The 53,424-nt window shown below is 62.6% G+C and carries 58 protein-coding genes and 1 riboswitch (2 of these 59 only partly in view); of the genes, 33 read left to right on the top strand and 25 right to left on the bottom strand.

The window, feature by feature from the left end; genetic code table 11:
- From ACYQ8E_RS08295 to ACYQ8E_RS08285, 3 genes are all read left to right on the top strand, one after another.
- On the top strand, positions 1-69 hold the 3' portion of the coding sequence (locus ACYQ8E_RS08295; RefSeq protein WP_066728232.1) for a DUF362 domain-containing protein. Its footprint begins 879 nt before the window's first position; 69 of the gene's 948 nt are visible here — the last part of the coding sequence; the start codon falls outside the window, past its left edge; its stop codon occupies positions 67-69.
- Between the two features lie 99 nt (positions 70-168).
- Complete coding sequence (locus ACYQ8E_RS08290) at positions 169-1,713, top strand: 4Fe-4S binding protein (protein WP_066728230.1); 1,545 nt, start codon at positions 169-171, stop codon at positions 1,711-1,713.
- 20 nt (positions 1,714-1,733) lie between these two features.
- On the top strand, positions 1,734-2,369 hold the full coding sequence (locus ACYQ8E_RS08285; RefSeq protein ID WP_066728228.1) for a DUF3047 domain-containing protein: 636 nt from the start codon (positions 1,734-1,736) through the stop codon (positions 2,367-2,369).
- Between the two features lie 78 nt (positions 2,370-2,447).
- Here ACYQ8E_RS08285 and ACYQ8E_RS08280 read toward each other — a convergent pair whose 3' ends face one another.
- From ACYQ8E_RS08280 to ACYQ8E_RS08270, 3 genes are read right to left on the bottom strand one after another with little or no spacing between them, the layout of a single operon-like run.
- Positions 2,448-2,810, bottom strand: a complete 363-nt coding sequence (locus tag ACYQ8E_RS08280; RefSeq protein WP_066728226.1) for a translation initiation factor Sui1 — start codon at positions 2,808-2,810, stop codon at positions 2,448-2,450.
- A complete protein-coding gene (locus tag ACYQ8E_RS08275; RefSeq protein WP_066728224.1) occupies positions 2,807-3,130 on the bottom strand; it encodes a hypothetical protein in 324 nt (107 codons plus the stop codon). The genes ACYQ8E_RS08280 and ACYQ8E_RS08275 overlap by 4 nt, the downstream gene beginning before the upstream one ends.
- A 41-nt stretch (positions 3,131-3,171) precedes the next feature.
- Complete coding sequence (locus ACYQ8E_RS08270; protein WP_066728221.1) at positions 3,172-4,125, bottom strand: diguanylate cyclase; 954 nt, start codon at positions 4,123-4,125, stop codon at positions 3,172-3,174.
- Between the two features lie 136 nt (positions 4,126-4,261).
- Here ACYQ8E_RS08270 and ACYQ8E_RS08265 point away from each other — a divergent pair, with 136 nt between their 5' ends.
- Together ACYQ8E_RS08265 and lhgO are read left to right on the top strand one after the other, a co-directional pair.
- A complete protein-coding gene (locus tag ACYQ8E_RS08265) occupies positions 4,262-4,456 on the top strand; it encodes a MerR family transcriptional regulator (protein WP_066728219.1) in 195 nt (64 codons plus the stop codon).
- Positions 4,443-5,672, top strand: a complete 1,230-nt coding sequence (gene lhgO, locus ACYQ8E_RS08260; RefSeq protein WP_231875343.1) for an L-2-hydroxyglutarate oxidase — start codon at positions 4,443-4,445, stop codon at positions 5,670-5,672. Before ACYQ8E_RS08265 ends, lhgO begins: the two co-directional genes overlap by 14 nt.
- Before the next feature lie 15 nt (positions 5,673-5,687).
- On the opposite strand, the gene hgcB is transcribed toward lhgO, so the two are convergent.
- The 3 genes from hgcB to ACYQ8E_RS08245 all read right to left on the bottom strand — a co-directional run bounded on the left by hgcB (position 5,688) and on the right by ACYQ8E_RS08245 (position 8,321).
- The gene (gene hgcB, locus ACYQ8E_RS08255; protein WP_066728217.1) at positions 5,688-5,981 is read right to left on the bottom strand and encodes a mercury methylation ferredoxin HgcB; all 294 of its coding nucleotides are present in this window, start codon (positions 5,979-5,981) and stop codon (positions 5,688-5,690) included.
- A gap of 2 nt (positions 5,982-5,983) precedes the next feature.
- Positions 5,984-7,114: a mercury methylation corrinoid protein HgcA gene (hgcA, locus tag ACYQ8E_RS08250; protein WP_231875342.1), complete on the bottom strand. Its 1,131-nt coding sequence runs from the start codon at positions 7,112-7,114 to the stop codon at positions 5,984-5,986.
- A 142-nt stretch (positions 7,115-7,256) separates the two neighbouring features.
- Positions 7,257-8,321 (bottom strand): 3-deoxy-7-phosphoheptulonate synthase, encoded by a 1,065-nt coding sequence (locus ACYQ8E_RS08245; RefSeq protein ID WP_066728215.1) that lies wholly within the window; start codon positions 8,319-8,321, stop codon positions 7,257-7,259.
- A 215-nt stretch (positions 8,322-8,536) separates the two neighbouring features.
- Here ACYQ8E_RS08245 and ACYQ8E_RS08240 point away from each other — a divergent pair, with 215 nt between their 5' ends.
- The 7 genes from ACYQ8E_RS08240 (at position 8,537) to ACYQ8E_RS08210 (ending at position 13,180) form a co-directional block, all read left to right on the top strand.
- Entirely contained in the window at positions 8,537-8,824 is a 288-nt protein-coding gene (locus ACYQ8E_RS08240) for a YggT family protein (RefSeq protein WP_066728213.1), read from the top strand.
- A 13-nt stretch (positions 8,825-8,837) separates the two neighbouring features.
- Positions 8,838-9,371, top strand: coding sequence for a DivIVA domain-containing protein (locus tag ACYQ8E_RS08235; protein WP_066728211.1), 534 nt, complete (start codon positions 8,838-8,840; stop codon positions 9,369-9,371).
- On the top strand, positions 9,371-9,673 hold the full coding sequence (locus ACYQ8E_RS08230) for a DUF167 domain-containing protein (protein ID WP_066728209.1): 303 nt from the start codon (positions 9,371-9,373) through the stop codon (positions 9,671-9,673). The genes ACYQ8E_RS08235 and ACYQ8E_RS08230 overlap by 1 nt, the downstream gene beginning before the upstream one ends.
- A 462-nt stretch (positions 9,674-10,135) precedes the next feature.
- A complete protein-coding gene (locus tag ACYQ8E_RS08225) occupies positions 10,136-10,606 on the top strand; it encodes a hypothetical protein (RefSeq protein WP_459860627.1) in 471 nt (156 codons plus the stop codon).
- A 130-nt stretch (positions 10,607-10,736) separates the two neighbouring features.
- Positions 10,737-11,078 carry a hypothetical protein gene (locus tag ACYQ8E_RS08220; protein WP_066727999.1) on the top strand — a complete coding sequence of 114 codons (342 nt, stop codon included), beginning with the start codon at positions 10,737-10,739 and terminating at the stop codon, positions 11,076-11,078.
- On the top strand, positions 11,075-11,944 hold the full coding sequence (locus ACYQ8E_RS08215) for an integrase core domain-containing protein (RefSeq protein WP_066726432.1): 870 nt from the start codon (positions 11,075-11,077) through the stop codon (positions 11,942-11,944). The genes ACYQ8E_RS08220 and ACYQ8E_RS08215 overlap by 4 nt, the downstream gene beginning before the upstream one ends.
- A gap of 9 nt (positions 11,945-11,953) precedes the next feature.
- A complete protein-coding gene (locus ACYQ8E_RS08210; RefSeq protein ID WP_459860626.1) occupies positions 11,954-13,180 on the top strand; it encodes an anti-phage protein in 1,227 nt (408 codons plus the stop codon).
- On the opposite strand, the gene ACYQ8E_RS08205 is transcribed toward ACYQ8E_RS08210, so the two are convergent.
- Positions 13,174-14,388 carry an IS256 family transposase gene (locus tag ACYQ8E_RS08205; protein ID WP_066722594.1) on the bottom strand — a complete coding sequence of 405 codons (1,215 nt, stop codon included), beginning with the start codon at positions 14,386-14,388 and terminating at the stop codon, positions 13,174-13,176. The two genes, ACYQ8E_RS08210 and ACYQ8E_RS08205, sit on opposite strands and share 7 nt — an antisense overlap.
- Positions 14,389-14,427: 39 nt before the next feature.
- Here ACYQ8E_RS08205 and ACYQ8E_RS08200 point away from each other — a divergent pair, with 39 nt between their 5' ends.
- On the top strand, positions 14,428-14,757 hold the full coding sequence (locus ACYQ8E_RS08200; protein ID WP_459860624.1) for a hypothetical protein: 330 nt from the start codon (positions 14,428-14,430) through the stop codon (positions 14,755-14,757).
- A 241-nt stretch (positions 14,758-14,998) separates the two neighbouring features.
- On the opposite strand, the gene ACYQ8E_RS08195 is transcribed toward ACYQ8E_RS08200, so the two are convergent.
- Positions 14,999-16,342, bottom strand: coding sequence for an IS1380 family transposase (locus tag ACYQ8E_RS08195; protein ID WP_459860622.1), 1,344 nt, complete (start codon positions 16,340-16,342; stop codon positions 14,999-15,001).
- A gap of 508 nt (positions 16,343-16,850) precedes the next feature.
- Between ACYQ8E_RS08195 and ACYQ8E_RS08190 the strand changes: the two genes are divergently transcribed.
- From ACYQ8E_RS08190 to ACYQ8E_RS08175, 4 genes are all read left to right on the top strand, one after another.
- The gene (locus ACYQ8E_RS08190) at positions 16,851-18,065 is read left to right on the top strand and encodes a Fic family protein (protein WP_066728192.1); all 1,215 of its coding nucleotides are present in this window, start codon (positions 16,851-16,853) and stop codon (positions 18,063-18,065) included.
- 202 nt (positions 18,066-18,267) lie between these two features.
- Positions 18,268-19,464 (top strand): phosphoserine phosphatase SerB, encoded by a 1,197-nt coding sequence (serB, locus tag ACYQ8E_RS08185; protein ID WP_066728190.1) that lies wholly within the window; start codon positions 18,268-18,270, stop codon positions 19,462-19,464.
- Positions 19,461-20,153: a DNA/RNA nuclease SfsA gene (sfsA, locus tag ACYQ8E_RS08180; protein WP_066728188.1), complete on the top strand. Its 693-nt coding sequence runs from the start codon at positions 19,461-19,463 to the stop codon at positions 20,151-20,153. Before serB ends, sfsA begins: the two co-directional genes overlap by 4 nt.
- 12 nt (positions 20,154-20,165) lie before the next feature.
- On the top strand, positions 20,166-21,410 hold the full coding sequence (locus tag ACYQ8E_RS08175; protein ID WP_066728186.1) for a nucleotidyltransferase: 1,245 nt from the start codon (positions 20,166-20,168) through the stop codon (positions 21,408-21,410).
- A 103-nt stretch (positions 21,411-21,513) separates the two neighbouring features.
- Here the strand turns inward: ACYQ8E_RS08175 and ACYQ8E_RS08170 are convergent, their stop codons facing one another.
- The 4 genes from ACYQ8E_RS08170 to ACYQ8E_RS08155 all read right to left on the bottom strand — a co-directional run bounded on the left by ACYQ8E_RS08170 (position 21,514) and on the right by ACYQ8E_RS08155 (position 25,003).
- Positions 21,514-22,152, bottom strand: a complete 639-nt coding sequence (locus ACYQ8E_RS08170; protein WP_231875340.1) for a TPM domain-containing protein — start codon at positions 22,150-22,152, stop codon at positions 21,514-21,516.
- Between the two features lie 27 nt (positions 22,153-22,179).
- Positions 22,180-22,908, bottom strand: coding sequence for a TPM domain-containing protein (locus ACYQ8E_RS08165; RefSeq protein WP_066728184.1), 729 nt, complete (start codon positions 22,906-22,908; stop codon positions 22,180-22,182).
- 2 nt (positions 22,909-22,910) lie between these two features.
- Entirely contained in the window at positions 22,911-23,495 is a 585-nt protein-coding gene (locus ACYQ8E_RS08160; RefSeq protein WP_066728182.1) for a LemA family protein, read from the bottom strand.
- 77 nt (positions 23,496-23,572) lie between these two features.
- Positions 23,573-25,003 carry a DNA recombination protein RmuC gene (locus ACYQ8E_RS08155; RefSeq protein ID WP_459860618.1) on the bottom strand — a complete coding sequence of 477 codons (1,431 nt, stop codon included), beginning with the start codon at positions 25,001-25,003 and terminating at the stop codon, positions 23,573-23,575.
- 133 nt (positions 25,004-25,136) lie between these two features.
- Here ACYQ8E_RS08155 and ACYQ8E_RS08150 point away from each other — a divergent pair, with 133 nt between their 5' ends.
- A complete protein-coding gene (locus ACYQ8E_RS08150) occupies positions 25,137-25,466 on the top strand; it encodes a DUF2845 domain-containing protein (protein ID WP_066728178.1) in 330 nt (109 codons plus the stop codon).
- On the opposite strand, the gene ACYQ8E_RS08145 is transcribed toward ACYQ8E_RS08150, so the two are convergent.
- The 4 genes from ACYQ8E_RS08145 to ACYQ8E_RS08130 form a co-directional block, all read right to left on the bottom strand.
- Positions 25,454-25,576, bottom strand: a complete 123-nt coding sequence (locus tag ACYQ8E_RS08145) for a hypothetical protein (RefSeq protein ID WP_257722358.1) — start codon at positions 25,574-25,576, stop codon at positions 25,454-25,456. The genes ACYQ8E_RS08150 and ACYQ8E_RS08145 overlap by 13 nt on opposite strands.
- A gap of 113 nt (positions 25,577-25,689) precedes the next feature.
- Complete coding sequence (locus ACYQ8E_RS08140; RefSeq protein ID WP_157471904.1) at positions 25,690-25,866, bottom strand: hypothetical protein; 177 nt, start codon at positions 25,864-25,866, stop codon at positions 25,690-25,692.
- 147 nt (positions 25,867-26,013) lie between these two features.
- Positions 26,014-27,042 carry a hypothetical protein gene (locus tag ACYQ8E_RS08135; RefSeq protein ID WP_066728176.1) on the bottom strand — a complete coding sequence of 343 codons (1,029 nt, stop codon included), beginning with the start codon at positions 27,040-27,042 and terminating at the stop codon, positions 26,014-26,016.
- A gap of 94 nt (positions 27,043-27,136) precedes the next feature.
- Complete coding sequence (locus ACYQ8E_RS08130) at positions 27,137-27,805, bottom strand: hypothetical protein (RefSeq protein ID WP_066728174.1); 669 nt, start codon at positions 27,803-27,805, stop codon at positions 27,137-27,139.
- Between the two features lie 376 nt (positions 27,806-28,181).
- Here ACYQ8E_RS08130 and clpS point away from each other — a divergent pair, with 376 nt between their 5' ends.
- From clpS to aat, 3 genes are read left to right on the top strand one after another with little or no spacing between them, the layout of a single operon-like run.
- Positions 28,182-28,517, top strand: a complete 336-nt coding sequence (clpS, locus tag ACYQ8E_RS08125; RefSeq protein ID WP_082820362.1) for an ATP-dependent Clp protease adapter ClpS — start codon at positions 28,182-28,184, stop codon at positions 28,515-28,517.
- A 10-nt stretch (positions 28,518-28,527) separates the two neighbouring features.
- Complete coding sequence (gene clpA / locus ACYQ8E_RS08120; RefSeq protein WP_066728170.1) at positions 28,528-30,771, top strand: ATP-dependent Clp protease ATP-binding subunit ClpA; 2,244 nt, start codon at positions 28,528-28,530, stop codon at positions 30,769-30,771.
- Between the two features lie 57 nt (positions 30,772-30,828).
- Positions 30,829-31,539: a leucyl/phenylalanyl-tRNA--protein transferase gene (gene aat, locus ACYQ8E_RS08115; RefSeq protein ID WP_066728168.1), complete on the top strand. Its 711-nt coding sequence runs from the start codon at positions 30,829-30,831 to the stop codon at positions 31,537-31,539.
- A gap of 450 nt (positions 31,540-31,989) precedes the next feature.
- On the opposite strand, the gene ACYQ8E_RS08110 is transcribed toward aat, so the two are convergent.
- The 4 genes from ACYQ8E_RS08110 to ACYQ8E_RS08095 all read right to left on the bottom strand — a co-directional run bounded on the left by ACYQ8E_RS08110 (position 31,990) and on the right by ACYQ8E_RS08095 (position 35,419).
- A complete protein-coding gene (locus ACYQ8E_RS08110; RefSeq protein ID WP_066722476.1) occupies positions 31,990-33,009 on the bottom strand; it encodes an IS110 family RNA-guided transposase in 1,020 nt (339 codons plus the stop codon).
- A gap of 130 nt (positions 33,010-33,139) precedes the next feature.
- The gene (locus ACYQ8E_RS08105; protein WP_066728166.1) at positions 33,140-33,811 is read right to left on the bottom strand and encodes a PilZ domain-containing protein; all 672 of its coding nucleotides are present in this window, start codon (positions 33,809-33,811) and stop codon (positions 33,140-33,142) included.
- 71 nt (positions 33,812-33,882) lie between these two features.
- Entirely contained in the window at positions 33,883-34,425 is a 543-nt protein-coding gene (locus tag ACYQ8E_RS08100) for a cytochrome c3 family protein (protein WP_066728164.1), read from the bottom strand.
- Positions 34,426-34,513: 88 nt separating this feature from the next.
- Positions 34,514-35,419 carry an ATP-binding protein gene (locus ACYQ8E_RS08095; RefSeq protein WP_066728162.1) on the bottom strand — a complete coding sequence of 302 codons (906 nt, stop codon included), beginning with the start codon at positions 35,417-35,419 and terminating at the stop codon, positions 34,514-34,516.
- A gap of 95 nt (positions 35,420-35,514) precedes the next feature.
- Here ACYQ8E_RS08095 and ACYQ8E_RS08090 point away from each other — a divergent pair, with 95 nt between their 5' ends.
- Entirely contained in the window at positions 35,515-36,630 is a 1,116-nt protein-coding gene (locus ACYQ8E_RS08090; RefSeq protein ID WP_066728161.1) for a THUMP domain-containing class I SAM-dependent RNA methyltransferase, read from the top strand.
- Positions 36,631-36,747: 117 nt separating this feature from the next.
- Positions 36,748-36,942: a 30S ribosomal protein S21 gene (rpsU, locus tag ACYQ8E_RS08085; protein WP_066728159.1), complete on the top strand. Its 195-nt coding sequence runs from the start codon at positions 36,748-36,750 to the stop codon at positions 36,940-36,942.
- Between the two features lie 85 nt (positions 36,943-37,027).
- On the opposite strand, the gene ACYQ8E_RS08080 is transcribed toward rpsU, so the two are convergent.
- Positions 37,028-38,473: a glyceraldehyde-3-phosphate dehydrogenase gene (locus tag ACYQ8E_RS08080; protein ID WP_066728157.1), complete on the bottom strand. Its 1,446-nt coding sequence runs from the start codon at positions 38,471-38,473 to the stop codon at positions 37,028-37,030.
- 216 nt (positions 38,474-38,689) lie between these two features.
- On the opposite strand from ACYQ8E_RS08080, the gene ACYQ8E_RS08075 reads away from it, so the two are divergent.
- Entirely contained in the window at positions 38,690-39,670 is a 981-nt protein-coding gene (locus ACYQ8E_RS08075) for a class II fructose-bisphosphate aldolase (protein WP_066728155.1), read from the top strand.
- A 59-nt stretch (positions 39,671-39,729) separates the two neighbouring features.
- On the opposite strand, the gene ACYQ8E_RS08070 is transcribed toward ACYQ8E_RS08075, so the two are convergent.
- On the bottom strand, positions 39,730-40,974 hold the full coding sequence (locus ACYQ8E_RS08070; protein WP_066728153.1) for a ChaN family lipoprotein: 1,245 nt from the start codon (positions 40,972-40,974) through the stop codon (positions 39,730-39,732).
- Positions 40,975-41,203: 229 nt separating this feature from the next.
- Here ACYQ8E_RS08070 and ACYQ8E_RS08065 point away from each other — a divergent pair, with 229 nt between their 5' ends.
- From ACYQ8E_RS08065 to ACYQ8E_RS08040, 6 genes are all read left to right on the top strand, one after another.
- A complete protein-coding gene (locus tag ACYQ8E_RS08065) occupies positions 41,204-41,749 on the top strand; it encodes a helix-turn-helix domain-containing protein (RefSeq protein ID WP_066728151.1) in 546 nt (181 codons plus the stop codon).
- A 163-nt stretch (positions 41,750-41,912) separates the two neighbouring features.
- On the top strand, positions 41,913-43,106 hold the full coding sequence (locus tag ACYQ8E_RS08060; RefSeq protein ID WP_066728149.1) for a saccharopine dehydrogenase family protein: 1,194 nt from the start codon (positions 41,913-41,915) through the stop codon (positions 43,104-43,106).
- A gap of 45 nt (positions 43,107-43,151) precedes the next feature.
- Positions 43,152-43,607 carry a hypothetical protein gene (locus ACYQ8E_RS08055; RefSeq protein WP_066728147.1) on the top strand — a complete coding sequence of 152 codons (456 nt, stop codon included), beginning with the start codon at positions 43,152-43,154 and terminating at the stop codon, positions 43,605-43,607.
- A 27-nt stretch (positions 43,608-43,634) separates the two neighbouring features.
- Positions 43,635-44,783, top strand: a complete 1,149-nt coding sequence (gene nspC, locus ACYQ8E_RS08050; protein ID WP_066728145.1) for a carboxynorspermidine decarboxylase — start codon at positions 43,635-43,637, stop codon at positions 44,781-44,783.
- 74 nt (positions 44,784-44,857) lie between these two features.
- Positions 44,858-46,765, top strand: a complete 1,908-nt coding sequence (gene speA, locus ACYQ8E_RS08045) for an arginine decarboxylase (protein WP_066728144.1) — start codon at positions 44,858-44,860, stop codon at positions 46,763-46,765.
- Positions 46,766-46,913: 148 nt separating this feature from the next.
- Positions 46,914-47,480, top strand: a complete 567-nt coding sequence (locus ACYQ8E_RS08040; protein ID WP_066728142.1) for a hypothetical protein — start codon at positions 46,914-46,916, stop codon at positions 47,478-47,480.
- A 100-nt stretch (positions 47,481-47,580) separates the two neighbouring features.
- Here the strand turns inward: ACYQ8E_RS08040 and thiC are convergent, their stop codons facing one another.
- The 3 genes from thiC to ACYQ8E_RS08025 form a co-directional block, all read right to left on the bottom strand.
- Positions 47,581-48,885 carry a phosphomethylpyrimidine synthase ThiC gene (thiC, locus tag ACYQ8E_RS08035; protein ID WP_066728140.1) on the bottom strand — a complete coding sequence of 435 codons (1,305 nt, stop codon included), beginning with the start codon at positions 48,883-48,885 and terminating at the stop codon, positions 47,581-47,583.
- A gap of 66 nt (positions 48,886-48,951) precedes the next feature.
- Positions 48,952-50,355, bottom strand: a complete 1,404-nt coding sequence (gene thiD, locus ACYQ8E_RS08030; protein WP_066728138.1) for a bifunctional hydroxymethylpyrimidine kinase/phosphomethylpyrimidine kinase — start codon at positions 50,353-50,355, stop codon at positions 48,952-48,954.
- A gap of 100 nt (positions 50,356-50,455) precedes the next feature.
- Positions 50,456-50,565: riboswitch (TPP riboswitch) on the bottom strand.
- 22 nt (positions 50,566-50,587) lie between these two features.
- Positions 50,588-50,773, bottom strand: coding sequence for a CooT family nickel-binding protein (locus tag ACYQ8E_RS08025; RefSeq protein ID WP_066728136.1), 186 nt, complete (start codon positions 50,771-50,773; stop codon positions 50,588-50,590).
- A 147-nt stretch (positions 50,774-50,920) separates the two neighbouring features.
- On the opposite strand from ACYQ8E_RS08025, the gene alr reads away from it, so the two are divergent.
- From alr to purH, 3 genes are all read left to right on the top strand, one after another.
- A complete protein-coding gene (alr, locus tag ACYQ8E_RS08020; RefSeq protein WP_066728134.1) occupies positions 50,921-52,057 on the top strand; it encodes an alanine racemase in 1,137 nt (378 codons plus the stop codon).
- Positions 52,058-52,082: 25 nt separating this feature from the next.
- Positions 52,083-53,312, top strand: coding sequence for an ASKHA domain-containing protein (locus ACYQ8E_RS08015; protein ID WP_066728132.1), 1,230 nt, complete (start codon positions 52,083-52,085; stop codon positions 53,310-53,312).
- A 76-nt stretch (positions 53,313-53,388) separates the two neighbouring features.
- On the top strand, positions 53,389-53,424 hold the start of the coding sequence (gene purH, locus ACYQ8E_RS08010; RefSeq protein ID WP_066728130.1) for a bifunctional phosphoribosylaminoimidazolecarboxamide formyltransferase/IMP cyclohydrolase. It continues 1,530 nt past the right edge of the window; the window shows 36 of its 1,566 coding nt (coding positions 1-36); it begins with the start codon at positions 53,389-53,391; its stop codon lies beyond the right edge, outside the window.

Below are 53,424 nucleotides of genomic sequence, written 5' to 3'. Positions count from 1 at the left end.
GCCACCATCGTCGCCGCAGCACAGCGGGGGCTCGGGGTGATGGACCTCAAACAGGTAAAGATGGTTTAGCCCCATCTCCCGGTCTCGACAGCGGCGCCGGACCCTCGCTGGTGCTGACGGGAGGAAACGCTGAAATTTTCCCGGTCAAGGGGGCGAAAGCCGAGTAGCGTGCCACGAAAAATTCCTCTCCATAAAATTCGCATCCTGGTGCAGATTCTCGCCCTGTGCGGCGTCCTCTGGCTCTTTGTCCAGACCGAGTACCGGGGCCAGGACCTGCTCCCCTATCCGGTCGGCCTTTTGTTTCGTCTCGATCCGCTGGCCGCGCTGGCGGTAGCCTTTGCCCCCGGCTCCTTCGTCTGGGGCCTGCTCTGGCCGGCCCTGCTGCTGGTCGCGCTGACCGTCCTGTTCGGCCGGTTTTTCTGCGGCTGGCTCTGCCCCCTGGGAACCTCCCTCGACGGTCTCGGCCGGCTGGTCGGTCGCGGCGGCGGACCGGTGCGCCCGGCCTGGCGGCGGGTCAAGTTCTACCTCCTGCTGCTGTTGCTGATGGCGGCCCTGGGCGGGCTCCAGGTGATCGGCCTGTTCGACCCGCTCGCCATCTTCCTGCGCACCCTGACCCTCGCCATCTATCCGGCCGTCAACCTGGTCGCCAACGCCCTTTTCGACTTTTTCTATTCCCATCGGGTCCCCCTGGTCTCCTCCGGTCTCGATGCAATCTATCCATTTTCACGGGACCATATCCTGGCGTTTCATCCCCCGGCCTTTCGCCTGGCCCTCTTCACCTGCCTGGTCTTTTTCGCCATTCTGCTGCTGGAGAAAGTGGAGCGGCGCTTCTGGTGCAAAAACCTCTGCCCCCTTGGCGCCCTGCTCGGAATCTGCAGCCGCTATGCGCTGCTGCAGCGTACTCCCTCCGGCCTCTGTCCCGACTGCCGCGTCTGCAGCAATGCCTGTCGTAGTGGGGCGGTCAGCGGAAAGGGTTGGCGTCAGGAGGAGTGTCTGGTCTGTTTCGATTGCGAGGATTACTGCCCGGAGACCCGGGTCAATTTCGGTTTTCGGCGGCCGCCTGAAGGGGGCGAGATCGACCTGAAGCGGCGCGGAATTCTGACCTCCCTGGCGGCCGGTGCGATCCTGGCTCCGGTCAGTAGGGTGGCCCCGGCGCTGGATCGGCAACATTCCTTCCTGCTACGCCCCCCCGGGGCCCGGGCCGAGCAGGAGTTTCTGCAACGCTGTATCCGCTGCGGCGAGTGCATGAAGGTCTGCATTGGCGGCGCCCTCCATCCGGCCCTGTTCGAGGCCGGCGGCGCGGGACTCTGGTCGCCGCTGGTGGTGCCGCGTATCGGCTACTGCGAATACAATTGCACCCTGTGCGGTCAGGTCTGTCCGACCGGGGCTATCGAATTCCTGCCGCTGGAGAAGAAGCGCAAGACGGTGATCGGTATCGCCGTCTTCGACAAGGACCGCTGCCTTCCCTTTGCCCGTGGCGAGGAATGTCTGGTCTGCGAGGAACACTGCCCAACCGGAGAAAAAGCGATTGTCTTCACGGAGCGGCAGGTGCTGGTCGGCAGTGAGCCGCGGCTTTTGAAGTTGCCGCGGGTAGTTAAGGAGCGCTGTATCGGCTGTGGCATCTGCGAAACTCGCTGCCCCCTTGACGGGCGCAGCGCCATCCGCGTTGTCAATGAAGCGGAGAGTCGCAAACCCCGGGATTTTCTGGCTTGAGGGGATGTGTGGGGAGAAGGATGCTGTTACTGACGCTCTGGTTCGGGCTGCTGTCCGGGAGTGTCGGCGCCGGCAGCGATGTCCGGTCCATCGACGATTTCGAGCACGGCCTCGCGCCGGGCTGGAGGCAGAAATCCTTCGCCGGCGAAACGAGCTACCGGGTGGTGGCCGACGGGGGCGGACATGTCCTCGCCGCCGACAGCCGCGCCGCCGCCTCGGGTCTGGTCTACAAGATCGAGTACGATCCCCAGAACTGGCCGGTCCTCGCCTGGCGCTGGAAGGTGGAGAAGGTGCTCGCTGCCGGCGACGCCCGCCACAAGGGCGGCGACGACTATCCGGCGCGGCTTTACGTCGTCTTCCCGAGCTGGTTCTTTCCGAAAACCAGGTCTCTCAACTACATCTGGGCCAACAAGCTTCCCAAGGAAGCCCTCCTGCCCAACCCCTTTACCGCCAATGCGATGATGATTGCCGTTGAGAGCGGACCGGAGCGCGTCGGCGAGTGGGTGGAAGAGCGGCGCAACGTCGTCGCCGACTACCGCCGCGCCTTCGGCAGCGATCCCCCGGCGGTCGGCGCGATTGCCCTGATGACCGATACCGACAACACCGGTGATGCGGTCCGGGCCTGGTACGACGATATCCGCCTCGCGCGGGAGTGAGGCGATGGCCGCTGCAACAGGAAAGGGGCGTCCCCGCCGGGACGCCCCTTTCCTGTCAGGTCAAAATTTGGCGACGCTTCAGCCGCCGCTCTTTTTGGCGCTCCAGCCGCGGCTGAGCAGCTCCGCCAGCAGCAGTTCGCGCTGGTCACCCTGGATCTCGATTACCCCATCCCTGACCGTCCCGCCGCACCCGCAGCGCTTTTTCAGTTCCGAGGCGAGCTTGTCCAATCCCGCCTCATCGAGGGGGAGTCCGGAGATGGTGGTCACCCCCTTCCCCTTGCGCCCCTTGGTTTCGCGACCGACCCGGACCGCGCCATTCCCCCGGGGGGGCTCCGGGGTGCGGGAGCAGCTGCAGGCCGCAGCGGGTTTTTCGCAGGCGGGGCAGATCCGTCCCTGCTCACTGCTGTAGACGAGCCTTGAATTGGTTTTGGATGATTTCATGACGTCTCTTCGCGGGACGACGTATCTCCCGGCAGATCCTCGAAGAAAAAATCGAGTCCCTTTCCGGCCGTTGACCACCCTTTGAAAAGGCCGAGCCGCTGGATGGAGTCGATCGCCAGCGTCGAGGGGTCCTGGCGCCCGTTGAGCAGGTCATTGACCAGCCGGGGATCGCGGACCAGGCTGCGCAGGGCGAGGACGCCGGCCTCCTCGGGGCTGTTGGCACGGACGATCCGGGTCGCCCGGAACCCCATCTTGCGCGGCTCGCCGTCGTAGGGGAGGAGATAGTTGTGGCCGGTGAGCTGGACGCAGAATTTTTTCATCGATCCGACCAGAGGGTTGTGGGGGGCATCCGGAACCAGTATCAGGGGGCGAAGGGGACGGGGAGGGAGTCGGTTCCGTTACCGGCAGCCTGCAGGCGATTGCGCCCGGAGTCTTTGGCCTGGTAGAGCGCATGATCGGCCACCCGGATCAGATCCTCGTCGCTGCCAATGCCGGGGGCCGGGAAGACCGCCGCCCCGAGGCTCACCGTCAGTTCCAGGTCGACGAGGGGGCCGGGAAAGGCCTGACCGGCTACCGCCAACCGAATCCGCTCTCCGACCCTGACCGCTTCGTCGAGACCGGTCTCGGGAAGGACCAGGCTGAATTCCTCGCCGCCAAAGCGGGCCGCGAGGTCGTAGGGGCGCAGGTGGCGGCGCAGGATTCCGGCCACCGTCGTCAGCACTGCGTCCCCCTGCTGGTGGCCGTAGCGGTCGTTGACCTGTTTGAAGTGGTCGATATCCACCATCAGCAGCGACAGGGGCGCGCCGTTGCGCTGGCTGCGGCGGAATTCCCGTTCCAGGGTACTCATCAGGGTGCGGCGATTGGCGAGCCCGGTCAGCGGGTCGGTGGCGGCCAGCTCCTTCAGGCGCAGGTTGCTTTCCCGCAGGCTGTCCTGGAGGGTCTTGATTTTGAGCTGGACCTTGACCCGGGCGAGGAGCTCACCCGGATTGAAGGGCTTGGTGACGTAGTCGCTGGCGCCCTGGCCCAGCAGGCGGACTTTTGCTTCCTGATCCTCGTGGCCGGTGAGCATGATGACCGGCAGGTTGGCCAGCTCCTGGCGTCCGGCGAGCAGCTGCAGGAACTTGCCGCCGTCCAGGCCCGGCATTTCGAGATCGCAGAGGATAATGTCCGCCGGCCGGTCGAGGAGTTGCTTGAATCCCTCCAGGCCATCGGCAGCCTCGCGGAACTCGCAAAAAAGCCCTGTCGGTTCGATGATCTCGCGCACCTGGAGCCGGGAGGTTCGGGAATCATCGATGATCAGGATCGAATGTCTCATGATTTTCGTTGGGCCGCTACTGGGTCAGAATGCTGCGGTGCGGGCGTCCGTCCCGGAAAGGCAAGCCGCGGTCGGGACAGGGCGGTTTCAGGCGGTTATAATAGACCAAACCCGAGGGGAAAAAAAGGAGGATTCGATGTCGCTGGTCAAAACCTGGTATGCCGCTGAGGATGCCGCGGCCAAGTTTGGGGTCAACACGAGTCAGGTGCTCAGTTGGGTCGATGCCGGGCTGGTCCGCTGTGAACGGGAAGGGGGGAAGGTGGCACGGGTGAATATCGACGATGTTCGCCTCGAGGTCGAGGTCCTGGTGCAAAACAGTGACAAAAAATAGCGTTCCGGCCGACGCCATCGCCGATGTCGTCGTGATTGGCGGCGGTATCCTCGGCTGCGCGACGGCGGCGGCTCTCCTGGAACGGGCGCCGGGCCTGAAGGTTCTGCTGCTCGAGAAGGAGCCGCAGCTGGCCGCCCACCAGACCGGCCATAACAGCGGAGTCATTCACTCCGGGCTCTATTACCGCCCGGGCTCGCTCAAAGCCACCAATTGCAGCTCCGGACGGGTTGCCCTCTACGCCTTTTGTGCCGCCGAGGGGATAGCCCACGAGCGCTGTGGCAAACTGGTGGTTGCCGGCAGCGAGGAAGAGCTTCCCCTCCTCGATGAACTGGAGCGGCGCGGCCGGGCCAATGGCCTGGAAGGAATCCTGCGTCTCGATGAGTCCGGTCTGCATGACCATGAACCGGAGGTCGCCGGGCTCGCCGGTCTTTTTGTCCCCCAGACCGGAATCGTCGACTATGTCGCGGTGACCGAAGCCCTGGCGCGCCGGGTGCAGCAGGGGGGCGGGGAGGTGCGCCTTTGCAGCGAGGTGCAGAGCATCCGCCGGGATGGGGATCATTTCCGTCTCGGGACTCCCGGCGGCAGCGTGCTGGCCCGCCAGATCGTCAACTGCGCCGGATTGCAGTGCGACCGGGTGGCGGTCCTCGCCGGTCTTCGCCCCGGCGTGCGCATTGTCCCCTTTCGCGGCGAATACTACCTGCTGCGGCCGGCGGCGAGATCGCTGGTACGCAACCTCATCTATCCGGTTCCCGACCCGGCGTTTCCCTTTCTCGGTGTCCATTTCACCCGCATGATCGACGGCCGGGTGGAAGCCGGGCCCAACGCGGTGCTCGCCTTTCGCCGCGAGGGGTACGACCGCCTCAGCTGGTCGCTGCGCGACAGCCTGGCGACCTTCACCTATCCGGGTTTCTGGCACCTGGCGGCGCGTTACTGGGACAAGGGGCTGGGAGAGTTCCAGCGTTCCTTCAGCAAGGGGCTCTTTGTGCGGGACCTGCAGCGGCTGATTCCGGCGCTGCGCGAAGAGGATGTGGAACGGGGCGGCGCAGGTGTCCGCGCCCAGGCGATTGCCGCCGATGGTTCCCTGCTCGACGACTTTCATATCCTGGAGGGGGAGGGGATGGTTCACCTGCTCAATGCGCCGTCCCCGGCCGCGACCGCGTCCCTGAGTATCGGGGCGACCGTTGCCGACACCACCCTTAAACAGCTGCAGGGCTGAAGGGGCAAGCGCGGGTCAGCAGCTCGACCCGCCGCAGTCGCAGGACGGTTCCTCGCCGGTCAGCCAGCTGTGGATGATCGCGCTGGCGCAGCCGACCCCGGCCTTGACCTGGAGCGCCGTCACCGGGCAGTTGCGGGCGCAGGCGCCGCATTCCATGCAGCGATCGAGGGCGGTGATTTCGGCCTTGCCGGCTTCGACCAGGAAGACGGCATGGGGGCAGACGACGGCGCAAAGACCACAGCCGATGCAGCGCTCGCGATCGAGTTTGAGGGTGCTGACCCCTTCCAGATAAACGAGTTTCTCCGCCATTTTCATCCCCCGACGAACCCCCCGTAAATCCACAACACGCCAGCGACGAGCACCGCCAGCCCCTGCAGGGGGATAGCGCGGCGCATCTCCTTTTCGACCCCGGAAGGGGAGGTGAAGGTGCTGGAACCGGTGAAATTCATGGCGCACCAGGAGGCGACGGCCGGCAGCGCCAGCAGCAGGGCGGCGCCGTTCCAGGGGCCGAGCCCTTCCCAGGAGCAGGCGAGGCCGAAAAGGGCCACCACGCCTCCGCTCATGGCCCCCTTGGCGGCGAAGGCCCGGGGGGGGAGCCAGGGGAGGAGTAGCGGCGTCAGCACCGCCCCGGTCACCACCCCGGCGAGGCCGGCGGCAATGGCGGCCAGTCCCCGGCCGAGGGCGGCCCCGGGATGGAGCAGTTGCGGCCCGGCGAGGCCGAGGAGGAGCAGCAGGAGAATTCCCCAGCCGAGCGGCCGCAGCATCGAGGTCAGCTCCACCGGGGTGAGCGCAAACCGCTCCGCGGTCGTGAAGCTGACCCGGCGCATGGCCGGGGTGGCCTGATTCCCGGTGGCGAGAAAGGCGGGCAGGTCGGCCGCGCGCACCGGCCCGTAGAGGACCGAAAAACCCGATTCGCGGCGCACCTGGTGGGCCGCGACCCCGGGCGCGCCGAGTTGGGGGAGGATCAGGGTGCGATGTGCGACGACCTGGTCGAGGCCGCTTGCGCGGAGACGGCGGATGACTTCGTCGGTGCCGAAGGTCCCCTTGCCGGCGGCGCACCAGACGTTGATGCCGAAGGTTTCCAGTACCAGGATCCAGGCGTCGAGGCCGGTCAGTTCCCGGCGCAGGCTGTCGAAGGTGAGTTTGTAGTTGGCAGTGACCAGGACCGGCGCTGCGCTGTCCGGGTTGCCGATGGCGTAGAGGCCGGGCGCGATCCGGTAGCGCATGCGCCCCAGGCCCCAGCGCATCTGCCAGCGGCCGAAGAGGTCATTAGGGCGCTGCCGCGTCTCGACCTGCGGCACCGGCCCGGCGGGGGTGTCGAGCCAGCCGCAGACAAAGGGCCAGAGCCGCAGGCCGGGGCGTTCGCCAGCCTGCGCGCCGCCGCCCGCCGGAGGCGGGCAGCAGGTCACCGCCGCCGGCACGGCGGGGGCTGCAGACTCCACTGTGGGCGCCGCTCCCGGCGGCGCTTTCGGCGGTCAGCAGGGGGTGGGTGTTGGTTTGTTTTCGAGGTTTTCGGTCATGGCTTGGTCCAGGTTATAGGTCCGATAGGTCCTATGGGACCCATAGGACCTGGAAATTGCTCTTTCAGAGCTGCCGGCCGCCGCACTTCTTCAGCACCGCGTGGGCGTGGCGCAGCATTCGCTCGGTGGTCTTCCAGTCGACGCACTTGTCGGTGACCGAGACGCCGTACTTGAGGTCGGCCAGGTTCTGTGGGATCGGCTGGTTGCCCGCCTTGAGGTTGCTCTCGATCATCACCGAGCAGATTGAGCGGTTGCCGGCGGCGACCTGTTCGAGGACGCTGCCGAGCACCTCCTCCTGCTTTTCGTGGTTCTTGCAGGAGTTGGCGTGGCTGCAGTCGACCATGATGCCGCGGTTGAGGCCGGCCTTGGCGAGCATCTGCTCGGTGCGGGCGATGTCCTCGGGATAGTAGTTGGGCTTGTCGTTGCCGCCGCGCAGGACGATGTGGACGTCCTCGTTGCCGGTGGTCTGGACGATGGAGTTGCGCCCCTCGTTGTTGATGCCGAGGAAGCTGTGCGAGTGGCGCGCCGCGCCCATGGCGTCGATGGCGATCTGCAGGTTGCCGTCGGTGCCGTTCTTGAAACCGACCGGGAAGGAGAGGCCGCTGGCCATCTCGCGGTGAGTCTGGGATTCGGTAGTGCGGGCGCCGATCGCGCCCCAGCTGACGAGGTCGGCGAGGTAGTGGGGGGTGACCGGGTCGAGCATCTCGCCGGCGACCGGCAGGCCGAGCTCAGTGATCGAACAGAGGAGGCCACGGGCGACGCCGAGCCCCTTGGAGATCTGGTAGGTACCGTTGAGGTCGGGGTCGTTGATAAGCCCCTTCCAGCCGATGGTGGTGCGTGGCTTTTCGAAGTAGACGCGCATCACCAGCAGCAGCTGGTCTCGCAGTTCGCGGCCGAGTTCGGCGAGGTGGCGGGCGTAGTCGCGGGCGGCCCGGGCGTCATGGATCGAGCAGGGACCGACCACTGCCATCAGCCGGCGGTCGCGGCCGGCGAGAATGTCGATGACCTGTTGCCGGGCGCTGGTGACAAACTCCGCCCCTTCGACGGAAAGCGGAAAGACCTGTTTCAGGTCGGCCGGGGCGATAATCGGGGTCAACCCCCGGATTCGCAGGTTGTTGGTCCGTTTCATGCTGGTTCCCCTTTGTCGAATCGATGTCATTTGCGGTGCGCGGTGTGCGGAACACCCGTTCCGGGGCGTCACTTTAGCGGTTTTCCGCGGGAAAGTCAAAGCCTTGGGTGGCCCCCGGCGGGGATTTGGTTTGACACCCCGAGCCAGCATCGGCTATAAAATGGGGCTCAGTGCGACCTCGCCATCCAGGCCGGATCGCCGGGAAGGAATCGACAATGAACGTGCTCCTATCGACCTTGGCCGAGGTGATCGGCCTGATCTTCCAGATATACACCTTCATCGTCATCGGGCGCGCCCTGGTCTCCTGGGTCAACCCCGACCCTTACAACCCGATCGTACGCTTCCTCTACCAGGTGACGGAACCGCCCCTCGCCTTCATCCGCCGCTACATCCCGTCCCAGTTCGGCGGTATCGACTTTTCGCCGATCATCCTTTTGCTCGGTATATCCCTGCTGCGCCGGCTGCTGCTCGAACTGCTCGCCCAGCTTGCCTACCGTTTCTGACGAGGCCTTCGCCATGCGCATCACCCCCATCGACATCCAGCAGTACCAGTTCAAAACCCGTCCCTTCGGCTACGACAAGGCCGGCGTTGATCATTTCCTCGAAATGATCGCCGACGAGCTGGAGAGCTTCATGCGTCAGCACCAGGAGACCAAGGAGGAGCTGGCGCGGACCCGGGCGAGCCTGGAGGAGATGCGCCAGCGCGAGGCGACGCTGAAGGAGACGCTGGTGACGACCCAGCGGGTGACCGACGAGCTCAAGGCCAACGCCCGCCGCGAGGCCGACATCATTACCGCCGATGCCCAGCTGCGCGCCGAGCGGATCATGCGCGATGCCGAAGACCGCCGCATCCAGCTGATCAATGAAATCCAGGACCTGAAGCGGCAGAAGATCTCCTTCGAAACCTCCCTGCGCACCCTGGTCGAGAGCCACATGCGCCTGCTCGACCTCGACGTCGTAGCGCTCACCGACCAGACCCGTGACGACCGCCTGCTCGAAGAACGCCTCCCCTTCGACGGACGCCCGGCGGCGACGGACGAAAAACCCTGATGCCCGTCTGGCTGAGCGCCGACCCGCGCGGCGCGGTGATCGCCCTGTTGGTCCAGCCGCGCGCCAGCCGCAACCAGATCGCCGGCGTCCAGGGGGAGGAACTGAAAGTCCGCCTCACCTCGCCCCCCGTCGACGGTGCCGCCAACAAGTGCTGCTGCGAATACTTCGCCAAGTTCTTCGGCGTCGCCAAGGGGGCGGTGGAACTGCTCGCCGGCGAGACCTCCCGGCACAAGCGGTTGCTGGTGCGGGGAGTGACGGTGGCGGAGGTGGAACGGGTGGTTGGTCCGCTGCTGGCGGGCTGAGGCAACAAACACAGGTGAGGGCCGGGCAGAGCGTGGAACCTGCCAAAATGATTGACAGCCTGCGGTCTTTGCAAGTATTTAGGAGAGGTCTATTCCCATGCAATAGCGGAGGGGTGCCGTGGCAAGGACCAGATCGAGACAATTTTTCAGAGCCGCCCGACCGGAGTAGAATCCGGCGGGCGGTTTGTCGTTTATGGAGGTGGGGGAGAGAAAATAAATCTGTCCCCATTTTCCCTTAATGGTCAAAGGATTGGCCTGCATCCTGGCGGTGTTGACCTGAATGAAAAGCCGGGTAACGATGTCAGTTGTGGAAGCCCCTTGAAGTGCGTTGACGATTCTGGCGTTTTGCAAAAAGCAAGAATGATTCCGCCTTCTTACCTTTTTGGTCTCTATGACTGTAGAGCCTGGGCTGAAACAATAATCACGGTGTGCCATAAGAAAAACTGTTGCGAGGGTAACTAAATGAATGCTACCCGCAACACCGCTATGTTGGTCTCAGTGACTATTATAGGTGCAATTATTGTTTTACTCACTCTTCTCTTTCTGAATGACCACCTAGTAAATGTTTACACTGCCTTAGCTGTTTTTGTTTTAAGTGCTGTTACTTCAACTGTCACGCATAGAATAGTTTCAGGTAAATATGCTGACCTGATTGCTAAGGCACAGACGTTGAAAACATTTTATGTGTACGTCAACGTTTATATAGGTATGGCAGTCGGTATTGTATCAGGAACTATCATCGGTTGGCTTTTGCTTTATCCATTTTCTCTGTTTTTTGGTCATCCAGAAGAGGTCTCATGGAGTACCACTAAAACCTATGCATTTGAATCGCTTGTAGTAATGATGACACTTTTTACAACCGCATTTTTCATCAGGTATTTTTTTCATGCAGGCATCCACCACGTTAAAAAGGGCTTGAAATCTGATAAATAGTTTCTTAAAAATCGGCTATACTTACACCGGAAGGGAATATGATCGGGAGACGGGGCTGTATTATTATAGCGGCACCAGTTTTCTTGGACACTGATTTGGGATAGAATCCCGATGTCCAAGGAGATTAATAATGACAACAAACAACAAGAACGAAACAGTCACTGGGCCTTTGGCCGAAGGGCAACGTTGGAGCGCTGCCCGCAAGCGTGAAGTGGTTCTGCGCTTGCTGCGGGGCGAATCGGTTGATGCTCTGTCCCGCGAGTTGAACATCGAAATCTACCGCCTGGAGCAGTGGCGAGAGAAAGCGCTGACCGGAATCGATGAGTCGTTGAAACAACGTCAGAACGATCCGACTCAAGCGGAACTCAACCAGGCCATGCGCCGGATCGGCGAATTGACCATGGAAAACGAACTACTTTGGGAACGGGTTAAAAAACCCGGCCCTTTAGCCAAACGGAGGTCGTCGAAATGAGCCAAACGATCTCCCCAGGCGCTGAAAAGGCCTACGGCGTCCAGCGGGTTTGCAATGTTTGGGAGCAGGCTCGCTCCTCGTTCTACCATGCCTCGCGCCAGATTCCGCAATCAACTCCCAAGCGTCGTGGCCCACGTCCGTCAATCAGTGATGAGGATCTTCTCGCCATGATCCGTCACGATCTGGCCACGTCCCCGTTCACCGGCGAAGGACACCGCAAGGTCTGGGCCAGGCTGCGGATTTGTGACGGCGTGCGCATCGCACGCAAGCGGGTTCTGCGGTTGATGCGCGAGAATCATCTGTTGTCACCTCACCGGGGTTGGCCCAAAGCAGCCAAGGCGCATGATGGTAAAATCATCACCATGGCTCCGAATCTAATGTGGGGCACCGATGGCACCCGCGTATTCACTCTCGACGAAGGCTGGGTCTGGATCTTTAGCGCCGTCGAGCACTGGAACGCCGAATGTGTCGGCTGGCATGTTTGCAAGACCGGCGACCGTTATGCTGCTCTTCAACCACTTTCCATGGCGTTAGACAACATCTATGGGGGCGTAGAGAAAGATATTGCCCGAGGGTTGTCTCTGCGTATGGATCACGGCACCCAGTACCTCTCAGACCATTTTCTGAACCAGATCAAGTTCTGGGGAATCACCCCCAGCTTTGCCTTCGTTGCCGAACCACAGACCAACGGAGTTGCTGAACGATTCAACCGCACCTTGAAAGAGCAAGCCATCTATGGCCGAATATTCCGTACCATCGATGATGTTCGCGAGGCCGTGAAAACCTTCGTCGAACTCTACAACAGCGAATGGCGAGTCGAGAAAAATGGCTTCCGGTCGCCCGACGAAATCCGTCAGGCGGCATAATCTAAACTTGTGTCCAAGGAACCGGTTCCGCTACAATATTTTGTGCCACCGCCTTATTTTGATGCCATTATTGGCGATCCTAAAATGCCAAACTCATCAGTTGTGCTTGCCCCTCGTGGTGCAGGTAAGACCGCACAAAGACGTATGGTAGAAGCCAATGCTAGGGCCTCTGGGTATTTGGCCGTGACTTACGATAGGTTCGAATTCAGCGCTGGACAGAAGATTGTTGACATTTCCCTCCAATATCATCTTCGAAACATAATAACTCGTATTCTTATCTCGTTTTTTTCTTATCTTACAGAGCGTCCCGATCTAGCCGGTACGTTTTCAAAAGACGAGAAAAAAAGGCTTGCTATCTTTGTTCATGCATACCTTGGAGACCTGACAGGTGATGGTTTGCAGGAACTAATGAAGGAGTTGAGAAGCCTTCCAGAAAAATTCAAGGACTTCTGGCGTGAACATATTGGGTTCATGGAATCCGTGATAAATTTTTTACTTAGAAACTACGATCTAGAGAAAATTGATTTCCCAGAAGCAAAGCAAGAGGAAAAGAAACTTGGTGAGACCTATAAATTTCAACTTGAAACGTTATTGGGATTAACTAGAAAGATTGTGTTTGACTCAATTTACATACTTATAGATAAGCCAGACGAAACAGAAAAGACAGGAAATGATCCTGAAAAAACATATTTTCTTATCCAGCCTATAATTAGGGACCTTGAACTATTGGGCCTGCGTGGATACGGATTTAAGTTTTTCCTTTGGGATCAAATAGAAAGTTATTATCGGGCAGACGCAAGACCCGATCGCGTACCTCAATACGAATTGAGGTGGTCAAGAGCCAGTTTAAAGAGTGTTTTGTCTAAAAGGATGTCATTCTTTAGCGACGCGAAAATAACTTCATTTGATGCTTTGCTGGAAGAACCGTGTGGAATTGATGACCATATTTGTCTGCTGGCTAACGGCTCGCCAAGGAACCTGATACGACTCTGTGAGAGAATCTTGGCAATACAATCTGACCGTGATCCACAATCTGAAAAAATTTCGGTTGCAGCTATCGATCAAGCGACGGTTATCCATAGTGAGCAGGTATTTGTTGAAAACTATGGAGAAGGCGTATTAAAAGACTTGCAACGAGTTGGAAGAGAATTATTTACGACAAACTTTGTAGCCAACGATATTCTGAGGCGGTGTAAATCAGTTTGTGTAAATGGCTTGGGTTTTTGTCGTCAGTAAACCGGCAACCTGCCTTCGAACAAGATAGAGAACTGGTTGAGAGCGGCCTTCCAGTCCCGAATCGGCAGGGTCCATTTCTTGGCGATATTGTTCAGCGCCAGGTAGAGCAGTTTGAACATGGCTGCGTCGTTGGGGAATGAGCCCCGGTTCTTGGTGACCTTGCGCAGCGACATGTTCAGCGATTCGATCGCATTGGTGGTGTAGATCACCTTGCGAATCTCCGCCGGGTAGGCGAAAAACGGGGTGATTCTCTCCCAGTTCCGCCGCCAGGACTGGCCGATGGAGGGGTGGGTTTTATCCCACTTCGCTTCGAACTCCGTCAGGTTCATTTCGGCCTGCTCGGCCGTCGCGGCCTGGTAAATGGACTTCAGATCGGCCGCCACTTCCTTGCGCTGTTTCCAGGAGACGTAGCGGAGAGAATGGCGCACCATGTGAACGAGGCAGAGCTGGACCTGGGTGCGAGGAAAGACTGCTTCGATGGCCTCGGGGAAACCTTTGAGCCCGTCCACGCAGGCGATGAAGATGTCTTCGACACCCCGGTTTTTCAACTCGGTCACCACCTGTAGCCAGAACTTGGCGCCCTCGTTCTCGGCCACCCACATGCCCAGGACCTCCTTGATGCCGTCCAGGGTGACGCCCAGGGCCAGGTAGACCGCTTTATTGCTGACGTGGCCGTTGTCTCGCACCTTGACCCGGACCGCGTCCATATAGACGATGGGATAGAGGGCGTCGAGCGGTCGGTTCTGCCAGATCTTGACCTCGTCCGCGACGGCATCGGTCACGCTGGAAATGAGGGCGGGAGAGACCTCGACGCCATAAATCTCTTCCAGATGCCCCTGGATCTCCCGGGTCGTCATCCCCCGGGCGTAGAGGGAGATGATCTTGCCGTCGAAGCCGGCGAAGCGGGTCTGGCCCTTGGGAATGATGAGCGGCTCGAAGCTGCTGTCCCGGTCACGCGGAACCTCGATCGGCAGTTTGCCGAATTCGCCCTTGATGGTTTTGGCCGACTTGCCATTGCGGGCATTGCCGCCTTTCGTGGCCACGGGAGCATGCTTCTCGTGCCCCAGGTGTTGGGTCAATTCCGCTTCCAAAGCTCGTTCCAGAAGGGCCTTGGTGAGCTGTTTAAGCAAGCCGGTTTCGCCGATCAGGTCTTCGGGCTTCTTGTAGTCGGCAAGCAGACGGTCCAGCAGATCTTTTTCGATGGCCATGGGGGCTCCTTAGAGGGTGGGGTCCCGGTGTACCCCTGAATGGCCATTTACACAATCTTTTTTACACCCTCTATTCTGAAAATTTCAGCGAATGGTGCAAGAAATAAGATTACATCATGGATAAGCCTTGGCGTCGTTGCACAAGTCGGAACTGTTATCATTCCACCAGCAACAAAACCAACTCATCTTTATGGAATTGTAGATCCATGTGCTGTAAGAGTTATTCATAGAACTCTTCCCTTTGAAAAATTTGTCCAAGACAGGTGGTTGCCTTGTGAGCACTGTATGACTGACAATCTAATCAGCATAGAGCTTTATCCAAAAGTAGAAGAACCAATGTGCCGCCAGTGTGGTCGAAAACTTCTATAACACCTGAATCAGTGAGGTGGCAGCTCGCACCTCTGATTTTTACCTCGCGAGGTCATTTTCGCGAGTGATTTTGAGTCTCACACCGTCCGTCCGGGTTGTTTTCCCGGATCGGCGGAGCTGTTCTTTGACAATTCAGCTGATTTTTACAGGGAGCGGCCTCTCTGTGCCTGTTTCAGGGCGAGCGATGGCGACCCCAACCTGATGGTGGGGTTGTTCCGTGCCCTGATTGTCTCGGTTTCGGTCAGCCATAAGCGAACCGTCGGTAGGTTCTGCTGAAAGCGTCATACTGATCATGCGCATGCCGACTGAAGCGCAACGTCAGGGCGTGTGCGTGGCAGATGAAGCGCCCGGCGAAGTAGACCAGGTCCTGAATCACCGTCTTGAGCCGGCGGCGTTGTTTGGCCCGCCGACGCTGCTTGCCGGTCATCAGGCCGACCTGGCCCACAGCCCGCAGAATGTTGTAGGCCAGCCCGGCACAGTGCATGACCAGGGTGTTGGTGGCGAACTTGCCTGACGGCAGACGTTCCAGATCCATATCGCTTTTAAGCTCGGAGTGATACTGCTCGCACAGGGCGTGTCCCTTGTACAGTTCGATCACCTTGTCCTTGGCGCTTGAGAGGCTGGTCCACCAGCCCTCGATTTCAATGTCCGGGACCAGCAGCGGGGTGCCGTCTTTTTCGAAATAGCGTTCCGTGGCCCGCAGCACACGGCGGACCTTGAGAGTCTGGTACTTGCCATCCTCATCCTTGAAGGCGCGCTCGACCGTTTCCGTCATGATGGCGATGCGGCCGGTCTTATCCTGCTTGATCATCTTGCCGTGGGCAAAGACCTCGCTGGCTCTGGCCGGCACGTCGGTCCCTCGGGGATTCCACTTGACGATGAAGTCGACCTTCTCTTCCTTGAGAGCCACCAGAGTCGCAATGGCATCGTGGGCGCTGTCCAGTCGCACCAGCAGGGGAGCTTCGGTCAACTGCCGGCTTTTGTGAATCGCCCGCAGCAAAAAGGGGACAAAGCCCTCCTGGGCATGCTGGGACCCGGGACGGTGCTCGATCTCCAGACACCACCCCTCCAGCCCCAACCAGGCGGCGATCGGGGCGAAGCCGTGGAACTTGCGGTAGGTCCAGGAGGCCCCCTCTTTCTTGGTGTTGGAGTTGTCCTGGGTGAAGACGTCCAGATCCAGCGGCATGTGCCCGGTCTCAAGCGTCGAGAACTCGGCCTTGGCTTTTTTGAGAAACTCAACCGTACAGAAGTCGACAATGCGCATCGTCGCCTCGGCGACGGCATCCATTCGCTGACGCAGGGTCTCCGGTGACGGGACCTTGTTGACGCCGAGGGCCGCAGCGAAAAACTCGTCATCCTCGAAAAAAGGCCGGATCGCCTCGAAGTCGCTCTTGCCCTGGCAGAGCAGGCCGAGATAGCAACGCAGCACATCGGCCGTGGCAATGCCCTTGCAGGGGGCCGCCTTGGCGACCCGCGCGTTCAACGACGTGAACCTGTTGACCGCCAGGCCGACCAGGGCCACGCCGGACTGGGAGGTGTAGAATTCGCTGTCGGACTGCTCGATGTTGAACCGCGGAAACGTCACGAAAAAATCTCCTTGGGTGAAGTTTGAGGCGGCTCTATAATAGCAGAAAAGATCAACAAAATCAGCTAATTGTCAAAGATAAAACAAGAAATTACGATTGTAAGCTCACTGATTCAGGTAACAGTTAAAAATCACACAATTAAGAGAAGGGTTTGGGAGGTTCATAAATCATAAGTTGTAGAGGCCTGAATGGGGGCAGATTCAATTGCAAGTGCACCACCCAGAGCCTCATGGAAGACTTCCCGGGGAGTCCGGTAGCCGAGGCCCTTTCGGAGGAATTCCGGGGACAGTATATTTAATTGACGGGCTTTTCAAGGCAAAGGGAAAGCAGAAGGGACGCGTCTACAGATTTCATATTGACCCCATGCGCCTTCCTTGCTCGACCTATCGGCAGAATAATCGGCAAAAAAATTGGTTAAATATTGATCCGACTTGCATTTTCTTCAATAGAAATGTATCTTTGTGCACAGTAGATACCGGCATATTAATCGGCAATATTGGATCTGCAATGCCCGACTCAATCAGCCAGATGACGCCACTGCTTCCGGAAGGGGCGGATGATCTTCAGGATCTGGCCCTGGAGGTCGTCCAGCGCTCGGCCTCTCTCGGCACCAGACAGCACCCTGTTACCTTGCATACCCTGCGTGAACTGTTGCGCATCATCAACAGCTACTACTCCAATCTCATCGAAGGGCATAACACCCATCCCTACGATATCGTCAGGGCCATGCGGCAGCAGTACGACGCCGAACCGGCCAAGCGCAACTTGCAGTTGGAAAGTATCGCTCACATTACGGTACAGCAGCAGATGGAGGAGTGGCTGCACGAGGCGGCGCCCCCCAATATCGCTGGGCAGAAATTCCTCTGCTCGTTGCATCAGGCTTTTTTTGTGCTGCTGCCGGAAGAATTCCTGGTCATGACAAACCCGGATAACGGCCGGGAATGTCGGGTGGTGCCGGGTGAATTGCGCACGCAAGCGGTCAAGGTCGGACAGCATCAGCCGCCAGGGCATGACTCGCTGGGTGCATTCATGGGACGTTTTGGCGAGGCCTATGCTCCCGAAAAGCATCACGGCGCTGCCAAACTGGTGGCGGCTGCCGCGGCCCATCACCGGCTGATGTGGATTCATCCATTTCTCGACGGCAATGGCCGAGTCGCCCGCCTCTTCACCGAGGCCTATCTGCACCGGATTCCTGTCCAGGGCTTCGGCCTCTGGTCGGTCAGCCGGGGGCTGGCACGAAGAAATGCCGATTACAAATCGGCACTCACCTGGGCCGATGCGCCACGCCGCAACGACCTGGACGGCCGGGGGAATCTGTCGAACGAGGGCCTGGTGAAGTTCTGCCGGTTTTTCTTGGAAGTCTGCCTCGATCAGGTGGATTACATGGGCACCCTGCTGCAACTGGACGGTCTGGTGGAACGGGTCAGGAACTATGTACAACTGCGCGGTACCGCCATCATCCCCAATCCCCCCGGCAAGGATGGCCTGCGGCCGGAGGCGGCAAGGATGCTGCAAGAGGTGCTTCTTTTGGGAGAGGCACCGCGGGGGGCGGTGGTGGAAGCATCCGGCCTGAAAGAACGGACCGGCAGAAACGTACTCGGCCAATTGATCTCGGAAGGGCTGCTGGTGTCCGACACGCCCAAGGGGAATGTCAGGATCGGTCTCCCGATCCATGCCGCCGGGTGGTTTTTCCCTGAGTTGTTCCCGGTGCTTTCGCGTTAGCGTCGGCAGGGGGCTGAGTAGTTATTGGTGTTTCATAGTTTCGGGGAACCAAAACCGATTAGGTTGCAGCCCAGAAGAAAACCAGCAACGGGAATGGGTTTCGTGCCCATTCCCGTTTTCTTTCCGCACCAGCAACCCGTCCGGGTTGCGGTTTCCCCCTGTTCCGCGTAAAATGCCGGCACTTTTCCCACGGAGCCAGACAATGGAAAAACGCATGGTCCTCATCACCATGACCGGCCAGGACCAGCCGGGAATTATTGCCGCAGTGACCGAGGAAGTCGCCGCCGCCGGCGCACGCATCCGCGATATCGAGCAGACCGTCACCCACACCCTTCTCTCCCTGTCGCTGCTGATCGACTTCTCCACCGGTGAGAGCGCCAGCAAGCCGCTGATCAAGGACCTCCTCTTCCTCGCCAAGGAACTCGGGCTCGACCTCGACTTCCAGGTCCTCTCCGAGGCCGAGTATCGCCGCAAGACGACGCGCCACGCTTACGTGGTAACGATCATGGGCGGCGAGGTTAACGCCCTGGCCCTGGCCCGGGTGTCGCGCATCCTCGCCGATCATGGCGTCAACATCGAACGGGTGAGCAAGCTGACCCAGGGGCAGCTGCGCTGCGTCGAGTTCCTCATTTCGACCCCGCCGGAACTGGACGTCAAGGCCCTGACCCGCAAGCTCCTCAACGCCGGCGCCAGCCTCGGGGTCGACATCGCGGTGCAGAAGGAGAGCCTCTACCGCCGCGCCAAGCGGCTGGTGGTGATGGACATGGACTCGACCCTGATCCAGATCGAGGTGATCGACGAGCTGGCGCGCATTGCCGGCGTCGGCCCCCAGGTGGCGGCAATCACCGAACGGGCGATGAACGGCGAACTCGACTTCGACGGTTCGCTGCGGGCGCGGGTGGCGCTGCTGAAGGGGATGCCGGCGGCGGCGCTGGAGGAGGTCTACCGCAACATCCCGCTGACGCCCGGGGCGCGCACCCTGGTGACGGTCCTCAAGCGCCTCGGTTTTCGCACCGCGGTCATCTCCGGCGGCTTCCGCTTCTTCACCGACCGGTTGCAGGCCGATCTCGGCCTCGACTACGCCTTCGCCAACCAGCTCGAAATCATCGACGGCGTCGTCACCGGCAACCTGGTCGGCCAGGTCGTCGACGGTGCCCGCAAGGCGCAGCTGCTTGAAGAGATCGCTGCGGGCGAGGGGATCACTCTCGATCAGACCATCGCCATCGGCGATGGCGCCAATGACCTGCCGATGCTCGGCAAGGCCGGCCTCGGCATCGCCTTCAACGCCAAGGCGCGGGTGCGCGAGCAGGCCGACACCCACATCAACCAGCAGAACCTCGACTCGATTCTCTACCTGCTCGGCCTTTCCGAACGGGAGACGGCGGAGATCGCCGGGTGAAACTCCCCACCCCCCTGATCGCAGGGCGGCTGCGGCGCCGCTACCAGCGCTTTCTCGCCGACGTCGAGCTGGAAGATGGCAGCCTCGTTACCGCCCACACCCCCAACACCGGCAGCATGCAGCAGTGCGCTGTCCCCGGCCACCGTGTCCTGATCTCGATGACGGACAACCCCGAGCGCAAGCTGCGCTACACCCTGGAGCTGATTTTCGTCAACGGCCACTGGGTCGATACCCACACCCACCGCACCAACCGGGTGGTGGAGGAGGGGCTGCGCGGCGGCTCCATCGTCGAGCTGGCCGGTTACCGCGTCACCACCGAGGTCAAGTTCGGCGCCAGCCGCCTCGACTTCGGGCTGGAGCGGGATGGGGAACGCTGCTTCGTCGAGGTCAAGAACGTCACCCTCTGCTGCCAGCCGACCGTCGCCTGCTTCCCCGACGCCGTCTCCGCGCGCGGCCAGAAGCACCTGCGCGAGCTGCTGGCGGCGCGCCAGCTCGGCCACCGGGCGGTGATCTTCTTCCTCGTCCAGCGCGGCGAAGCGACCTCCTTCACCGCTGCCGACGCCATCGACCCGGTCTACGGCCGCCTGCTGCGCGAGGTGACAGCAAAAGGGGTGGAGGTGTTCGCCTACAAGAGCGTCGTCACGCCGGCCGAAAATCGGGTCGGGTACCGGATTCCGGTCCTTCTGTAATTTGGGTTTTCCATGAAGTCAGTTGGCCTGATCACCGAGTACAACCCCTTCCACAACGGCCACCTCCATCACCTCGCGGAGAGCCGCCGCCAGGCGGAGGCGGAGGTGGCGGTGGCGGTGATGAGCGGGCACTTTCTGCAGCGCGGCGAGCCGGCCCTCTTCGACAAGTGGCTGCGTACCGAAATGGCCCTGGCCGCCGGGGTCGACCTGGTGGTGGAACTCCCCTTTCCCTTCGCCTGCAACAGCGCCCAGCACTTCGCCCGCGGAGCGGTGCAGGCGCTGGACGCCCTGGGGGTTGATGCCCTCTGCTTCGGCAGTGAAAGTGGCGATCTCGCTGCCTTGCAGAGAACGACGGAGTTGCTGCGGGCCGATGCGGCGGCGATCGCCGACGGCACGGCCGGGCTGCTGCGGCAAGGTCTGACCTATCCCGCAGCCCGGGCCCGGGTGGTTCGGGACCTGGCCGGAGAGGCAGCGGCAAGGATCCTTGCGACCCCCAACAATATTCTCGGCCTCGCCTACCTGCGTGCCCTGGCCGAGACCGGCAGCGCCATCCAGCCCCTGACCATCCCCCGTATCGGCGCCGGCTACCACGACACCGAAAACCGGGGCGATATCGCCAGCGCCACCGGAATTCGCCGTCAACTCGCCGGCGGCGAACCGGTCCTGCGGTTTCTGCCGGAAGCGGTCCAGCTCCCCTTTTTCCGTGCCCTCAACCGCAACGCCCACCTCGATGAAGGACATTTCCACCGCCTGCTCCTGGCCCGCATTCTGCGGGGGCCGAAAAGCCTGCTCGGGCTCTACCTGGTGGAGGAGGGGGTGGAAAACCGGATTTTCGAGGCGGCCCTTAGCAGCCGCAGCTATCCGGAGCTGGTCGACGGCATCAAGTCCCGGCACTTCACCCGCACCCGGGTTCAGCGCATCCTCGCCCATCTGCTCAACGAAAGTCAGGCCGGGGCCATGGCCGAAGTCCTGGCGGCCGGCCCCCTTTATCTGCACCTGCTTGGCAGCAGCGCCCTGGGGCGCCGTTTTTTGGCCGCCAGGCGCCAATCCATCTCCCTGCCCCTGATCGGGAATTATTCGCGCCTCTACGCCCAGCTGAAGCGTTGCTACGGGGTCGACAATCCGATCTACCGCCTGGCCATGGCGCAGCTCGAAGGGGAACTGAGGGCAACGCGGAACTATTCGCTGCTGATGAAAGAATGGCCGGGGGGGGAGCGCAACCGGGATTTTGCCGAAAGGGCGCGCTGGGAGAAGTAAAGCAGGTGGAGTGACCGTTTGCGACTGGAAAAAACCAGAGCCCGGCCGGATTCTGTGGCAAGGAATCTGGCCGGGCTCTGGTGCGGTTTCTCCCGCGGTTCGTTTACTGAAGAATCAGGTTGGGGAGTTCGTCCTGGTCGTCGGTCCGGCGCGGGAAGCGCTCCTGCAGCAGGTCGCCGCAGCGGCCGATGGCCGTGCAGAGGGCATCGCAGGTTTTGCCGGTGCGAATTCCGGTGGTGATGGTGGTGACGATGTCGTCCCATTCCTGCTGCGGGACGACCGCGCTGATACCGCTGTCGGCCAGCACCCGGACCCGGCGCTCGAAGAGGGAAATGAGGATCAGCACCCCGGTGGCGTCGCGGGTCTGGTGCAGACCATGCTCAAGGAAAGCGACCAGCGCCTTCTCTTCCACCTCGGTGGTGATTTCGAGCGGATGGATGAGCCGGCGCTTGAGCCCGGGCAGGGCCCGGATCAGCCAGCGGCAGGGGAGGTAGCCAATCAGGAAGAGCGGCAGAAAGACCCAGACCGAGCTGTGGCCGAAGGCCCAGGCTGCCAGGACCGCGAGGGCGAGAGCGAAGCAGCCGCCGCCGACGATTTCCGCCCGCGGGTAGTGATATGATTCGTCCACCACCAGCGGTACGATCTCACCACTGGTCCGGGATTCCGCTTCCTGCACCGCCGCCTCGATCCGGCTCTTTTCATCGGCGCTGAAGAAGGTCTGTGCGCTCAGTTTGGACATCATCCACCCTTTTCCTGAATACCTGCCAATTTACCAGCCGCCCGACGAGCCGCCGCCCCCGAAACCGCCGCCCCCGCCGGAGAAGCCACCGCCGCCACCGAAGCCGCCCCCCCCGCCGAAGGGAGGGCCGCCGATCCAGAAACCACGGCTGCGGTGGCCACGGCTGTGGACGCCGGGGCTCAGCACGCGGAGCAGGAAGGGGCCGAAGAAAAGGAGGGTGACCAGCAGGCCAAAGGGATTGCGGCGCTGCTTCTGCGTCGTGGGGCCGCTCCCCTGGTATTCGCCGCGCACCGCTTCCATCATCGCCGCGACCCCGGCGGTGACCCCGCCGTCAAAGTCGCCCTGCTTGAAACGCGGGGTGATTTCGTTAGCGATGATGCGCCCGGCGAGGAGGTCGGTCAGCCGTCCCTCCAGGCCGTAGCCGACCTCGATGCGCAGCTTGTGCTCGGCCTGGGCGATCAGCAGCAGGGCGCCGTTGTCCTTCCCCTGCTGGCCGATCCCCCAGGTTTCGGCGACCTTGAGGCTGTATTCCTCCAGCGATTCCCCCTGCAGGGTCGGAATCGTAAGGACGGCGATCTGGGTCGAATCGCTCTGTTCGAAGGCCTGCAGCGCCTGGTCGAGGCGCTGTACGGTGCTCCTTGCGAGGATCCCGGCGCTGTCGGTGACGTAACCGGCGTGGGCCGGGACGTCGAGGGCGGCTGCCGGGGTCGACAGCCCCAGCAGCAGGAAGAATAGTAGGGTCCAGCGGCGCAGCGGCATCCCTAGAACTGGACCTTGGGTGCCTGGGCAGCACCGGCTTCGGCCTTGAAGGGCTCCTTCGGTTCAAGATGGAGCAGGAACTTGTTGGTCAGGTTGTTGGGAAAGGTGCGAATCGAGGTATTGAAAATCCGTACCGCCTCGTTGAAGCGCTGGCGGGCGACGTTGATGCGGTTTTCCGTCCCCTCGAGCTGGTTCTGCAGGTCGCTGAAGTTTTGGCTCGCTTTGAGGTCGGGATAGCGCTCGGCCACCACCAGCAGCCGGGAGAGGGCGCCGGAGAGCTCCCCCTGGGCCGCCTGGAAGCGGGCGAGGGCGGCGGGGTCGTTGAGGTCCTTGGCGCTGACGTTCACCTGGCCGACCTTGGCCCGCGCCTCGGTGACGGCCTGGAAGGTTTCTTTTTCGTGGGAGGCATAGGCCTTGACCGTTTCGACCAGGTTGGGGATCAGGTCGGCGCGGCGCTGGTAGGTTGCCTCGACATCGGCCCAGGCCGCCGTCACCGTCTCCTCATTTTTCTGGATCTGGTTGTAGCCGCAGCCGGACAGGAGCAGCAGGGGGAGCAGCATCAGCAGGGTCAAGAGTCTTTTCGGCATCGAGTCGATTCCTCCAAAGGGGTTTCCAGTAAAAAGGGTTTCCAGCAATATAAGCAGCAGCAGGGGCGTTGTAAAGGTCAGGCGCTCTTGTCTTCGCCGGAAGGTGGGTCGGTCATCGCGCGTGGCACCTGGTCGATGAGGGCGGGCGCCTCGAGTTCTTTGTCGTCGGCGGCGCCGAGTTCGCGAAACTTGCGGGCACTGACCAGGACCCGACTCTCCAGGGAGCCGACCGCCTTGTTGTACGATTCGACCGCCCGCTCCAGCCCCCGGCCGAGCCCGGCGAAATGATTGGTCAGGGTCGCCAGTCGCTCGTACATCTCCCGGCCGAGATCACTGATTTTCTGGGCGTTTTCGGCGAGCTGCTCCTGGCGCCAGCCGTAAGCGACCGCCCGCAGCAGCGCGATCAGGGTCGTCGGCGTGGCGAGCAGCACCCGATTGTCGACGCCGAACTCGATCAGGCCGGGGTCCTGTTCCAGGGCCGCGGAGAAGAAGGTTTCGCCGGGGAGGAAGAGGACCACGAACTCGGGGGTCGGTTGGAACTGGGCCCAGTAGTTCTTGGCCGAGAGCTTCTGCAAGTGGCCGCGGATATGGCGGGCGTGGTCGCGCAGGTGGTTGCGCCGTACGCTCTCGTCCTGGCTCTCCAGCGATTCGAGGTAGGCCTGCAGCGGCGCCTTGGAATCGACGACGATATTCTTGCCGTTGGGGAGCTTGACGACCATGTCCGGGCGCAGCCGTCCCTCTTCGGTGGTGGCCGACTCCTGTTCGACGAAGTCGCAGAAGTTGACCATGCCGGCCATTTCGACCACCCGCCGCAACTGGATCTCGCCCCAGCGCCCGCGCACCGTCGGCGTGCGCAGCGCCTTGACCAGGTTACCGGTCTCACTCTCGAGCCGGGCCTGGGTGGTCAGCAGCGACTTGATCTGCTCGTCGAGGCGGGCATAGGCGCCGGTGCGGGCCTGCTCCAGTCCCTGGATCTGGGCGTCGACCTTGCCGAGGGATTCCTGCAACGGTTTGACCAGCTGGTCGATCGCTTTCTGGCGCCCGTCGAGGTCGTTGCGTGCCCCTTCCTGGAAGCGCTCCAGGGTCGCTTTGGCCAGGTGCAGAAAGGCCTGGTTGTTGCTGGAGAGGGCTTCGGCGGAGAGGGATTTGAAGGCCTCTGCCAGGCGCTGGCGCGCCTCTTCGAGGAGGGCGAGTTTTTCGGCGGCGGCAGTGGCCTCAAGCTCGAGCCGGGTTTCGAGTTGCGCGGTCCTGCTCTGCAGACGGGTATTGGCCTCGCGCTGCTCCTGGAACTCAGCCCGGGCCCGCTGCAGTTCGGCCTGAAGTTCGGCCAATTGCCGGTCGCGGCCGGCCAGCCGTTCGGTCAACGTATTGATTTCAGCGGCACCGGCCCGCTCACCCGTCTCGCGGGCTCGCGCCACGCGACCAAGAAAGAACAGCGCGGCCAGGCCACTGCCCAGCAGGGCCCCGGCCCCCAAAGCTGCCAGTAACCAGAAAGAATCAGGGGTCATGCCGTCCTCGTCGGAGATGATTCAGCGGTACCATAGCAGGCCTGGCCGCCGGCATCAAACCAAAAGGGGGCGGTGCCGGACAGGTGGCTGCGCTATAATGGTTTCCACCACGGGACGGGAAAAGGGGGAAAAAATGACCGGAAGACATTTCTGGCTGTTGCTGGCGGCTATCCTCATTTTCATGGCCGGTCCGGCTTGGGCCTTGCGCTGTGGGGATGATCTGATTCTCCCCGGGGATCGCCGCATTCAGGTCCTGGCCTCCTGCGGTGAACCGGCGAGTCGGGAACGCTGGGAAGAGGTTCGGGCGGGCAGCGATTGGCGTTACGGCCGCTACTGGGGGACTCGGGTCAAGGTCGAAGTCGAGGAGTGGACCTACAATTTCGGTCCGAGTCGCTTTCTCAGCTTTGTGCGGTTGGAAAACGGCGTGGTGGTCCGGGTGGAGAACGGTGATTATGGCTTCTGATCGGGCTGGTGCTGCCGTCGCTTGCGCCGGATGCTGCGCAGGGCAAAGTACAGACCGCCAATCAGCAGCCCCCAGATGGTGCCAAACAGGATCGTCTCGGTTGCGGTCATGGTTCAGCCTCCGCCAGGATGGGACGCAGCAGGCAGGTGCGCTGCTGTCGTTGGCCTTATCCTGGCAGGGTCTGTTGGCGGAGGCCTTGACCCGGGTCAAGGAAGGCGGCGAATCAGGGACGGCAATAGTCCTGCAGGGCCTGCTGGAAATTCCTCAGGCCGAGGCTGGAGAGTTCGACCGGCGTCGCGCATTCCGGGCAGCGTGAGCGCTGGCTGGGGGAGAGGTCGGAGAGGTCGCGGTGGACGGCTTTTTTGCACTGGGGACATTCGAAATCGATCGACAGACCCATGACGGCTCCTCACTCACGAATAGGGGGAAGGTCCTTAGATAAGGTTAATACTCTGCCAAAACAATTTCCCCGTGACAAGGGAAAAAAGCGAGAAAGGAGCGGGACCGGTCGGCCCCGCTCCTTTCTCCTGGTGTCGGCATCGAATTATCAGGGCAGGACGAGTGGTTTCTGGCAGGATGGGCACTTCACCCGCTTGCCGGCGAGGGATTCCTTGTAGGCGAGCTTGTGACCGCAGCCCCCGCAACGGGCCAGGTTGGTGGCGGGACGTTGCGGATCCTGGGGGAGGCTGATGACGTCGGGGGGGGCGGGCGCCGGGGGTTCCGGCGCCGGCGGCGCTGGCACTTCCGGCAGCGGTTCAGGCGTGGCGGCAGCAGGGAACGGAGGTGTCGCAAAGGTGTCTGCCGCCGCCTCGTCCGGCACGGAGGCTTCGAACGCAGCGGCGGGGGCGGGGGGCTCCTCGGGCGCCGGGGGCGCGAAGTCCGCAGAGGGTGTGGGGGGCTCCGCCTCCGCTGGCGGCGGCCACTCCTCCTCCGCATCGGTGCCGGCGGCGAAGGGATCCTCTGCTGCAAAGGTTTCCTCTTGGTGGGTGCTGGCGGCAGGCTGGCCCTGCGCTATGTCTGCTTCGAAGTCGATGTCGGGAAAGTCATCCTGGTCCGTATCACGCATCGGTTCGGCGTCAAAACCGGCAAAGGATGGTTCTTCTTCCGCTTCGCTTGCTGCTGCCGATTCCTCTGCGGCGAATTCGGCCGCGGCCCGGTTTTCTTCCTGCCAGGAGGGGGCGGCCGCCGCGTTGTCGGAAAAAGCCGCACCGAAATCGTCCTCAAGGGGCTCTCCTTCGAGAATTTCATCGTCAGATTCGTAAGGTTCCGCCGGTGGGAAGAGTTCCTCGTCGATCGGGGCGGCGCCCGTAGGTTCCGCCGCGGGGGAAGTTGCTGCCGCGGGGTGTTGTTCGGCAACCGGCCCTGGTACGGCCGCGCCGGTTTCGAGGCGAGCGAGGATCTGCTCCAGGGCAACATTAAGCTGCTGCAGTTCCCGGTTGCTGCGCGCCGTCCAGACCCAGATGCGCCAGACGAAAACCGGGACCAGCAGGCTGAGCAGGGCGAGGAGCAGAAAGATCAGCAGTCCGGCGAGCCCGGAGGCCAAACCAAGAGGACCGGAGGCGGAGACGATATCCATGGGATTCAAACCTTTCTCCTGGGTTCAGTCGTTACGGCGGTTGCCGTAATCTCCAGCGCGTCGGCGACCGGTCGTCACCCGTTCCCCGGCAGGATCAGGGCAAGACCAGGGGTTTCTTGCAGGAGGGACAGTTGACCTTGCGCCCGGCGTGCTTTTTCTGGTAGGTCAGCTGGTGCTCGCAGGCCACGCAGACGGCAAGGGTCAGGGTCGGGCGCGCCGGATCATCCGGAAGCTTGACGACGGGCGGCGGGGTCGTTTTGACGACCCGGTCCTCGGCAGGGGGGGGGAGGCAGATAGTGCCGGTGCAGGTTGGACAAAGTACGATCTGGCCAATCGCAGACCCTTCATACTTGAGCAGGTTACCGCAGATGTGGCAGTTGGCTTCCGCCAGTTTGCTCAGGGGGGGGACTTCCAGCTGGCAGTGCAGGCACTTGAAGGCTTCCCGGCGGATACTGCCGCGACAATGGGGGCAATCGCGGTATTCATTGACTTCGAGGGTGGGGATACCGCTCCCGGCCGGTTCGGCAGCCGCGGCCGGTGACGATTGAGCCGCCGCGTCGTCAGCGACCGGTTGCTGGTTGACGTGGGGGACAAAGGATTTTCCCGCCGGTTGGCCGCACTTGGTGCATTCCCATTCAGATTCCCCTCCCTCGCTGGAGAAGATGGAGGTCATCTTGCGCAGCAACCCTCCAGAGTTTTTCTTGCGGATCGTAACGGCCCGGTTGCAGTGGCCGCAATAACCGGCAGACAACTCGCCAGACATGAGGCAGACCCCCTTTTGGGATACGGCCGGCAGCAAACCGGCCAGTGCCGTTCGCGTTTGCCCTACTGGGCCTGCCTGCTCCTGGGGAGCGCACAGTACGGCAAACATATTAAATGATCGAATCGCCAGTATTCTCCGAAAATTAGCATGCTTTGTCAATCATCCCGTCTCTCTTTTTAAGCCCGGTAATCGTCATGTCCACTTTTTGCTCCCTTGCGACAGCAGGTATAGCGTGGTTACACTGTAATTGCGCCGCTGCGTAATTCCCGGTTGTGGCGAACCCTGTCCTGGCCTGCCCGTGGCTGATGCGGACCGGGGGCGCGGCGCGCCGTGTAGAAGTCGCCGGGAAGTTATGCTAGGATGGCAGGCAATCAGGATGTATAACGGGAGGCAGGCAGTGGCGCGACCGGGGACGGGAAGCAGCACGCGAAAATTGGAGCAGACCCGGGAGCGCGCGGTCTCCCCGGCCCTGTTCAAGGTCCTGATGCTGAACGACGATTACACCACCATGGAGTTCGTAGTCGAGGTTCTCGAGGCGGTCTTTCACAAGTCGCCGACCGAGGCCAACCGGATCATGCTCAGCGTGCATCAGCGCGGCTCCGGCCTCTGCGGCATCTATCCCTGGGAAATTGCCGAAACCAAGGTGGCCCGGGTTCACGCCCGCGCCCGCGCCGCCGGGTTTCCCCTGAAATGCAGCATCGAGCAGGCCTGAAGGACGAAACATGTTTAACCATGACGTGCAGTTGACATTTTCTCTGGCGGTGCGCGAAGCGCAGCGGCGGCATCACGAGTACCTGACCTCGGAGCATGTCCTCTACGCCATGCTGTTTGACGATACGGCGCAGGAAATCCTGCGCAACTGTGGGGGGGAGATTAGCGTACTGGAGCGGCAGCTGGAGGACTTTTTCGGCCAGCACCTGGAAACCCTTCCCGGGGAGGAAGAGGCGGTTCCGGAGCAGACCGTCGGCCTGCAACGCATCCTGCAGCGGTCGGTCATGCACATGCAGGCGGCCGGAAAGGATGAGATCACCGTCGGCGATGTCCTCGCGGCCATCCTCGAGGAGCGCTCCTCCCACGCCGCCCAGATGCTCGAAGGTCAGGGGGTGACCCGCCTTGATGTCCTGAACTATATTTCCCACGGCGTCGCCAAGGTGCCGCCGCAGGAGCGTTCCGGCGGGGCCGCGCCCCAACCGGGCGAAGAGAGCGCGCCGGCCAAGGGGGGAGCGCCGCTGCGGGACCCCCTTGAGGCCTACACCGTCAACCTGCTGCAGCGGGCGCGCGACGGCAAGCTCGATCCGCTGATCGGCCGCAGCGCGGAGATGGAGCGGACGGTGCAGGTCCTCTGCCGGCGCCGCAAGAATAATCCCCTCTACGTCGGGGAACCGGGGGTCGGCAAGACCGCCCTCGCCGAAGGGCTGGCCTTAATGATCCATGGCGGCGCGGTGCCCGATTTGATCGCCGATGCGGAAATTTTTGCCCTCGATATGGGTGCGCTGCTGGCCGGGTCCAAGTTCCGCGGTGATTTCGAAGAGCGGCTCAAGGCGGTGGTGGCAGCGCTGCAGAAAAAACCGGGGGCGATTCTTTTCATCGATGAAATCCATACCGTCGTCGGGGCCGGCGCAACCAGCGGCGGTTCGCTCGATGCCGCCAATATCCTCAAGCCGCTGCTCGGCTCCGGCGAGCTGCGCTGCATTGGTTCGACGACCTTTGAAGAGTACCGCAACCTCTTCGACAAGGACCGGGCCCTCTCCCGGCGCTTCCAGAAGATCGATGTCCTCGAACCGACGGTGGCGGAGACCGTGGCGATTCTCCAGGGTCTGCGCAGCCATTACGAAGCCCATCACGGCGTCCGCTACAGTGAGGCCGCCTTGCGGGCGGCGGCAGAACTCTCCGCCAAGCACATCAACTATCGGCATCTGCCTGACAAGGCGATCGACGTCATCGACGAGGTCGGCGCATTCTGCCGTATCCATCCGCAAGCCAAACGCAGCATCGGGGTCGCCGAGGTTGAAGCGGTGGTCGCCGCGATTGCCCGTATTCCGGCACGCAGCATCTCCGGGTCAGATCGCCGGCGGCTGAAAAATCTGCAGCCGGCCTTGCAGCGCCAGGTCTTCGGCCAGGATGCAGCCATCGACCTGCTCTGCCGTTCGATCCTGCGCGCCCGGGCCGGTCTCGGGCACCCGGAAAAACCGACCGGGTCGTTCCTCTTCACCGGGCCGACCGGCGTCGGCAAGACCGAGGTCGCCCGCCAGCTCGCGACTGCGCTGGGGGTCGAATTCCTGCGTTTCGACATGAGCGAGTACATGGAGAAACACTCGGTGGCGCGTCTGATCGGCTCACCCCCGGGTTATGTCGGTTTCGAGCAGGGGGGGCTGCTCACCGATGCGGTGATCAAACATCCCTACGCGGTCCTGCTGCTGGACGAAATCGAAAAGGCGCATCCCGATCTCTTCAATATCCTGCTGCAGGTCATGGATCACGGCACCCTGACCGACAACAACGGGCGCCATGCCGATTTCCGCAACGTGATTCTGATTATGACCAGCAACGTCGGGGCCCGGGAGATGAATGCCACCCCGATCGGCTTTGGCGGCCAGCCGGTCACCTCCTCGCGGCAGGCAGTGGAACGGACCTTCTCGCCCGAGTTCCGCAATCGTCTCGATGCCGTCATCCCCTTCCAGCCCCTGGACGATGCCGTCATGGTGCGGGTGGTCGACAAGTTCCTTGACGAATTGCGGGTCCAGCTGGTCGACAAGAAGGTCCGCCTGCTGGTCTCGGCCGCGGCCCGGACCGAGCTCGCCCGTCGCGGCCACGATCCCCGGTTCGGCGCCCGTCCCCTCGGACGACTGCTGCAGAGTGAGGTCAGTGATGTCATCGCCGGCGAGATTCTTTTTGGCGCCCTGAAAAAGGGGGGCACCGTCCAGGTCGGTCTGCAAGGCGACCGCCTCACTTTCCGCTACCGTTGATGGCCGCCGGTCTTTCCGGGCGCGCTGCCGGTCACGCCGCTTCGACCTGAACCTGTCATGCCGGTCTATCGTCTTCCTGCGCAGCTCGTCTTCCCGCCCCCCTCTCTGGCCGAGCCCGGCGGTTTACTCGCCGTGGGGGGCGATCTCTCCCCGCCGCGCCTGCTGCTGGCCTACACGAGCGGAATCTTCCCCTGGTTCAACCCTGAAGACCCGATCCTCTGGTGGTCCCCCGATCCGCGCTGCATCCTCGAGCCGTCCGAAATCCATCGCTCCAGGAGCCTGCGCCGGACCTTGCGCCGCGGTCGTTTCCAGCTCAGCTGCAACCGCGCTTTCGACGACGTCGTCGCGGCCTGCGCCGATATCCGCCGGCAGCAGGGGGAAGGGACCTGGCTGAGCCCGGAGATGGCGGCCGCCTACGGGGAATTGCATCGCCTTGGTTATGCCCACTCGGTTGAATGCTGGGAAGCGGGGGAATTGGTCGGCGGTCTCTACGGGGTCTGTCTCGGGCGCTGTTTCTTCGGCGAATCGATGTTCCATCGGGTCGCCGATGCTTCCAAGGTAGCGCTGGGCTGGCTGGCCGGACGGCTGCAGGCGGCAGGTTTCGAGCTGATCGACTGCCAGCTGGCCAATCCCCACCTGGTCAGCCTCGGCGCCCGGGAAATCCCGCGCCCGGTTTTTCTGGAACGCTTGCGGCGCTCCGGGGTGACGCCGTCGACCATGCCGCCACCGGGGGATTTCCCCGGGGAGGGGGAATATCCGGTCGCTTGAAGGTAAAAGGCCTGCCACAGATTAGGGGCACCCATTAAAAGGCGCCGGTCAATAGGGTAAAAAACTCCCGCGCAAGATTTTTGATTTTCTCGCCTTTACTCGTGGCCTTCGGCCACGAAGGTTGTCTGCTTCTCGACGTATGCCGGTATTTCGTTCCGTTTCCGTGTCAGCTCTTGGCTGCAACAGTCACCCATCAGGTTTAAGGCTCGATCGGCAGATGTTCCGTTCGCCGATGGCCCCTGCCGCTTTTCGCGGTCCAGAAAATTTTCGGTTCCATGCCGTGTCCAATGGATGTTGACAGGTCTTTTGGTTGTGAACCAGCCCCGTTGTGGCTCGCGGCATGGGCAGTCAAGATGCGGATAACCTTATCTGTCTGGGTGGGGCGGTTGACCAATCAGGCCTTTTGGTTGGGCCAACCCCATAGCTGGTTCCCCGCCCCAGCCAGTTCTATCAGGGAAACAGTTTTTCCGGCATAAACGGCACTTGGTCGCGCATAACGAAGAACGCCGCCCGGGTCAGCTTGTGGGCCAGGGCGCCGTGGGCCACCATGACCGGACACTTTGCGAGCTTGCGTTGATAGAACGCCCGCGCTTTCGGATCAAAACGACGGGCGAGTTCGGCCGCTTCGGAAAAGGCCCAGGCCAGGTATTTATTGCCGTTCTTTTCGTTGCCCCGTCCTTTGGCCTTGCCGTTGCTGGTCCAGCGACTGGAGACCTTGCGGCAATACGAGGCGTAATTTCCGACCTTGGCAAAGCGTTCGATGCACCCGGTTTCCAGCCGGATGGTCAAGCCCAGAATCTTGCCGACGCCGGGAAGGGACAGAAGATAGCGATAGGGGCCGTCGAGATCGATTTTACCTTCGACAACCGCCTCGATCTGCCGAATCTGCCGGGTAAGAAAGTCGATACTCTCCTTGCTGACCGCTCCGGCCAGGGCCAAATCCTCGTTTTCGGCGAGCAGGGGACCGATACGGTCACCTCGGAATCGTTTGATCTCGTTCGCCTTGAGTCGAACGCCGCAATTGCGGGTGACGATGTTCTGCAAGCTGATGATCAGCGAAGTCCGAAGGCGTATCAGATGTCCGCGTTTTCGCAACAGGTCGCGTACCGGACGCATTTCCTTCGGATAGATGTAGCCTTCCGGCAGAATGTTCAAGCGCAGCATCTCGGCCAACCAAAAAGAATCGTGGACATCGTCGACATGCTTCAACCCCTTGTAGGTTTGAATGGCCGCAGGATTGGCCAAATGAACTCGATATCCTTCGTCCATCAACAGATCCACCAGCCAGTACCAGTTGTAGGTCGATTCAACAACGGCGCCCATCAAGTCGGGCCGAAACGGCTGGAGGGTTTGTAAAATCTGCTTCGGGTCGTTGTCCAGCTTCTTTTTGAAAATCCTCTTTCCGTTCTGGTCAATGATTCCAAGATAGTTGTTATTTGAGTGCAGGTCGAAACCAGAGTAGAGTTTCATAAGGCACCTCCTAAAATAGGGAGTTGTTTGTTGTTCCTAGCGTACCAGGATCGGCCTGGTAGCGTAGGAGGTGCCTTTTAGAGGATTATCAGGCCTTTTTGTCCGCAGGAAGGGATGGGCGGTCTGGTAATCAGGTTTCCTCCCCGCCTCCGGCGGCAATAAACTGTTCGATCCGCTTGCGATCGCTTTCCAGGATCTGGATAAACTGCATTCCAGCCTGGCAGCGGTTCTCCTCGCCCCCTTCGGCAAGCCAGGCGATTTCGCTGAGGGCACAGACCGGGGGCTTGCCGTCGGGAAGCTCCAAGAGCAGCAGGCAGAGATCGGCGACCGCCACCGGCAGCTTGATGGCAAAGCGGATGCCGCCGGCGCTCAGGTTGACCTTGCAGCGGGGGAAGTCGGGGAGCCTGGCCAGGTTGCCGCCGCTGTTGAGGATCCGGGTGTTCTTTTCCCACTGCTCGCGAAAGGTGCGTAGGGCCCCGCGCCCCTTGGTATAGCGCAGCCCGATAAGGGTGTCGCGGCGGCGAAAGGTCCGGCGCCGGATCAGCTGCAGGTCGTTGTTGTGGCTGAGGCGGATCTGGTTGACATCCCGGGCGCTTTGAAAATTCCCGGTCAGGCGGATGCCGAGTCCCATGGCATCGGAGAGGATTTCGAAGGCCATCCCCGGAGTAAAGGGGTAACCCTCCCCTTCCTGGAGCTGGTAGGGGAGGGTGAGGTCGAGATAGTTCGGCCCCTGACCCTTGAGAAAGACCGTGAGAGCCTCAAAGCGCTCGACAGACGTCTCCGGAGCCAAGGCCCGAAGCATGATCTTCTGGCCGGCTTTAAGGTATTTTGAATAGGGCATGGGGCGATTGGGCGGGACGGATCGGCCCGCGATTACATCTGGTGACAGGTGTCGCAATTCTCTTCAACGGTAAAGGCGGTACTGCCATCATGGCAGGCGCCGCACGATTCGCCACCGGCCATATCCTCCATGCTGGCGCGCTTGTTGCCGGCCCCGGGGATGAAGAGACCGGGGTGACATTCGCTGCAGCTGTACATTCCGGTGTGGACATCGTGGCTGAAGAGGACGTTGCCGGCGTCGGCGACGGTGAAGGTGATATCGCGGGTCGGGTGACAGCTTGCGCAGTCCTCCTTGACGCTGAAGGCCCGCTTGCCGTTGTGGCAGGCGCCGCACGATTTTCCCTGCTCCATGTCGGCCATGGTGGCGGCACGGTTTTTGGCCGGTTCGACGTTGAAAATGCCGTTATGGCAGGTCGGGCAGTTCTTGCCAACCGCCTCGAGGTGGTTGTAGTGGCTGAAGAGAATGGGCCCGGTGGCCTTGCTCTCGATGACGACCTGGTCGGTAATCCAGCGCGCCAGGGAGAGGGAAGGGATAACCAGCAGCAACAGGACCAGGGTGAACCAACGCAGTTTCATTAAGGACCTCCGGAAAAATCGTTCGGGAAACGCCCAACTATAATCGATTTGGTGCCGCCGCCAAAGAAAAAATCGGTCTTTGGCGCGATCACGACCCGGGCGCGGTTTTTTCGCTTGCGGCCAGGGCCAGGCGGCCGCGCAGATCATCGACGAACTGGCGGGCGACCCGGCCCGAGCGGGCTCCGCGTCCCAGCGCCCAGTGCAGCGCCTCCCGCGCCAATTCGCCGGTGTCAACCGCTAGGCCCGCGCGGGCGGCAAGGTGGCGCGCGACGGCCAGGTAGGTCTCCTGGGACATCGGATAGAAAGCAAGGGTAATGCCGAAGCGATCGGAGAGCGAGAGTTTTTCCGCAATCCTCTCTTCGGGATGAATCTCCTCGGCATCGCTGTTGTCGACGATGCGTTCCGGCAGCAGGTGCCGGCGGTTGCTGGTGGCATAGACGAGGACATTCTGCGGCCGTCTCTCCAGCCCCCCCTCAAGCAGGGCCTTGAGCTCCCGGTAGGCGCTGTCCGATTCATCGAAGGAAAGGTCGTCGCAATAGAGGATAAAGCGCCAGGGGAGATCGCGCAGCAGGCTGCAGATCGCCGGCAGCTGCTGCAGGTCCTCCTTGTAGACTTCGACCAGGCGCAGTCCGGCATCGGCGTGGGCCCGCAGCAGTCCCTTGACGGCCGAGGACTTGCCGCAGCCCCGTTCGCCCCAGAGGAGGACGTTGTTGGCCGGGTGCCCGGCCAGGAACTGGCGGGTGTTCTGTTCCAGCCGTTGCAGGACGCGGTCGATGCCGAGCAGATCGCCGTGGTCGGGGAGGTCGGGGTGGCTGATCGGCTGCAACCAGCCGCCGCGCCCCTCGCGGACCCAGCGAAAGGCGACCTGGGTCGCCATCTCCGGGGTCTCTTCGGGGTCGGGCCCGATCTTCAGCAGCAGGGCTTCTTCACTGAGGTCGAGCAGTCGTTCAAGGCGCTCCAGCAGGTAGTCCCAGTCGAGGTCGAGTTCAGCCATGACGGCGCTCCTCCGCGTTGATGGGTTGTCGCTCGGGTGAGGGAGTGTAGCAGAAATCGCGCTTCGATGCTATGCTGGCGACCCCGGGAGGAATGATGAAAAAAGACCGTGAACGGCCCCTCTTTGCCATTACCGCGCCAGGCCTCGAGACCCTCTGCGCCGGCGAACTGACCACCCTGGGCCTGGCCAATCGACCGGTCCCCGGTGGGGTCGAGTTTCGCGGCGGCCTGCGCGAGGTCTACCTGGCCAACCTCTGGCTGCGCACCGCGACGCGGGTAGTGGTGCGGTTGGAGAGCTTCCGCTGCCGCGCTTTTCCGGAACTCTTCCAGCGTGCCCGGCGGCTCCCCTGGGGTCAGTTTCTGCGACCGCAGACCCGGGTCGAAGTCAGCGCCAGCAGCCGCGGCTCGCGGCTTTTTCATACCGACCGGATTGCCGACACCGTTCGCGAGGCGATCACGCAGGCCCTCGGGGAGGCTGCCGGCAGCGCTCCCGCGCCAGAGCAGCGGCTGCTGGTCCGCTTCGAGGACGACATCTGCCAGCTCTCGGTCGACAGTTCCGGAGAACTGCTCCATCGTCGCGGCTACCGGCAGGATGCGGCGCCGGCGCCGTTGCGGGAAACCCTGGCGGCGGCGATGCTCCTTTGCGCCGGCTGGGACGGTCGGGAGCGGCTGATCGATCCCCTCTGCGGTTCCGGGACCCTTCCCATCGAGGCGGCGCTGCTGGCCGGCCACCGCCCCCCGGGAGCAAACCGAAGCTTTGCTTTCATGGCCTGGCCGGGGTACCGCGCCGGCCTCTGGCAGGCGTTGCAGGTCGAGGCAATGCGGCACCGCGCAGATCCGGGGCCGCTAATCACCGGCAGCGATCACGACCCGGTGGTCCTTGGCGCGGCACAGCGCAATGCCGAGCGCGCCGGGGTGGATGAGTTGCTGCAGTTGCGCTGTGCGCCTCTGGAAACCCTTCAACTGCCGCCGGGTCCGGGGCTGCTGATTGCCAACCCCCCCTATGGCGCCCGGCTCGGTCGGGACCAGGACCTGGAACGGCTTTTTGCCGCCCTGGGGACGGTCTGCCGGCGTGGCGGTGCGGGCTGGCGCTGCCTCTTTCTCACTCCCGATGCCGGACTGGCCCGGGCAACCGGCCTCGATGCCAGGCCCCTCGCGCAGTTCAGCAACGGGGGGATCGAGGTGGTCCTGTTTCAGGCCGCCATGTGGTGATATGGCGAAAAAATCCTTGCAATCGGGCGGGAAGTGGAATATTCTCCCTGCTTGTCTCTGCGGCCAGGGCTTTTATGGCGCAGCGATAAAGATGTCGGAAAGCGAGGTGATCAGTTCGTGGAAATCCAGGTCGTGGACAACAACGTCGAAAAGGCGATCCGTGTCCTCAAGCGCAAGCTCCAGCAGGAGGGGCTGTTCCGTGAAATGAAGCAACGGAAATTTTACGAAAAGCCCAGCGTCAAGCGCAAGCGCAAGGAGAAGGAAGCCCAACGCCGTCTCCGCAAGAAGATGCGCTTGATGCGCACCGACTGATCCCTTTTATATCGCTTAAACGTAACAACAGAACGGCCGGTCCCTTGGGACCGGCCGTTCTGTTGTTGGTATGGCAGGCTTACTGTCAGTTGGGGAAACAGGGGAGTTCGAGCCCGGCCATCTTCGCCACCATCCGCACCACCTGGGCGCTGTAGCCGAATTCGTTGTCGTACCAGACATAGAGGACGCAGCGATTCCCCTCGACAATGGTCGCCACCGAATCGACGACCCCGGCGTGGCGCGAGCCGACGAAATCGCTGGAGACGACTTCCGGCGAGTTGGTGAAGTCGATCTGGTTCTGCAGCGGCGAATCGAGGGAGATGTCACGCAGGTAGGCGTTCAGCTCGGCGACACTGGTCTCCCGGCCGAGGGTCAGGTTGAGAATCGCCAGGGAGACGTTGGGGGTCGGCACGCGGATGGCGTTGCCGGTCAGCTTGCCGGCCAGTTCCGGCAGCGCCTTGGCGACCGCCTTGGCGGCGCCGGTCTCGGTGATGACCATGTTCAGCGGGGCGCTGCGGCCGCGGCGCTCCTTCTTGTGGTAGTTGTCGATCAGGTTCTGGTCGTTGGTGTAGCTGTGGCAGGTCTCGACGTGGCCATTTTCGATGCCGAACTTGTCGTTGACCGCCTTGAGGACCGGGACGATGGCGTTGGTGGTGCAGCTGGCCGCGGAAAAGATCGTTTCCTCGGGGGTGATCAGCTCGTTGTTGACGCCGAAGACGATGTTGGGGACATCCCCCTTGCCCGGGGCGGTCAGCACCACCTGGGCGATTCCCTTGGCCTTCAGGTGCCGGCCGAGGCCTTCGCGGTCGCGCCACTTGCCGGTATTGTCGATGAGGATCGCATCGTGGATGCCGTATTGGCCGTAATCGACGTTTTCGGGGGCGTCGGCATAGATGATGCGGATCATGTTGCCGTTGGCGATGATCGCGTTATGCTCTTCATCCACGGTGATCGTCCCCTGGTAGGGGCCGTGGACCGAGTCGCGACGCAGCAGGCTGGCCCGCTTGGCGAGGTCGTCCGGGCTCCCCTTGCGCACCACCGCCGCCCGCAGGCGCAGCTTGTCGCCACCGCCGGCTTTTTCGATAAGGATCCGGGCCAGCAGGCGACCGATGCGGCCAAAACCGTACAGGACGACATCCTTGGGCTCCTGCAGCAGGGAGCCTTTGCCGGTGTTGACGGGCGCCAGCTCCTGGCGGACAAAACCCGCCAGGTCGGTGCCGCCGGCCTGGGCCAGGTAGCGCACCGTCAGCTTGCCGATGTCGACCCTGGCCGGCGCCAGCTGCATCGCTGCCATCGCCTGCAGGATCGGGGCGGTCTCCCGCACCGAGAGCTCATTCTCGAGGATCTGGCGGGCGAAGCGATGCGCCTTGAGGATGTCGATGGTCGAGCCGCCGACCAGCGAGCGGCCGTATACCATCGTTACCACGCCGTGGTCGCGGTAGAGGCGGCCAATCAGGGGGAGCATCGACTCGGCGATCTCCTCGCGGTTCTTCCAGTCGTGGAAATAGGCTTCCTGGGCTTCCATGGTCATGACGAATTCCTTCCGGCAGGCAAAGGCACCCGCAGGCGCCGGCAGCGATAAAAGCGGCGGTATCCTAAACTGAATCGGCCCGCCAATGCAACCCCTTTTCCCCTGCGATTCGCGACTTTTGGCTGGACTTGGCGGTGGTGAATTGCTATTAATGACCGAGCCCTGCGCGGGCGAAACCAGCACTTACTGATTAAAATGACAAGGAGGACAATTGCTATGGGCGATGCAGTGCACTTCACCGAGCTCGGGCTGGTCAACACTCGTGAGATGTTCCGCCGGGCCGTGGGCGGCGGTTATGCCATCCCGGCCTACAACTTCAACAACCTCGAACAGCTGCAGGCGATCATCACCGCCTGTGCCGAAACCGCCTCGCCGGTCATCGTTCAGGTCAGCAAGGGCGCCCGCGACTACGCCAATCAGACGATGCTGCGCTTCATGGCAATGGGAGCGGTGCAGATGGCCCGGGAGCAGGGCTCCCATATCCCCATTGCCCTCCATCTCGATCATGGCGATACCTTTGAGGTTTGCAAGTCTTGCGTCGATTCGGGATTCTCCTCGGTGATGATCGACGGTTCCCACCTCCCCTTCGCGGAGAATGTCGCCCTGACCCGCCAGGTCGTCGAGTATGCCCATCGCTTCGATGTCACCGTCGAAGGGGAGCTCGGCGTGCTCGCCGGCATCGAGGATGAGGTCTCCGCCGAGCATTCGACCTATACCAAGCCGGAGGAGGTCGAGGAGTTCGTCAAGCAGACCGGCGTCGACTCCCTCGCCATCTCCATCGGCACCAGCCACGGCGCCTACAAGTTCAAGCTCAAGGAGGGGGAGGAAGTCCCGCCGCTGCGCTTCGATATCCTCGCCGAGTGTGAAAAGCGTCTCCCCGGCTTCCCGATCGTCCTCCATGGCGCCTCCAGCGTGGTCCAGGAGTATGTCGAGCTGATCAACGCCTTTGGCGGCAGGATGGACGGCGCCGTCGGCGTCCCCGAGGAGCAGCTGCGCCGCGCCGCGGCGAGCGCCGTCTGCAAGATCAACATCGATTCCGATGGCCGTCTGGCCGTCACCGCCCGGGTGCGCGAATACCTCGCCAAGAACCCCGGCGAGTTTGACCCCCGCAAGTATCTCGGCGCCGCCCGCAAGGAGCTGGTCAAGTTGATCAAGCACAAGAACGAGGCCGTCCTCGGCAGCGCCGGCAAGGCCTGAGTCGACCCCGGCACAAAAAAAGCCGCCCGGCATCCAGGCGGCTTTTTTTGTGCTCGCTGCTACCTGGCCGGGTGACCGGTTGGAGTCGCCGCAAACTCGACCTCGACCTGCAGCCTTTCTCCCCCCCGTTCAACCTGCAACTCTCCCCGCTCTCCGGCCTGCTTCTGCTGGACCGCGTAGACCAGGTCGAAATTATCCCCGAGCGCTTCACCGTCGATGGCCAGGAGCCGGTCGTCCTTGCGGATGCCGGCCTTCTCCGCGTTCGATCCGGGCTGGACCAGGGTCACCAGCAGTCCCTTCCCGTCCGGCGCCGGTTCGATCATCACGCCGAGCCGGACCCCCTGCTGCGGCAGGCTCTCGTAGGCGAAAAAGGCGAGAAAATCGTAGGGGACCATCGGAAAGGTCGGCAGCTCCACATCCATCAGGCGATCCTTCTTCTCCTCCGGTATCACGATCTCCCGGCCGCCGATCAGGGTATAGGAGGATGGCAGTCGGCGGAAGACCCGGCGCGGGATGCCGAAGCCGTAACGGATGTGATTCCCCCCGGCGCAGACCAGCATATGGCGGTTCTCCCCGGCCGGGCTGTTCAGGTAGCGGGCCACCGATTCGGCCATCGTCTCGTCCCACAGGGTCTGGGCGCGGACGAAGCCGTCGGCGGAGAGCTTGCCGTGGCTGTGATCGCCGAGGATGGCCAGGGTCTGGGCGCGCTGGTAGGGGTCGCCATAGTCGAATTCCGGCAGCTGCGCCCGCTCCTCGGGGGTGAGCTCTTCCAGGCTCTTGCCGCGGATCGCCCGCACCAGGCTCTTTTCCGCGTTGAGGGCGATCACGGGAATCTGCCGCTCCCGGGCCAGGTTGAGGAGCTCCCGGTAGTAGCTGAAGTCAAAACGCCACTCCTCGAACCAGCGTGACTCTTTCAGGAACTCCTTCTCGCTCAGCTCACCGGCGACCCAGCGGTCGAGGACCGGTTGCTGGCTGCGACTGAACATCTCCAGGCCAAGAGCCATTTTACCTGGGTGACGCTTGTCCAGTCCCGCGAGGAGCATCGTTTCGAGGCGGTGCGAGGCGGGGTTGTCATGGGTTTCGCCGAAATAGACGATGCGGGCGTCACCGGCGATGGCGAGCAGTTGCTCGCTGCTGACGGCAAGCCCGGTCGGCAGGTGGACGAACTCCCCGACCTTGGGAGGGGCGGTCAGCGGATACGGATTCTGCGGGTCGCCCAGCGGCCGCGGACCGGCGGGGGCGCAGGCGCCGAGCAGGAGAGAGCAGGCAGAGAGAATGAGGAGTTGGCGAAGAGTCTGGCGCATGATGGCTCCTGGAGGTGGGATACAAAAGGGCGGACGGTTTCCAGCGCCCGATTAGAGCATGAAACGGACTGCCGACTCAAGGGGGTAAGCCCTGTTTTCAGCGGCGCAGGAACTGCGGTGCTATTCAAATTACTTACCCTTGCTAAACTTTGATATTGACAAGGCGAAGAAACAGGATAGACTCCCTTGCCTGACTTTTGGCTTAGCAGGACTAAACAGGGAGACCGCTGTGAAAATCGGTGAACGGCTGAAGCGGTTCAGGATGGTCAACGCTCTCACCCAGGAAGAGCTTGCCAGCCGCGCGGGCCTGACCAAGGGGTACATCTCGCAGCTGGAGAAAGACACGACCTGCCCTTCCATTGCCACCCTCAAGGATATCGTCGATGTCCTTGGCATCTCGATGCAGGAATTCTTCGCCGAATCGGCGCCGGCTGCCGAGGTGGTCTTCGGCGCCGCGGCGCGGGTAAAGTCGACCGACGCCGAGGGTATCAAGGTCGAACTCCTGGTGCCCGGCGCCCAGAACCGCGACATGGATCCGGCGCTGTTGACGCTGCAGCCCGGCGCCGAGATGGAACTGCAGGACTATCACGAGGGGGAGGAGTTCGGCTACCTGCTGCAGGGGAAGATCCAGTTGCGTCTCGACGACCAGAGCTACAAGGTGAACAAGGACGAGTGTTTCTATTTCGCCTCGGACAAGAAGCACGCGGTGAAGAATATCGGCAAGACCGAGGCGAAGATATTGTGGGTCGTCACCCCGCCGACCTTTGATTACTAGGAAGCGGTCCTTTTCCGCCCTGGCGGCGTAAGTCTTCACAACCACTTGTGCGGCGTAGCGCTGCTACGCCTCCGCGCGATTGCTCGACAGCCTTGCCAGGACGAAAAAATCCTCGCTTCTGGTACCATCGAGAATTTTGAGCATTAAAAGAAGGAGTATTGCCATGAGCAAAGTGCTGATCATCGGCGCCGGCGGCGTCGGCCAGGTTGTCGCCCACAAGTGCGCCCAGCGCCGTGACATCTTTTCCGATATCACCCTCGCCTCGCGCACCAAAAGCAAGTGCGACGCCATCGCCGCCCAGCTCGGCGGCGCGATCAAAACTGCGCAGGTCGATGCCGACAACGTTCCGGAACTGGTCGCCCTGATCAAACAGGTGCAGCCGAAGCTGGTGATCAACGTCGCGCTGCCGTATCAGGATCTGCACATCATGGACGCCTGCCTGGCGACCGGGGTCGATTACCTCGACACCGCCAACTACGAGCCGGTCGACACCGCCAGGTTCGAGTACTCCTGGCAGTGGGCCTACCAGGAGAAGTTCCAGCAGGCCGGTCTGATGGCGCTTTTGGGGAGCGGCTTCGACCCCGGCGTGACCAACGTCTACACCGCCCTGGCGGCGAAGAAGTACCTCGATGTGATCGAAGAGCTCGACATCATCGACGCCAACGCCGGCAGCCACGGCCAGCCCTTCGCCACCAACTTCAATCCCGAGATCAACATCCGTGAAGTGACCGCCACCTGCCGTCACTGGGAGAACGGGCAGTTCGTCGAGTCGCCGCCGCTCTCCACCAGGCGGGTCTTCGACTTCCCGGAAGGGATCGGGCCGATGAACATCTACCGCCTCTACCACGAGGAGATGGAGTCGATCGTCAAGCACATCCCGACCATCAAGAAGGCCCAGTTCTGGATGACCTTCTCCGACAACTACCTCAAGCACCTCGAGGTGCTGCAGAACGTCGGCATGACCCGCATCGACGAGGTCGAGTTCCAGGGGCAGAAGATCGTGCCGATCCAGTTTCTGAAGGCGCTGTTGCCCGACCCCGGGTCTTTGGGGCCGCTGACCAAGGGGAAGACCTGCATCGGCGTTATCGCCCGCGGCCTGAAAGACGGCAAGCGCAAGCAGGTCTACATCTACAACATCTGCGACCACGAGGCCTGTTACCAAGAGGTCCAGTCCCAGGCGATCAGCTACACCACCGGTGTGCCGGCGGTGGTCGGCGCGATCATGATGCTGACCGGCAAGTGGCACGCGCCCGGCGTCTGGAACATGGAGCAGTTCGACCCGGAACTCTTCCTGGCAGAGCTGGGGCCCATGGGGCTGCCGGAGGTCGTCGTAGAAGGTGAATGGCCCGCGCTTTAGCGGGAGCTTTGGATTGATCCCCTTTTTGCCCCTAACGGAGCCGTTATGAAACGCTTGCTCGCTCTTTGTCTCACCGGTCTTCTCTTCCTGGCGGGGTCGGCCTGCGCCGGCGGCCTGGAGGATTTCCTTGGCCGGGTCAACGTCCAGGCCCGGGCTGACCTGCCCGGCTTTTCGGCCAAAATCAGTACCCGCTTCGGGGTGCCGCTGCCCCGGGTCGATGAGGTCCTTCGGGTGGTGGCCGATCCGGCCGACGCCTTCATGGTCTTTCGGCTCGGCCAGATGGCCAATGTCCCTCCCGAACGGGTCCTGAAGGTCTATTCGGGCCATAAGCAGAAGGGGTGGGGGGCGATGGCCCAGGAACTGGGGATCAAGCCGGGTTCGGCCGAGTTCAAGGCTTTGAAGCGCGGCGAGCTCTCCTGGGACGAGGGGCACGGTGAGCGCTCGCATCACCAGGAGCAGGAGAAGGAGCACGGCCACGGCAAGGAGAAGGGACACCACTAAGGGTTTGTCCGAAGCGAGGCAGCGCAAGTGACCGGTATCGACATCGAAAAAATCCTCCAGCTCGCCCCATCGCCGGCCTACGTCGTCGATCTGGGGCGGCTGCGCCATAACCTTGCCATCCTCGACGAGGTGCAGCGGCGCAGCGGCGCGAAGATTCTCATGGCGCTGAAGGCCTTCGCCATGTGGAGCACCTTCCCCCTGATCCGCCAGACCCTGCAGGGGGTCTGCGCCAGCTCCCCCTGGGAGGCGCGCCTCGGCCGGGAAGAGTTCGGTGGCGAGGTCCACTCCTTTGCCGCGGCCTTCAAGGAGAGCGATATCCGGGCCCTGCTGCCGATCTCCAATCACCTCGTCTTCAACTCCTTCGCCCAGCTCGAGCGCTTCCGCCCGCTCTGGGAGCAGAGCGGCGTTTCCATTGGCCTGCGCGTCAACCCCGAGCACTCGGAAGGGGCGGTTCCCATCTACGACCCCTGTGCGCCGAAATCACGCCTCGGCATCCCACGTGCCGCCTTCGAAGGCCAGTCGCTGGCCGGGGTCGAAGGATTGCATTTTCACACCCTCTGCGAGCAGCTCTTCGAACCTTTGCAGCGCACCGCCCTCGCCTTCGAGGAAAAGTTCGGCGGGTTCCTGCCGCAGATGAAATGGCTCAATCTCGGCGGCGGGCACCACATCACCCGCGCCGGGTACGACATCGACGGCCTGGTGGAACTGGTGAAATATTTCCGCGAGAAATACGCGCTGGAGGTCTACCTCGAGCCCGGCGAGGCGATTGCCATCGGCACCGGGGTGCTGGTCGGCGAGGTGCTCGACGTGGTACACAACCAGCTCGATATCGCCATCCTCGACGTCTCCGCCACCTGCCACATGCCCGACGTGCTGGAGATGCCCTACCGCCCGGAGATCACCGGCGGCTTCGAGCCGGGGGAGAGGCCCCATACCTATCGGCTGGCCGGGCCGTCCTGCCTGGCCGGCGACGTCATCGGCGACTGGTCGTTTGACCGCCCCCTGAAGGCCGGCGACCGTCTCGCCTTCGAGGACATGGCCCACTACACCATGGTCAAGACCACCACCTTCAACGGCATCCAGCACCCGGCGCTCTGCACCTTCGAGCCGCAGACCGGCGAGCTGAGGGTGGTGCGCCGTTTTGGCTACGAGGATTTCAAAAACCGGCTGTCGTAAAGGTTGCAATCAAAATCTGGAAGCAGGAGCAGCGTCAGCTTCTCGCGAAGAGGGGGCTGCAGGCAGGAGAAATGATGGAACGATGGAGTGTTGCCAACTCGGCGAAGATCTACAACCTCCCCGGCTGGGGATCCGATCTCTTTTCGATCAACAAAAAGGGGAATATCTGCGTCCACCCGACGCCGACCTCCAAGCACTCCATTGACCTGCGGGCGCTGGTCGACGACCTGATCAAGCGCAAGATCAAGCCGCCGATCCTGATCCGCTTCATGGATATCCTGCAGGGGCGCATCGCCGCCATCAACCGCGCCTTTAAAAATGCCATTGCCGAGAACGACTACCCGGCCGGCTACCAGACCTTCTATCCGATCAAGGTCAACCAGCAGCGCCAGGTGGTCGAGGCGATCGCCAACTTCGGCAAGAAGCACAACATCGGCCTCGAGGTCGGCTCCAAGCCGGAGCTGGTGGCGGCCATCTCCTTCGCCGCCGGCGAGCAGCTGCCGATCCTCTGCAACGGCTACAAGGACAACGAGTTCATCGAGATGGTCCTCTACGCCACCCGCATCGGCTTCGATATCACCATCATCGTCGAGAAGCTCTTCGAGCTGGAGAAGATCATCGCGCTCGCCCAGAAGACCAGCATCACGCCAAAACTCGGCATCCGCGTCAAGCTCTCCTCCAAGGGGACCGGCAAGTGGGCGACCTCCGGTGGCGACGACGCCAAATTCGGCCTGAAAATCTCCGAGCTGCTGGCCGCGGTGGAGATCCTGCGCGAGCAGGAGATGCTCGACACGGTGAAGCTGCTGCACTTCCACATCGGCAGCCAGATCACCAAGATCGACAAGATCAAGAACGCCCTGATCGAAGGGAGCCGCATCTACGCCGAAATGGTCAAGATGGGGGTCGGTCTGCAGTACATGGACATCGGCGGCGGCCTGGGGGTCGACTACGACGGCTCCAAGTCGAGCTACTTCTCGAGCGTCAACTATACGGTCGAAGAATACGCCAACGATGTCATTTACCAGGTGAAAAACATCTGCGACGATGCCGGCGTTCCCTGTCCCAATATCATTTCCGAGTCGGGGCGCGCCACGGTTGCCCACTACTCGGTTTTGATCACCAATATCCTCAACACCAACACCCAGAATGCCCTGCCGGACTACGATGCCATCCTGGAAGGGGCGGAAAAGCTCTCGCCGACGGTGAAGAAGCTAGTCGACATCTACCAGAGCCTCGACCGCCACTCCCTGCGCGAGGACTACCACGACACCATCCAGCTGATCCAGGAGGCGGTCAGCCTCTTCAATCTCGGCTACCTCAATCTCCACGACCGCGCCCTTGCCGAGTGGCTCTGCAGCAAGATCTTCATCAAGATCAACGGCATCGTCGAGCGCATCAAGCCGGTTCCCGACGAACTGCAGAACTTTCAGCTTTCGCTGCGCCAGACCTACTTTGCCAACTTCTCCCTCTTCCAGTCGGTTCCCGACTCCTGGGCCATCGACCAGCTCTTCCCGATCGTGCCGATCCAGCGCCTCAACCAGAAGCCGGACGTGATGGCCAGTATCGCCGACATCACCTGCGACTCGGACGGTGAGATCACCAGCTTTGTCGGCGAGCAGGGGCGCACCAAGTTTTTGCCGATCCACAAGATCCGCGCCGACGAGGATTATTACATCGGCTTTTTCCTCATCGGCGCCTACCAGGAGATCCTCGGTGACATGCACAACCTTTTTGGCGACACCAACGCCGTGCATGTCACCTTCAACAAGAAGACCAGCTACAAGATCGATACCGTGATCAGCGGTGACGCCACCTGGGAGAGTCTCAAGTACGTGCAGTACAAGGGGCCGGAGATTCTCAAGCACGTGCGCGACACCCTGGAGAAGAACGTCGCCTCGCGCAAGGTCTCCTTCGAGGAGACCAGCCACTTCCTCGAACTGCTCGACAAGGCGCTGGTCTCCTACACCTACCTCGGGGAGTAACTGGCGGTTTCCTGGCGGGAAGGGATTGCATCGGCGCCCGATTCAGGTATACATCTGGTAACGTCGAAGCCGGGAGCGTGGGGCTTCCCGGCCGAGCCGACGCGAGGTCAAAGGCCGCGAGCGTAAAGGCCTGAACAAGGGGGTTGCTATGGCAGGCAGAATCGGAAGGCAGTTGGTCTGGCTGGGGATGGCACTGATGCTGGTCGCTTTGCAGGCCGGGCCGTCCCGGGCCGAGGAGATGGCGGTTACCGGCGTGATCCTGGAAAGCGGTTTTTCCGGGGTGGTCCTGCGGGCGCAAGGGAAGGGTGAGGGGGTCAAGTACAATACCGGCCGGGAGACCCGCTATTCTCCGGCGGATTACAACCCGGTCGCCGGGGATACCGTCAAGCTCACCTACTACAAAAAGATGCTCAAGAATGGTGAGGACGTCCTCGCGGTATCGACCCTGACCCTGGTCAAGATGGACCCCAATCGCAAGGAATTGACTTCTCCCGCCGTCGGCACGGTGGTCGAGATCGGCCGCAAAAGCATCCGTTTCGACTTCCCCGCTTCTGGTGAGCGACTGTCGATGGAGCGGAAGCGCGGCATGGAGATGGTGCCCGCTGGTTATGACCCCACTGTCGGGGACAAGGTCAAGGTTTCGTATGAAAAAGTCCGTTCCAAGTTCGGTGGCGGCATTGTTTACGTCATGGAGCGGATAGAGAAGGTGAAGTGACGCGCCCTATTTTCTGAGGGGGCGAATCCAATATAAACTACGAGCCCGGCAGGGGATTCCTGCCGGGCTCGTTGCATCTTTCGGTGAGGACCTCCGGCGATCAGTGGGCCGCGGAAATTTTCCCCTGCCGTTCGTTCATCACCTTGTAGGCACAGAATTCGCCGCACATGGTACAGGCGCCGTGCTCCTCGTCGACTCCCGACTCGGCGCGCAGCCGCCGCGCCTTGGCCGGATCGAGGGCGAGGGCGAACTGCCCCTCCCAGTCGAGGTTCTTGCGGCACCTGGCCATGGCGATGTCCTTTTCCAGCGCTCCTTTCACTCCCTTGACGATGTCGCCGGCATGGGCGGCGATGCGGCTCGCCATCACCCCCTCGTGGACATCCTCCACCGTCGGCAGGCGCAGGTGCTCGCTGGCGGTGACGTAGCAGAGGAAATCGGCGCCGGCCGCCGCAGCGACGGTGCCGCCGATAGCGCAGGTGATGTGGTCGTAGCCGGGGGCGATATCGGTGACCAGCGGGCCGAGGACGTAGAAGGGGGCGCCGTGGCAGAGGCGTTTCTGCAACTGGATGTTGGTTGCGATCTGGTCGAGGGGAACGTGGCCGGGGCCCTCGATCATCACCTGGACGCCGGCCGCCCAGGCACGCTGGGTCAGCTCGCCGAGGACGATCAGTTCGTGGATCTGGGCGCGGTCGGTGGCGTCGGCCAGGCACCCCGGGCGGAACCCGTCGCCGAGGGAGAGGACCGCATCGTAGGGCTTGACCAGCTCCAGCAGGCGGTCGTAGTGCTCATAGAGGGGGTTTTCGGCGTCGTTGTGGGTCATCCACTCGATGGTGAAGGAGCCGCCGCGGGAGACCACCTCCATGATCCGTCCCTCGCGATCCATGCGCTCGACGGTGGCGCGGGTCACCCCGCAGTGGACGGTGATGAAGTCGACGCCGTCGTCGAGGTGCTTCTTCACTCCGGCGAAGATCTCGTCGACGGTCATGTCGACCATCGCCTTCTTTTTGCGGACCACGGTATCGACCGCCGCCTGGTAGAGGGGCACGCTGCCGATGCAGACCTCGGTCTGCCCGATGATCGCCGCACGGATCTCGTCGATGGGGCCGCCGGTGGAGAGGTCCATGATCGCATCGGCGCCCGCCGCCACCGCCACCCGGGCCTTTTCCAGCTCCTTGTCGATACTGGTGTCGTCCTTGCTGGTGCCGATGTTGGCGTTGATCTTGGTGCGCAGCCCCTTGCCGACCGCCAGCGGAATGCCGTTCTTGCGGCTCCGGTTGTGACAGATAATGGCGGTCCCTTCGGCGATGCGGCTGCGCAGCAGTTCGGCGTCGATCCCTTCAACGGTCGCAGCCTGGCGCATCAGGTCGGTGATCATGCCCTGACGGGCCGCTTCGAGTGTCGTCATGTCTTATTTCCTCGGTGGTGTTTATGGGTCCCAGGGGTGCAACAGGTCCCATGGGACGTATAGGACTTAGGAAAGGTTCTTCGCTGCCTGCCAGTGGTTGACCGGGCCGTGGCCGCTCCCCAGGGATGTGCTCGTGCGGATCGCTTCATTGATGAAGAGCTTGGCACGGCCCACGGCCGCCACCAGCGGAAGACCCTGGGCGAGGAAGGTGGCGATGGCGGCCGAGTAGGTGCAGCCGGTGCCATGGGTGTTGCGGGTCGCGATGCGCGCGGCGGGGAAGCGGTGAAGGGTGTCGCCGGCGAGGAGCAGGTCGACGGCTTCGCCATCGAGATGCCCCCCCTTGAGCAGGACGTTGCGAGGGCCCATCTCCCGCAGTTTGAAAAGGGCCCGTTCCATGTCGGCTTCGCTTTCCACCGAGACGCCGGAGAGGGCCTCCGCCTCCGGAAGATTCGGGGTCAGCAGGTAGGTCTGGGGGAGCAGCACCTGGCGCAGTACCTCGACCGCATCCTGCTGCAGCAGGGGGGCGCCCCCTTTGGCGATCATCACCGGGTCGACGACGGCCAGCAGCGTATGGCGCTCGATCGCTTCGGCGACGAGGGCGACGATGTCGGCAGAAAAGAGCATGCCGGTCTTGATGGTATCGGCGCCGATATCGGACAGGACCATTTCGATCTGGTCGGCGACAAAAGCATGGGGGCAGGGGTGGACGCCGCGCACCCCCCGGGTGTTCTGGGCGGTCAGCGCGGTCAGGGCGCTCATGCCGTAAGCGCCGAGCAGGGTGATCGTCTTGAGGTCGGCCTGGATGCCGGCGCCGCCCCCCGAGTCGGAGCCGGCGATGGTCAGCACCCGGCCGCGGGGGAGGGGGGCGTTGGCGTTGAACTGCAGGGCAATCTCCCGTGCCGCGAGCCCCGGTCGGGGGTCGCCCATGACGGCGGAGATCACCGCGACGCCGTCGGCTCCGGCGGCGATCACCTCGGCGCAGTTGCTGGCCGCGATGCCGCCGATGGCGATCAGCGGAATCTTCACCGCCATGCGGATCTTTTTGAGGACCGCCAGGCCGGCCGGGTGGGCGTCGTCCTTGCTTTGCGTCGGGAAGATGGTGCCGACGCCGAGATAGTCGGCCCCCTGCATTTCCGCTTTCAGCGCCTGCTCGACGGTGTGGGCGGAAACGCCGAGCAGCTTCCCGGGGCCAAGCAGGCGGCGCGCTTCGACCGCCGGTTGGTCCCCCTGGCCGAGGTGAACGCCGTCGGCATCACAGGCCAGCGCCAGTTCCACCGAATCATTGACCAGGAAGGGGACCTTGAAGTCGCGGCAGGCGGCGGCTATGGCCCGCGCCGCCTCGAGGTCGGCATTGCCGGCCTTGCAGCGATACTGGACCATGGCAGTGCCCCCCTTGAGGGCCGCGAAGACCCGCTCCAGGAGACGCCCGTCGTGGTTTTCATCTGTGACCAGGTAGAGTCCGCCGATCATCGCGGGCCTTTCGTGTCGGAATTCTATGTGTATTTGCCGGCGCTGCTCCCAATAGAAAACGCCGCAGCCTCTGTTACGGCGTGCGGCGTCGGATTTGAATCCTGGCAACGCGCCGCTTCCCTACGCCGGAATGACCCGGATCAGGTTCAAAGGGTCGTTCCGCGATGGTCGGCGGAACTCTCAGTAGCAACTACTCCCCTAGCGGTCTGGCTATGTGGTCCTGCGGCCTATTTCAGGCAAGAACGATGCGCCGGTTGAGCAGATCGATCTCCTCGATGGTCCCCGCGATTTCCCGCATCTTGCCGTAAACATCGACCAGGCGCAGATTGCCGGTGCCGGGGAGCAGGGTGGCGACATGCTCCAGGGGGGTCTCTTTGTCACCCTGAACAAGCAAAAAACTACCGTGATCCAGGCACATGGCACACTCCTCAAATAAAGTTTGCCAAGACTAGCGGATTCGCCAAAGGCTGTCAACCCCAAGCGCCCGTCCGCGCCCGGTTTCTCTTTACAGCCGTCCTGACCCCATGTTAAAAATCCTCTTTCCCCTCTGTAAAGGCCGCGCCCGATGCCCCTACGACCTACCTTCGCCGAAATCGATCTTGACGCCCTGCGCCATAACTTCCGCCTGCTTCGTCGCCAGGCCGGGGCCGGCCGCCAGCTGCTGGCGGTGGTCAAGGCCGACGCCTACGGCCATGGCGCCCTGCCGGTCGCCCGGACCTTGCAGGCCTGCGGCGCCGACTATTTTGGCGTCGCGATGGTGGCGGAGGGGACCGCCCTGCGCCAGGGGGGGATTCAGCGGCCGATCCTGGTGCTGGGGGGCGCCGCGCCGGGTGAAGAAGCGCTGCTGTTGGACCAGAATCTCACCCCGGTGATTTTCGATCTGCCCGCGGCCCGGCGCCTGAGCGCGGCCGCCATGGCCGCCGGGCGTAGCTGCCGCTATCACCTCAAGGTCGATTCGGGGATGGGGCGCCTCGGTTTCGTCCCCGCCGACCTCCCCGCAGTCCTCCCCCGGCTCGCCGACCTCCCCGGGTTGGAGATGGCGGGGCTGATCTCCCATTTCGCCCTCGCCGACCAGGCCGATCACCCTATTACCCAGACCCAGGCGGAACGGTTCCGCGCGATGCTGGGGACGGTTCGCGCCGCCGGTTTCGCTCCCGCTCTCGTCCATCTCAGCAACAGCGCCGGACTCTATGGCCCGGCTTTGCCCGACTGCAACCTGGTGCGCCCGGGGATTGCCCTTTATGGCGGCCTGCCGGCCGACTACCTGGCGGGAGAGATCGACCTGCGCCCGGTAATGCGCCTTTACACCACCATTGCGCAGCTCACGGCGGTCCCCCCGGGCGCGGGGGTCTCCTATGGCCACCGCTTTGTGGCGAGTCGGCCGACCCTGATCGCCGCCCTGCCGGTCGGCTACGCCGACGGCTATGCCCGGCGCTTGTCCGGCTGCGGCGAGGTCCTGGTCCGGGGGCACCGGGCGCCGGTGGCCGGTACCGTCTGCATGGACTGGACGATGGTCGATGTCACCGATGTTCCCGCCGTAGCGGTCGGCGACCGGGTGACGCTCCTCGGTCGGGACGGCTCCGAAGAGGTCACCGCCGAGGAATGGGCCGGGCGCATCGGCACCATCAGCTACGAAGTCTTCTGCCTGATCAGTCAGCGGGTGCCGCGCGTCTATCTCAACCCGGAACCGGGCCCGGCCTGATCTCCGCGCCCCGGAATCCACGGCTATGAACATATCCGATCTCCGCATCGCCTTTGACCTTGGTACCACGACCCTCGGTGCCCGTCTGCTCGATGGCGCGGGGCGGATCTGTGCCGAAACGCGGGCGCCCAACCCCCAGGTCGCGCAGGGGCGGGATGTGATCCGCCGCCTCGCCGCCGCCCGGGGCGGAGCCGCGCTCCCCCTGCAGCAGACCCTGGTCGCCGCCATCAACGGGCTGACCACCCTCCTCTGCCGCCAGGCCGGCTGTTCGCCCGGCGCGATCGCCGCGGCGGCGGCCGCCGCCAATCCGGCCGTCAGTCTCCTGCTCCAGCGCCTGCCGGTCGATGCAGTCCTGTTTCCTCCCTACCGTCCCCCCCAGCGCAGCGGGGTGCAGCTTGACGCCGCCGCCCTGGGCCTGGCGCTGCCGGTGCCGCTCTACCTCTTCCCCCTCGTCTCCGGCTATGTCGGCGGCGACCTGGTTGCCTTTCTTTACGGCCAGGACGCGGCGCCCGGCCGCCTCTTGCTCGACATCGGCACCAACGGGGAAATCGCCTGGTTCGATGGTAACAACTGCTGGGTCACCTCGGTGGCGGCCGGTCCGGCCTTCGAGGGGGGCGAAATCAGCTGCGGGATCGACTATGGTCCCGGTGCGGTGACCGCGGTCCGGGTGCAGGGGGAGAGGCTGGAACTGACCGTCGCCGGTGGCGCTCCGCCCCGCGGTCTCTGCGGCAGCGGGCTGGTTTCGGCGATTGCCGCCGCCCGCGGCGCCGGGCTCATCGACCAAGCCGGCACCCTGGTCGATCCGCTGACGGTTGGCAGCAACCTCGCCCGCTACCTGGTCGAAGGGCCGGAGGGGCGTCGCCTGCACCTTTACCGCGACGCCCGCTGCGAGCTGTTTTTGACCCAGCAGGATATCCGCAGTTTCCAGCTCGCCAAGGGGGCCCTGCATGCGGGGGTTGCGGCGCTGCTGCAACGGGCGGGGGCAGCCGGCGACCAGGTCCGGGAGGTGGTCGTGACCGGCGCTTTCGGCCTCTCGCTTGCCCCGGAAGACCTGAAAAAGGTTGCCTTGTTGCCGCCGGACGTGGTAGATAAGGTACGCTTTGTCCCCGCCGGAGCCTTGGCCGGAGTGGGCCGGATGCTGCTGGCAACCGATGGCGTGGACCGGGTCGAGGCGCTGGCCGCAAATCTGACCCCGAACCCCCTCTCCGGGACGCCGGCGTTTCAACAGGGGTTTCTGAAAGCTCTCGATTTTTGAAAAACCGCCCTGCGACGGTTTTTTTCTGTTTCTGGCGTCACTGTAAACGCCATTCGCCCGCGAAAGGATTCTCCCCATGGCCGTCATCAAGCGTGCTCTGATCAGTGTTTCG

It is taken from the genome of Desulfuromonas carbonis (genome assembly GCF_054658035.1).
Note: the sequence above shows the minus strand (reverse complement) of the source record. Positions and strands in the feature narration are given on the sequence as shown.

What these genes read in the sequence shown, in the direction of transcription:
- speA (WP_066728144.1), top strand. Translation starts at nt 44,858, where the DNA reads ATGGAACGATGGAGTGTTGCCAACTCGGCGAAGATCTACAACCTCCCC.
- ACYQ8E_RS08040 (WP_066728142.1), top strand. Translation starts at nt 46,914, where the DNA reads ATGGCAGGCAGAATCGGAAGGCAGTTGGTCTGGCTGGGGATGGCACTG.
- ACYQ8E_RS08025 (WP_066728136.1), bottom strand. Translation starts at nt 50,773, where the DNA reads ATGTGCCTGGATCACGGTAGTTTTTTGCTTGTTCAGGGTGACAAAGAG.
- ACYQ8E_RS08170 (WP_231875340.1), bottom strand. Translation starts at nt 22,152, where the DNA reads ATGATGTCCAAACTGAGCGCACAGACCTTCTTCAGCGCCGATGAAAAG.
- ACYQ8E_RS08155 (WP_459860618.1), bottom strand. Translation starts at nt 25,003, where the DNA reads ATGACCCCTGATTCTTTCTGGTTACTGGCAGCTTTGGGGGCCGGGGCC.
- ACYQ8E_RS08160 (WP_066728182.1), bottom strand. Translation starts at nt 23,495, where the DNA reads ATGCCGAAAAGACTCTTGACCCTGCTGATGCTGCTCCCCCTGCTGCTC.
- ACYQ8E_RS08150 (WP_066728178.1), top strand. Translation starts at nt 25,137, where the DNA reads ATGACCGGAAGACATTTCTGGCTGTTGCTGGCGGCTATCCTCATTTTC.
- ACYQ8E_RS08200 (WP_459860624.1), top strand. Translation starts at nt 14,428, where the DNA reads ATGGCCATTTACACAATCTTTTTTACACCCTCTATTCTGAAAATTTCA.
- ACYQ8E_RS08215 (WP_066726432.1), top strand. Translation starts at nt 11,075, where the DNA reads ATGAGCCAAACGATCTCCCCAGGCGCTGAAAAGGCCTACGGCGTCCAG.
- ACYQ8E_RS08235 (WP_066728211.1), top strand. Translation starts at nt 8,838, where the DNA reads ATGCGCATCACCCCCATCGACATCCAGCAGTACCAGTTCAAAACCCGT.
- ACYQ8E_RS08130 (WP_066728174.1), bottom strand. Translation starts at nt 27,805, where the DNA reads ATGTCTGGCGAGTTGTCTGCCGGTTATTGCGGCCACTGCAACCGGGCC.
- ACYQ8E_RS08265 (WP_066728219.1), top strand. Translation starts at nt 4,262, where the DNA reads ATGTCGCTGGTCAAAACCTGGTATGCCGCTGAGGATGCCGCGGCCAAG.
- ACYQ8E_RS08090 (WP_066728161.1), top strand. Translation starts at nt 35,515, where the DNA reads ATGAAAAAAGACCGTGAACGGCCCCTCTTTGCCATTACCGCGCCAGGC.
- ACYQ8E_RS08070 (WP_066728153.1), bottom strand. Translation starts at nt 40,974, where the DNA reads ATGCGCCAGACTCTTCGCCAACTCCTCATTCTCTCTGCCTGCTCTCTC.
- ACYQ8E_RS08110 (WP_066722476.1), bottom strand. Translation starts at nt 33,009, where the DNA reads ATGAAACTCTACTCTGGTTTCGACCTGCACTCAAATAACAACTATCTT.
- ACYQ8E_RS08055 (WP_066728147.1), top strand. Translation starts at nt 43,152, where the DNA reads ATGAAACGCTTGCTCGCTCTTTGTCTCACCGGTCTTCTCTTCCTGGCG.
- alr (WP_066728134.1), top strand. Translation starts at nt 50,921, where the DNA reads ATGCCCCTACGACCTACCTTCGCCGAAATCGATCTTGACGCCCTGCGC.
- aat (WP_066728168.1), top strand. Translation starts at nt 30,829, where the DNA reads ATGCCGGTCTATCGTCTTCCTGCGCAGCTCGTCTTCCCGCCCCCCTCT.
- ACYQ8E_RS08225 (WP_459860627.1), top strand. Translation starts at nt 10,136, where the DNA reads ATGAATGCTACCCGCAACACCGCTATGTTGGTCTCAGTGACTATTATA.
- ACYQ8E_RS08015 (WP_066728132.1), top strand. Translation starts at nt 52,083, where the DNA reads ATGAACATATCCGATCTCCGCATCGCCTTTGACCTTGGTACCACGACC.
- ACYQ8E_RS08275 (WP_066728224.1), bottom strand. Translation starts at nt 3,130, where the DNA reads ATGAAAAAATTCTGCGTCCAGCTCACCGGCCACAACTATCTCCTCCCC.
- ACYQ8E_RS08140 (WP_157471904.1), bottom strand. Translation starts at nt 25,866, where the DNA reads ATGGGTCTGTCGATCGATTTCGAATGTCCCCAGTGCAAAAAAGCCGTC.
- ACYQ8E_RS08095 (WP_066728162.1), bottom strand. Translation starts at nt 35,419, where the DNA reads ATGGCTGAACTCGACCTCGACTGGGACTACCTGCTGGAGCGCCTTGAA.
- ACYQ8E_RS08175 (WP_066728186.1), top strand. Translation starts at nt 20,166, where the DNA reads ATGAAGTCAGTTGGCCTGATCACCGAGTACAACCCCTTCCACAACGGC.
- clpA (WP_066728170.1), top strand. Translation starts at nt 28,528, where the DNA reads ATGTTTAACCATGACGTGCAGTTGACATTTTCTCTGGCGGTGCGCGAA.
- hgcB (WP_066728217.1), bottom strand. Translation starts at nt 5,981, where the DNA reads ATGGCGGAGAAACTCGTTTATCTGGAAGGGGTCAGCACCCTCAAACTC.
- ACYQ8E_RS08220 (WP_066727999.1), top strand. Translation starts at nt 10,737, where the DNA reads ATGACAACAAACAACAAGAACGAAACAGTCACTGGGCCTTTGGCCGAA.
- ACYQ8E_RS08100 (WP_066728164.1), bottom strand. Translation starts at nt 34,425, where the DNA reads ATGAAACTGCGTTGGTTCACCCTGGTCCTGTTGCTGCTGGTTATCCCT.
- clpS (WP_082820362.1), top strand. Translation starts at nt 28,182, where the DNA reads ATGTATAACGGGAGGCAGGCAGTGGCGCGACCGGGGACGGGAAGCAGC.
- thiC (WP_066728140.1), bottom strand. Translation starts at nt 48,885, where the DNA reads ATGACGACACTCGAAGCGGCCCGTCAGGGCATGATCACCGACCTGATG.
- thiD (WP_066728138.1), bottom strand. Translation starts at nt 50,355, where the DNA reads ATGATCGGCGGACTCTACCTGGTCACAGATGAAAACCACGACGGGCGT.
- serB (WP_066728190.1), top strand. Translation starts at nt 18,268, where the DNA reads ATGGAAAAACGCATGGTCCTCATCACCATGACCGGCCAGGACCAGCCG.
- ACYQ8E_RS08080 (WP_066728157.1), bottom strand. Translation starts at nt 38,473, where the DNA reads ATGACCATGGAAGCCCAGGAAGCCTATTTCCACGACTGGAAGAACCGC.
- ACYQ8E_RS08135 (WP_066728176.1), bottom strand. Translation starts at nt 27,042, where the DNA reads ATGGATATCGTCTCCGCCTCCGGTCCTCTTGGTTTGGCCTCCGGGCTC.
- ACYQ8E_RS08190 (WP_066728192.1), top strand. Translation starts at nt 16,851, where the DNA reads ATGCCCGACTCAATCAGCCAGATGACGCCACTGCTTCCGGAAGGGGCG.
- ACYQ8E_RS08245 (WP_066728215.1), bottom strand. Translation starts at nt 8,321, where the DNA reads ATGAAACGGACCAACAACCTGCGAATCCGGGGGTTGACCCCGATTATC.
- ACYQ8E_RS08105 (WP_066728166.1), bottom strand. Translation starts at nt 33,811, where the DNA reads ATGCTTCGGGCCTTGGCTCCGGAGACGTCTGTCGAGCGCTTTGAGGCT.
- ACYQ8E_RS08270 (WP_066728221.1), bottom strand. Translation starts at nt 4,125, where the DNA reads ATGAGACATTCGATCCTGATCATCGATGATTCCCGAACCTCCCGGCTC.
- ACYQ8E_RS08205 (WP_066722594.1), bottom strand. Translation starts at nt 14,388, where the DNA reads ATGGCCATCGAAAAAGATCTGCTGGACCGTCTGCTTGCCGACTACAAG.
- ACYQ8E_RS08240 (WP_066728213.1), top strand. Translation starts at nt 8,537, where the DNA reads ATGAACGTGCTCCTATCGACCTTGGCCGAGGTGATCGGCCTGATCTTC.
- ACYQ8E_RS08280 (WP_066728226.1), bottom strand. Translation starts at nt 2,810, where the DNA reads ATGAAATCATCCAAAACCAATTCAAGGCTCGTCTACAGCAGTGAGCAG.
- ACYQ8E_RS08165 (WP_066728184.1), bottom strand. Translation starts at nt 22,908, where the DNA reads ATGCCGCTGCGCCGCTGGACCCTACTATTCTTCCTGCTGCTGGGGCTG.
- ACYQ8E_RS08060 (WP_066728149.1), top strand. Translation starts at nt 41,913, where the DNA reads ATGAGCAAAGTGCTGATCATCGGCGCCGGCGGCGTCGGCCAGGTTGTC.
- ACYQ8E_RS08230 (WP_066728209.1), top strand. Translation starts at nt 9,371, where the DNA reads ATGCCCGTCTGGCTGAGCGCCGACCCGCGCGGCGCGGTGATCGCCCTG.
- ACYQ8E_RS08075 (WP_066728155.1), top strand. Translation starts at nt 38,690, where the DNA reads ATGGGCGATGCAGTGCACTTCACCGAGCTCGGGCTGGTCAACACTCGT.
- ACYQ8E_RS08285 (WP_066728228.1), top strand. Translation starts at nt 1,734, where the DNA reads ATGCTGTTACTGACGCTCTGGTTCGGGCTGCTGTCCGGGAGTGTCGGC.
- ACYQ8E_RS08145 (WP_257722358.1), bottom strand. Translation starts at nt 25,576, where the DNA reads ATGACCGCAACCGAGACGATCCTGTTTGGCACCATCTGGGGGCTGCTG.